Below are 57,402 nucleotides of genomic sequence, written 5' to 3'. Positions count from 1 at the left end.
TCCGGTGTCTTCACCGTCTCCGGTTCGCCTATGGCCACCTTTCAAGTAGAGATGTAATCTCGATTACATGGAAAACGACGAAGCACGCGAGAAGCTCCGGGGGTGGTTCTCCGGTCGCATGCCCGACGGCTGGTTCGAGGGCCCGCCGGAGATCGTGCTCGACCGTGAGGAGATCACGGTGATCGGCACCCTCCGGCCGCCGGCGCTGGCCGAGGACGCCTCCGAGGTGGAGCGGGCCGCCGCTCTGGAGGGCGGGGTGCAGCGCTTCCGTGAGGAGACCAGGGAGCGGCGCATCGAGATCGCCCTGGAGGCGGAGCACCGCTTCCGCAGGAAGGTGTCCTGGGGAGTCGCGGTCGGTGACCAGACGGTGATGTTCACCACACTGTCGGTCCCCGTCATGACACGGTTGCGCCAGACGGAGCGCCGGGTCCTGGACACCTTGGTGGCCGCGGGAGTGGCGCGCAGCAGGAGTGACGCGCTGGCCTGGTGCGTCCGTCTGGTGGGCAAGCACACCGACACCTGGCTGGCCGAACTGAGGGACGCGCTGCAACACGTCGACCGGGTTCGCGCGTCGGGGCCCGACGTCGGTTCCTGAGGCCGGCCAGGGAAAACGGTCATGAAAGTGGTCTGAACCTTTGTCGATATTGGTTTAGACCTCTGTCATTGGCCTATACCACTGGCCATAATAGCTTCTTTAAAAGCGCTTCTTTCGGGTAGGGACATCCGAACGCCACGGCCCCTGCCAGGCCATACGCCGACCGGCGGGGTTCGGACCGGGGCGGGACGACGTTCGGCCGGACATATTCACTGGTCTACGCCAATTGGATTAAGTCCGGTTTCGTCGTCAATGATGATTTGGCCCTGAGAAGCGTGAGGAGCTGCCGCAGTGACCGCAACCGTTGACGTATCCACCTCCAGCCCGACCAGCCACGAGGGACTCGCCGCCTGGGTCAAGGAGATCGCCGAGCTCACCCAGCCCGACAGGATCGAATGGTGCGACGGTTCCGAGGCCGAGTGGACCCGCCTGACGAACCTGCTGGTCGACCAGGGGACCTTCAAGCGGCTCGCCAAGCGGCAGAACAGCTTCTACGCCGCCTCCGACCCCAGTGACGTCGCCCGCGTCGAGGACCGCACCTACATCTGCTCCGAGCGCGAGGAGGACGCGGGCCCGACCAACAACTGGATCGCTCCCGCCGAGATGCGCGCGACCTTCGGGAAGATCTTCAAGGGGAGCATGCGCGGCCGCACCATGTACGTGGTCCCGTTCTGCATGGGCCCGCTCGGCGGGGAGATCTCCCAGCTCGGCGTCGAGATCACCGACTCGCCGTACGTGGCGGTGTCGATGCGGGTCATGACCAGGATGGGCGAGGCCGCCCTGCGGCTCATCGAGGAGCGCGGCGACTTCGTCAAGTGCGTGCACTCCGTGGGCGCCCCGCTGGAGCCCGGCCAGGCCGACGTGCCGTGGCCGTGCAACACCACCAAGTACATCAGCCACTTCCCCGAGACCCGCGAGATCTGGTCCTACGGCTCCGGCTACGGCGGCAACGCCCTGCTCGGCAAGAAGTGCTACGCGCTGCGCATCGCCAGCACCATGGCCCGCGACGAGGGCTGGCTGGCCGAGCACATGCTCATCCTCAAGCTCACCCCGCCCAGCGGGGAGACCCGCTACGTCGCGGCGGCCTTCCCCTCGGCGTGCGGCAAGACCAACCTGGCGATGCTCCAGCCGACGATCCCCGGCTGGAAGGTCGAGACGATCGGCGACGACATCGCCTGGATGCGCTTCGGCGAGGACGGCCGCCTGTACGCCATCAACCCCGAGGCCGGCTTCTTCGGCGTCGCGCCCGGCACCGGCGAGTCCACCAACGCCAATGCGATCAGGACGCTCTGGGGCAACAGCGTCTTCACCAACGTCGCCCTCACCGACGACGGCGACGTGTGGTGGGAGGGCCTGACCGACGAGCCCCCGGCGCACCTGACCGACTGGAAGGGCCGCGACTGGACCCCGGACGGCGACGAGCCCGCCGCCCACCCCAACGCCCGCTTCGCGGTGCCCGCCGGGCAGTGCCCGACGATCGCCCCCGAGTGGCAGGACCCCAAGGGCGTGCCGATCTCCGCGATCCTCTTCGGCGGCCGCCGCGCCAGTGCGGTCCCGCTCGTCACCGAGGCGCTGAGCTGGAACCACGGCGTGTTCATCGGGGCGAACATCGCCTCGGAGAAGACCGCCGCCGCCGAGGGCACGGTCGGCGAGCTGCGCCGTGACCCGTTCGCGATGCTCCCGTTCTGCGGCTACAACATGGGTGACTACTTCGCCCACTGGGTCAAGATCGGTCAGCGCGAGGGTGCGAAGCTGCCGCGCGTCTACTACGTGAACTGGTTCCGCAAGAACGCCGACGGCAAGTTCATCTGGCCCGGCTTCGGCGAGAACAGCCGCGTGCTCAAGTGGATCGTCGACCGCCTCAACGGCAAGGCGCAGGCCGTCGAGACCCCGATCGGCCTGCTCCCCGCCGAGCTGGACACCGAGGGCCTCGACCTCCCCGCCGAGGACCTGCGGACCCTGCTCACCGTGGACACCGAGGTGTGGAAGGAGGAGGCCGCGCTGATCCCGTCCTTCTTCGAGACCTTCGGCGACCACCTGCCCAAGGAGCTGTGGGAGGAGTACAACGCCCTGGTCGACCGCCTGGGCTGAGCTCCGTCCCCCGATCCTCTCCGGCCTTCTCCCGCCCGGGTCCCTCCTGGCCGCGGGCCTTCCGGGAGCCCCGGCGTCCGCCAGGCGCCGGGGCTCCGGCGCGTCCGCGGCCGTGGTCGGCGGACGGGCGCCGGGGCTCCGGCGGGCACACCGGCCACCGGCGGTGAAATAGGCTCCTTCCAGGAGAAACTTCCGCGTCTCCACAAGCGTCTATCTGGCAACGGGCATATGCCCCCCGGCCCTTTCAGGAGGCGGACATGGGAGTCGTACTGATCGTCATCGCGGCGGCCCTCGCCGTGATGGCCGTCACCACGGCGGTGGCGCTGGGTGTCGAGCACCGCAGGGTTCGCCGGGCCGCCGCGAGCCATCCGGGCGGTCCGCTCACCCCCTACGAGCTGGCCTACCTGTCCGGTGGACCGCTCCGCACCGTCAACACCGCGCTCGGCCTGCTGGCCAGGGGCGGCGGCGTGCGCGTCTCGCGGGGCGGGCAGATCGGCCTCGTGGCCGGGGCCCCGCCGTCCCCGGACCCGATCGAGCGGTCCGTCATGGACGCGCTGGCCGAGCGCGGAGGCAGCTGCGCGGCCGGTGAGCTGCGCCGTACGGTGGCCGAGGGGCAGGCCATGGAGGGCCTGCGCTACAACCTGGTCGGCCGCGGGCTCCTGGTGCCCGACGGCGCGCTCACCGGGGCGCGCAAGCTGCTGAGCCGGCTGCTGACCGTCTCGGTGCTCGCGGTCGTCTTCAGCATCGGCACGGCCGTCATCGGCCTGGACAGCGGGCTCACCGTGTTCGCCTTCCTGATCGGCCTGGTCACGGCGGTCGTGGGCCTGATCATCCACGCCACGCAGAAGACGGCTCTGCGCAGCGTGCTCACCAGGTCCGGGACGGAGGCGCTCCTGTACGCCCGCCGGTCGCACGTCCGCGGCGTCCGCCCGGTGAGCGGCGACCTGGCCTTCGCCGTCGGCTTCCCGGTCGCCCTGTACGGCCTGAGCGAGCTCGACGATCCCGGCCTGGCCCAGGAGCTCCAGCAGCGCGACACGACCGGCGGCTACGTGAGCGGCTCCTGCGGCGGCGGGTCGGGCGGCGACTCCTCCTACGGCGGCGGCGACTTCGGCGGCGGCGGATGGGGCGGCGACTCCGGCGGGTCGAGCGGCGGCGACTCCGGCGGCGGGTCCAGCTGCGGCGGCGGCGGTGGCTGCGGTGGAGGCTGCGGCGGCGGGTGAGGCGGCGGACGGGGTCCGGGCCGCGGCGGAGAACTTCGCCCGCGGCCCGATCGTCTACCGGTTACAGGGTTCGCAGGACGCACCCCCTTCTCGGAGGCCGGTATGGATGCTCTCATCGGTGTTCTGCTCATAGGCGCGGTTTTCCTCACTCTTCTCGTCCTCCTCCTGAAACCGGTCTCCGGAATCAGGCGGCGGGCGCGTGCCGCGCGTGTCCGTGGCTCGCGTGCTCGAGGTGCGGGCTCCCAGACCTGGCGCGCTTATTCTGCGGGCTCCGAGACCCGGCGTTCCCGCACCTCGCGGCTCCGCGGCCTGACGAGGGGCGAGCCGTACCGCCTGATGACGGGGGCGACGGACGGCTCGGGCGGCTGGTGGTCCACGCGCAGGGAAGGATGGGGCGGCGGATCAGGTGACTCCGGAGGATACGGCGGTGGGGGAGAGAGCGGCGGTGGAGGCGGCGGTGACGGAGGCGGAGGAGGCGGCGGTGGATGAACCGCTGGGCGTCGGGATCGGCTGGCGGCCGGAGATCGACCTCACGGTGGAGCGCCTGGAGGGCGTGGACTTCGTCGAGGTCATCGCGGAGAACGTGCGTCCCGACCGGCTGCCGGAGTCGCTGCGGGTGCTGCGCGCGCGGGGCGTGCCGGTGATCCCGCACGGGGTCGGGCTGGGGGTGGGCGGCGCCGAGCCGCCGGACCCCGACCGGCTGGCCCATCTGGCGGCGTGCGCCCAGGCGCTCGGCGCGCCGCTGGTCAGCGAGCACCTGGCCTTCGTGCGCGCTGGCGGCATGGAGGCCGGCCACCTGCTGCCCGTGCCGCGCACCCGTGAGGCGCTCAGGGTGGTGGTGGACAACGTACGGCGGGCGCAGGACGCACTCGAGGTCCCCCTGGCGCTGGAGAACGTGGCGGCCCTGTTCGGCTGGCCGCAGGACGAGATGACCGAGGCGGAGTTCCTCGGCGGGCTGGTCGAGGCGACCGGGGTCAAGCTCCTGGTGGACGTGGCCAACCTCTACACCAACGAGGTCAACCTCGGCCTGCGGGCCGTGGACGCCCTGGACGTCCTGCCGCTGTCCGAGCTGGCCTACGTGCACGTCGCCGGGGGCCACGCGCACGGCGGCGTCTGGCACGACACCCACACCGACCACGTCCCCGACGAGGTGCTCGCCATCCTGTCGGAGCTGTGCGCGCGGGTGGACCCGCCCGGGGTGCTGCTGGAGTGGGACGCCGACTACCCCAGCGACGAGTCCCTGCAGTCCGAGCTCGACCGGATCCGGAAGGCGATGGTCCGTGACTGACCTCGACCGGCGCCCCCCGGAGGCCGCCCGGGAGACGGGCCCCGGCCACGACGTCGTGGGAGCGGCGGGGCCGGGTCAGGGCGCCGGCCACGACGTCGTGGGAGCGGCGGGGCCGGGTCAGGGCGCCGGGGGAGCGGCCGGTTCCGACGCCAGGGCCGAGCTGGCCAGGGCGCAGGCCGAGCTGCTGGCCGCCCTGGTGGCGGGCGGGCGGGCGCCCGAGGGGTTCGACGAGGAACGCCTGCGCATCCAGACCTCCAGCCTGATCGCCAAGCGGCGGGGGGTGGTGGCCCGGCTCCGGCCCGACCTCCTGCGGGCGCTCGGCGGTGACTTCGCGGCCGAGTTCGCCGCCTACGCCGACGGCCGTCCCAAGCCGTCCGGCGGCTCCCGCGCCGACGCGCGCGACTTCGCCGAGGCGCTCAGGGCGGCGGGCCGGATCGCCGGCGAGCCCGCCCCGCGGGCCCGCCGGTGGTGGGCCCGGCTCACCCGGCGCCGGACGGGGTGAGCCTCCCCGGGCCGTGGGCCGTGGGCCGTGGGCCGCGTGCTCCGGGATCCGGAATCCGGAATCCGGCGGGACGTTTTGCCGGGGCGTACCTGGATACGCTCTGTGACGTGGGGGGACTGCGGTGTGTGGACGGCTCGTATCTGACTGTCACGCCCATCGCGTGCCGGGACAGCGTCGGTTCGCCGTACGAGATCACTTTGGAGCTGCACCGTGACGGCGCGCCGTACGGGATGGTGGGCGAGCGGTGCGGCTGGTTCCTGAACCGGCTGGCCAGAGGGGTCGCCGAGGCCCGGGCGCGGGGTGACGGGCGCTGGCCCGACCCGGACGACCGCTTCCCCGACCTGCCCGACGAGGGGGAACTGTTCGCCTTTCGTTACCGGGCCGGGAAGGGCCTGGTCGGAGGCGGCGAGCTGCGCTGCCGGCTGCGCACGATCCCGATGTGGACGCCGCAGGACCGGGGGCCGGCCGGGGAGTGGAAACTGACCAGGAGGGCCTTCCTGGAGGCCTGGGGCAGCGACGGGGTGGGACTGCGCGCGGTGCTGACGTCGGCCGAGCTGAGCGAGTTCGTGGAGGCGCTCGTGACGGAGGCCGAGGAGTGCCTGGGATCGCACAAGTCCGACGAGTCCAGCACAATTTCCTAGAAGGGACGGACAAGTCCCGCCGGCGGCGATAATTGCCTGTCAGCGCCCTTCGACCACGGGCGTTGAGGGGAGGGGCTCCACATGGGCGTGCGTGATCTCGTCTACCGGTTGTACGAACGGCGACTTGAAGCCAAGCTGTCCCGTCATCGGGACATGGTGCCCCGCCACGTCGGCGTCATCGTCGACGGCAACCGCCGCTGGGCCCGCGCGATGGGCATCGAGGACGTCAGCCGCGGGCACCGCAAGGGAGCCGACAAGATCTCCGAGCTGCTCGGCTGGTGCCGGGAGGCGGGCGTCGAGGTCGTCACGGTCTGGCTGCTGTCCAGCGACAACATCAACCGTTCCAAGGACGAGCTCGAACCCCTCATGAAGATCATCGAGGACGTGGTCCAGGAGCTCGTGGCCGCCGGGTGGCACATCAAGCCCATGGGGGCGCTCGACCTCCTGCCCGATCACACGGCTCATGTCCTTAAAAATGCAAAAGAAGCAACATCGCACCGTCCAGGTTTGATTGTGAACGTTGCGGTTGGGTATGGAGGAAGGCGTGAGATCGCTGATGCGGTGCGCTCCCTCCTCCTGGAGCACGCCAGCAAGGGGGCGACCATCGAGGACCTGGTCGAGGTTCTCGATGTGGAGCACATCGCGGAGCATCTCTACACGCGCGGCCAGCCCGATCCGGACCTGGTCATCCGGACATCGGGGGAGCAGCGGCTGTCCGGCTTCCTGCTCTGGCAGAGTGCCCACTCCGAGTTCTACTTCTGCGAGGCCTACTGGCCTGACTTCCGCAGGGTCGACTTTCTGCGGGCCCTCCGTTCGTACGCCGCGCGGCACCGACGGTACGGCACCTGAAACGCAACGTGAACACCTCCTTTCGGTCACACATGCGTCATTGGAAGGTGGGTATTCAGGACGTACCGTAAGAAGTAGGCGGGCACAGTCCGCCTACTCCGGAGAGGGCCCGCCTTTGCGTCACGACGCGTCAGGGAGGGCCGGCCACCGGTCCCTCTCGGCGAGCCGAGAACGCGGGCCCGGGTCCGGTCCGCATCCCAGCTCATGGCAGGGCGCCAGCCATGGCGCCCGGGGGAGAACGCGTGGCACACCCTTCGTCCGCATCCACGTCGTCGGCCGGCAACCGGCGCACGTACGTCCTGGACACCTCGGTCCTCCTGGCTGACCCGGCGGCGATAAGCCGCTTCGCCGAGCACGAGGTGGTCATCCCGATCGTCGTCATCACCGAGTTGGAGGGCAAGCGGCACCATCCGGAGCTGGGCTACTTCGCTCGCAAGGCGCTACGGCGCCTGGACGACCTGAGGGTGACCCACGGACGTCTGGACGAGCCCATGCCCATCGGCGAGGGCACCATCCGGGTCGAGCTCAACCACAGCGACCCGTCCATCCTGCCCGTCGGCTTCCGGCTCGGCGACAACGACACCCGCATCCTGACCGTGGCGCGCTCGCTGGCCGCCGAGGGTCTCGACGTGGTGCTGGTGTCCAAGGACCTCCCGATGCGCATCAAGGCCGCCTCCATCGGTCTCGCCGCCGAGGAGTACCGCGCCGAGCTCGTCGTGGAGTCCGGCTGGACGGGCATGGACGAGATCCAGGTGGCCGACGAGGACGTCGAGGCGCTGTTCGAGCACGGCACCGCCGACATCGCCGAGGCACGGGAGCTGCCCACGCACACCGGACTGCGGCTGCTGTCCAGCCGGGGTTCGGCGCTGGGCCGCGTGCTGCCGGACAAGACCGTGCGCCTGGTCCGCGGCGACCGCGAGGTCTTCGGGCTGCACGGCCGCTCCGCCGAGCAGCGCATCGCCCTGGACCTGCTGATGGACCCCGAGGTCGGCATCGTCTCGATGGGCGGGCGCGCCGGCACCGGCAAGTCCGCGCTCGCGCTCTGCGCGGGCCTGGAGGCGGTCCTGGAGCGCCGTCAGCACCGCAAGGTCATCGTCTTTCGCCCGCTGTACGCCGTGGGCGGCCAGGAGCTCGGCTACCTGCCCGGCACCGAGAACGAGAAGATGGGCCCCTGGGCGCAGGCCGTCTACGACACCCTGGGCGCGGTCACCACGCCCGAGGTGATCGAGGAGGTCATCGACCGGGGCATGCTGGAGGTCCTCCCGCTCACCCACATCCGCGGGCGCTCGCTGCACGACGCCTTCGTGATCGTGGACGAGGCCCAGTCGCTGGAGCGCGGGGTGCTGCTGACGGTGCTGAGCCGGATCGGCGCCAACTCCCGGGTCGTGCTCACCCACGACATCGCCCAGCGCGACAACCTGCGTGTGGGCAGGCACGACGGTGTGGTCGCCGTGGTGGAGAAGCTCAAGGGACACCCGCTGTTCGCGCACGTCACGCTGACCCGTTCCGAGCGCTCGCCGATCGCCGCGCTGGTCACGGAGATGCTGGAGGACGTGACGATGTGAGCCGAGCGGGCGGACCGGAGCCATGCGCCCGGTCCGCCCGCCGGGCCCTCCACGGGGGGCACGTCCGTACTGGAGGCGGACGACGCCCCCCGTGGCAGGGGCCGCCCGTTTCCCATCGGTACGGCCGGCCGCATGCGGCGTCGTGACCGGGGCGGCCGAATTCTCACGGAGGCAGCCGCACGCCCTTGGCGGCCAGGTTCCGGAACTCGAAGCAGGTGTGCTCTCCCAGCGACTCCGGGGTCCCCGGGAACAGCCGGGTGATCTCGACGCTCCAGATGCTCTCCTGCTTGTTCTGCCGGACCGTGCAGGTGATCTGGGCGATCCCCAGCCGGGAGAGCGTCCCCTCGCCGGTCAGGACCACGTTCAGCCGGTATCCCATCTCCCCGGCCGGGTCGTTGCGCTGGGAGGCGCCGCTGTAGCGGGTGGTCTTGCTGTCGTAGTGGTTGAAGCCGATCAGCTCGCTCGTCATCCCCGGCTTGGGCGGCTGCTTTCCGGCCCGGAACAGGGTGTCCACGATGTTGTCGACGGAGTCGGAGACCACCGGCACCCGGGCGGGCTCCAGGCGTCCCTGCCGGACGAGATAGACCGTCACCCACGTCGGGCTGTAGCTGATCACCGGCGGCCGGCCCAGGTCCCGCACCTCGGTGGGCGTGATGCCGCAGCCGCCGAGCACGAGGGCGGCCGCGACCACGAGGCAGGCGAGCCCGCCCCCCGCGGGCCTTCTCCCCGCGAACTTTCCGGTGGACTTCCCGGCGGACCTTCCCTGGGGCCTTGTCATCGCGGTTCTTCTCCCTGCGGGCCCTCGCCCGCCGGGGGCAGCCAGACGGTGAAGAGCGTGCCGGGATCCTGCGGGCGCACCGAGATCGTGCCGCCGTGCAGCTGGGCGTTGGAGCGGGCGATGGACAGGCCGAGCCCGCTGCCGTCGCCGCGCGTGCCGGCCTTGTAGAAGCGGTTGAACACATGGGGCAGGTCCGTGGCCGGGATGCCCTTGCCGTGGTCGCGCACCTTCACCTCCAGGCCGTGCTCGGTGCTGCGGGCGGACACCGTGACGGGCGGTTCCCCGTGCCGCAGGGCGTTGCCGACCAGATTGGCGACGATGACGTCGAAGCGCCGGGGATCGAGGGAGAAGGCCAGTCCCTGGGGCGCGGCCACCTTGACCTGGTGCGACCAGCCGCGCATCTCCAGGCAGTCCTCGATCGCGTCGGAGATGCTCACGGTCTCCAGGTTCAGCGTGGCCGTTCCCGAGTCGAAGCGGCTGGCCTCGATGAGCTGCTCCACCAGGGTGCGCAGCCGTGCGATCTCGCGCAGCACCAGCCGTACGGCCGCCGCCGGCTCGTCGGGCAGGCGCTCGGCCTCCTCGGAGAGCATGTCGGTCACCGCGGTCATCGCGGTCAGCGGGGTGCGCAGCTCGTGGGAGACGTCGGCCACGAACCGGCGGGACATCGCCTCCAGCGCCCGCAGCTCCGACACGTTGCGCTCCAGCTCGGCGGCGGTGTCGTTGAAGGTGGCCGTCAGCTCGGCCAGCTCGTCCTGGCCGTGCACGGGCAGCCGCGTGTCCAGGTGCCCGGCGCCTAGCGCCCGTGCGGCCGTGCCGAGCCGCCGTACCGGCAGCAGCACGCGCTGGGCCGACACCAGGGCCACGGCGAGGGCCACCGCCAGCATGATGGCCCCGGCGACCGCCAGCGGCTGGCGCATGCCGATCAGCAGGTGCTCCTCCTCGGCGAGGGGGACGAACACGAAGACGCTCATCCCGGTCGGCTGCGGCAGGTGGATGGGCTCCACCCGCCACACGGGCGTGCCGATCACCAGCCACATCGCCCCGCGGATCTCCTGGCGCTTGTAGACCATCCGGTCGGCGGCGCGGGCGCGCAGGTCGGCGGGCACGTCGTTCATGCCGAAGGAGCCGTCGGCGTACAGATAGTCCTCGTAGCGGACGACCACGGCGCCGTTGGGGACCCGCAGGCTCTTCTGCAGGACGGTGATCTCCATGTCGGTCGGCGGGCTGTCGCCCGGCCACAGGGCGCTGATGGGGAATCTGCTGCCCGTCAGGGTGTCACGCACGTCGGCCGCGGCCGTGTACTCGGCGCGTTCGATCACCCGGTTCTTGACGAGCTCGTAGCCGATCACGGCCACCAGGGCGGAGGCCGCGACCGCGATCAGGGTGAAGGCGATGACCAGACGTCCGCGCAGCCCCGTGTAGATCCGCCTCACGGTGGGCTGAACCGGTACCCGAAACCGCGCACGGTGTGGATGAACTCCGGCTCGGCGGGCACCGCCTCGATCTTGGCGCGGATCCGCTGCACGCAGGCGTCCACCAGCCGGGAGTCCGCGGCGTGGGTGTGGTCCCACACGGCGCGCAGCAGGTAGCGCCGGTTGAGCACCTGGCCGGGGTGGCGGACCAGCTCCAGCAGGAGCCGCAGCTCGGTGGGGGTCAGGTGGACCTCCCGTCCGGCCAGCGTGACCTTGAGCGCCCCCCGGTCCACCACCAGGTCGCCGAAGGTGATGCGGTCGGAGCTGGCCGACTCCACCCGGCGCAGGACCGCGCGGATGCGGGCGTCCAGCACGCGCGGCTCGACCGGCTTGACCACGTAGTCGTCGGCTCCGGCCTCCAGGCCCACGACGATGTCGAGGTCGTCGCCCCTGGCGGTGAGGAGGATCACCGGCAGCTGGTCCATCTTGCGGATCCGGCGGCACACCTCGACCCCGTCGATCCCGGGCAGCATGACGTCCAGGATGGCGATCTCGGGGCGGCGGGAGCGGACGTGGTCCAGCGCCTCCTCACCCGTCTCGTAGGAGGTCACGGAATGGCCCTGGCGGGCCAGCGCCAGCTCGAGAGCGGTCCTGACCGAAGGGTCGTCTTCAACGAGGAGAATGCCGGCCACCTGGTCATTATTCTTGCAACGTCCTATAGCTCCCACCATGTCATGAGACTGTTACCTGAGGTCTATGTCACAGCGTGACGACTGGAAAGTCCGGTACCGGGCCCTTCTCTCCCGCCCCGGAGGAAGCCTCGGCCCCCTCCGCCACGCCGATGTGACGAAAATCACATAGGGCCGGTCAAATGTCGGGAAAGTCCTCGTAAGCAGGCAGTCGGGCCCCGGCGAACCGGGTGACTTTACCCGCGACCTCCCCCTGTTCTGCCGTTCCGGTTGCGGACCACCCCCCCGTGCACGGCAAGCTCATAGGTCGTGAGTGCAGGATCGCCCCCCTTGAAGGAGCGCCCGCCCCTGAAGGGGCGCCAGGCGCCCGGCTCCCGCCGTACGGGCAGGAAGCCGGAGAAGACTCCGAAGACGAAGGCTCCGGCGAAACCGCGGGGGTGGCTGACGCCCAAGCGCGGCCTGATCCTCGGCCTGGTGGCCGTGGTCGTCGCGGGAGGCGGCGGCTTCACCGCCTACACCGCGGCCCAGAACGCCTCCGCCCCGGCCGACCAGGCGCTCACTCTCGACCAGCTGGCCAACGCCTTCGGCGGCGGCGACCCCTTCGGGCCCGACCCCCAGGCCGACGCGCTGAAGGCTCAGGCGGTCCAGGCGCTCAAGGCCGACGCGCTCAAGCGCAAGCGCGAGGGGCGCGAGCCGCTCGACCCCATCAAGATCGTCAAGGAGGCGCCGGGCGGCGGCGGCTTCGACCCCAAGCAGCTCCCGGCCGGCACCGCCAACCCGACCGGCAACAAGGCGCTGGGCAAGCAGATGCTGGAGGCCCGCGGCTGGGCCGACCAGTGGGGCTGTCTGGAGAAGCTCTGGATGAAGGAGAGCGGCTGGAACGAGCGGGCGATGAACCGCTCCAGCGGCGCCTACGGCATCCCGCAGTCGCTGCCCGGCCACAAGATGGCCAGCGCGGGCGCCGACTGGCAGACCAACCCGGCCACCCAGATCGAATGGGGACTGGGTTACATCAAGGGTCGCTACGGCACGCCCTGTGGCGCCTGGGGTCACTCTCAGGCCAAGGGATGGTACTGAAACACCCCAGACCGGCAGGTCAGACCCCATCCGCCTGTTAGGGCGCGCATCCTGGGCGGTATGGGGATAAAGGTCAGCGTGGTGGTGCCGGTGCACAACCCCGGTGATACGGCCGACGCATGCATCCGATCGGTCATCGAGCAGTCGATGCCTCCGGACGAGTACGAGGTCGTCTTCGCCGACGACGGCTCCGACGACGGGACCGCCCAGCGGCTCGACGTGATCGCGGAGTCCCGTTCCAACGTCAGGGTCCTGCACCTGCCGCGCATCGGCTCCCCGATGCGCGGCCGCAACGCCGCCCTGGAGGTGGTCAGGGGCGAGTACGTCTACATGCTCGATCAGGGCGACAAGCTGGATCGCACGGCCCTGGCGCGGATGTACGACCGCGCGGTCCAGACGGAGGCCGACGTCCTCGTCGGGCGGCTGGCCGGCGACGACGGGCCTCCCCCGGCGGCGTTCTCCCGGGACCGGCAGCGGGCCGACATCCTCGGGGACGGGCTGCTGGCCCTGCTCACCCCGCACAAGCTCTACCGCAGGGCGTTCCTGGTGGCCGAGGCCATGGCCTTCCGCGGCGCCGGCGGGCCGCTGGCGGAGCAGGCCTTCGTCCTGCGGGCCTACCTGCGGGCGGCGGCCGTGACCGTGATGGCCGGAGAGGTCTGCTGCCACCTGGGGGAGCGGCCCGAGCACCAGGTCGGCCCGCGCGCCCACGCCGCGGAGCTGGACAAGCTGCTCGACGTCATCGACGAGTCGGTCCCCCGCGGGCGCAAGCGCGACCGCCTGTACGCCCACTGGTTCCGCACCGCGGTCCTGCGCCGGCTCGGCGGCACCAGGTTCACCTCGTCCTCGGCGGACCGCTCCCTGACCTTCACCACGCTTCGGGACATCGTCGTCCGGCGCTTCCCCGAGAGGCTGGACCACTACATGCCCGTCCAGCTGCGGGCGCGGGCCGCGCTGCTGCGCGCGGGCCGGCTCGACCAGCTCGTCGCGCTGGCCCACGCCCTGCGGGGCACCTTCCTGCAGGCGGAGATCAAGAGCGTCGCCTGGCGGGACGGCATGCTCGTGATGAACCTCACCGGGGAGATCATGCGGGGTGACGGCACCCCCACCCGCTTCCTGCGGCACGAGGAGAACCGCCTGCTCTGGACGTCACCGCTGCCGCTGGACGGGCTCCGGCTCCCGCCGGACGTGGCCGACGTCACCGCCGCGGTCTCCCGCACCCGCTTCGAGGTCTACATCCGGCACGAGGCGACCGGGACCGTGCACATGCTCCCCGTGAGCTGCTCGGTGGTCCACGTCCCGTACGGCGACGCGATCAGGGTGCAGGTCACCGGCACCGCGAGCCTCGACGCCGCCTCCGCGCTCCCCGGCGGGATCCTGCCCTCCGGTCTGTGGGAGGTCCACATGCGGCTGCGCGGCGGCGTCCACCAGGGGCGCGCCCGGGTGACCGGCGATCCGGTGCACTGCATGGGATCGCCGGAGGAGCACACGGGGCGGCCGGTGGTCCCCTGGTGGTCCGACCACGGCGAGCTGGGCCTGTGCGTGGAGCCCCGCTCCTTCCCCGAGTCGGTCGTCCTCGTCTCGACCGGGACCACGGTCACCCACGGGCGCGACCACGTCTTCGTCGTGGTGCCCGTGCCGTACATGCCGCCGGGCGGCGGGTCGCCGGCCGAACTGGTGCTGCGCCAGGCGCCGGACGGCGAGCGCGAGGTCCGCGCCCCCGCCTTGGTCGAGCCGGGCCTGCCCGGTCACACCGCCGGGCGGCTGATCGCCAGGGTCCCGATGAAACGCCTGCCCCGCCACGGCTTCCTGGCCCCCGGCGCGTGGATGCCGTTCCTGCGGATGGACGATCAGGAGGTCGGGCTCCGCTTCGGCGTGGAGATGAGCCGCGGCGGCCGGGTGGAGATCCGCCGCGGCATCGTGCCCGCACCCCTGCCCGAGCGCCGGGACCCGCTGCTCAAGCGCATCGCCCGGCGGATCCCCGGCGCCCGGAACATGGTCCGGTCATCCCGGCCGGTGCCGCGCCGCTACACCGCCAACTGACACTCGTTGACGAGGTCGCCGCCGGCCGGGCGGGGCAGGGTCGCGCTGGGCGGCGGGCTCTGCCGCCGCTCGACCCAGCCCTCCATGGCCTCGAACGCGCTGCGGAAGCAGGGCAGCAGCGGCCGCAGCTTGTCGGGGTAGGCGGCGTAGAGGCCGTCGGTGTGGGTGCCGTCGGTGACGCGGTAGTAGCGGAAGGGCCGGCGGTCGCCGACCATCTCCGCGTAGACGTCCCCGCTGCGGGAGATCGGAAGCAGCGTGTCGAGCGTGCCCTGGATCGTGATCAGCGGTTTGCCGATCCGGCCGGTCAGCGCGATCTTCCGCATGGCCCGGTACGGCTTGCGCGCCGCGTAGTCGTAGTCGGCGTCGCAGGCCGGGGTGCCGGAGGCGCAGTACGGGGTGCCCGCCTCGGTGGCGCCGTCGAAGTCCGGGTCGATCTCCTCGCGGTAGATGCGCTGGGTGAGGTCCCAGTAGACCTGGTGGTGGAACGGCCACAGGAACTCCGACCCCTTGGCGTATCCGGCGTCGTACATCGCCTGGGCGTCGCCCTTGGGATAGGCCCGCAGCGCCGGGGGCAGGAAGGTGAGCAGGTTGTCGCCCTCGACCTTCCAGAGGGTGCCCTCCCAGTCGATCCCGCCGTCGTAGAGCCAGGCCCGGTTCTCCAGCTGCCAGCGGACGAGATAGCCGCCGTTGGAGATGCCCGCCGCGTAGGTCCGCTTGGGGAGCCTGCCGTACCGCTGCGCGACGACGGCCTTGGCCGCGACGGCGACCTGCGTGACCCGGTGGTTCCACTCGGCGATGGCGTCCCCGGGCTCGCGCCCGTCCTTGTAGAAGGCGATGCCGGTGTTGCCCTTGTCGGTGGCCGCGTAGGCGTAGCCCTTGGCCAGCGCCCAGTCGGAGATGGTGAAGTCGTTGGCGTACTGCTCCCGGTTGCCGGGGGTGCCCGCCACGACCAGCCCGCCGTTCCACTTGTCGGGCAGCCGGAGCACGAACTGCGAGTCGTGGTTCCAGCCGTGGTTGGTGTTGGTGGTGGAGGTGTCGGGGAAGTAGCCGTCGATCTGGATGCCCGGCACGCCCGTGGGGTTGACCGCGCCCGCCGGGTGCAGCCCGGACCAGTCGGCCGGGTCGGTGTGCCCGGAGTTCGCGGTCCCCGCCGTGGTCAGGTCGTCCAGGCAGGCGACGACCTGCTTGTCCGCCCCGGGTACCGCGATCCTGCCCTGTCGGTCGCAGTGCCCGCCGGCCGCGCCCGCGGGCGGCGCCACGGCCGTCAGGACGGTGGCGGCGACCGCGAGCCCGGAGGCCAGGGCGGCCAGCCTGCGCGCCGCGCTGTCGGTGTTCGTCATCGGATGCCCTTCCGTACGGCTCGGCTCAGCGGTTGGTGGTGGTCTTGGTCTCGGGGGCGTCGAGGGTGACGAGGTCGCGGCCGCGGGTCTCCCGGGCGGCGAACACGGCGATGAGGGTGATCACCGCGGCCCCGGCCACGTAGAGCATGACGGGCAGGGCGGAGCCGTAGGCCTGCAGCAGGGCCACCGCGATCAGCGGGGCCAGGCCGCCGGCCACGATCGAGGCGAGCTGCGCGCCGACCGACACGCCCGAGTAACGCATCCGGGTGGCGAACAGCTCGGAGAAGAACGCCGCCTGCGGGCCGTACATCGCGCCGTGCAGGACCAGGCCGACCGTGACCGCCAGGGTGATCGCGGCGAAGTTGCCCGTGTCGACCAGCGGGAAGAACGCGAACGCCCACAGGCCCACGCCGGCCGCGCCGATCAGGTAGACGGGACGGCGGCCGAGCCGGTCGGACAGGGCGCCCCACATCGGGATCGAGACGAAGTGCACGGCCGAGCCGATCAGCACCGCGTTCAGCACGAAGCCCTTGTCCAGCTTGGCGGCCTCCACGGCGTAGACCAGGACGAAGGCGGTGATCACGTAGTAGGAGACGTTCTCGGCGAAGCGGGCGCCGATCGCGGTGATCACGTCCCGCCAGTGGTGGCGGAAGACGTCCACGATGGGCATCGCGGGCTTGGGCCCGGCGTTGGCCGCGGCCTGCTGGAAGACCGGGGACTCGCTGATGGACAGCCGGATCCACAGGCCGAGGAGCACCAGCGCGCCCGAGAGCAGGAACGGCACGCGCCAGCCCCAGCTCAGGAAGGTCTCGTCGGACTGCACCGCGGCCAGCACCGCCAGGACGGCGGTGGCCAGCAGGTTGCCGCCGGGGGCGCCGGCCTGCGGCCAGGAGGCCCAGAAGCCGCGCCGGTCGGCGTCGCCGTGCTCGGAGACGATGAGGACCGCGCCGCCCCACTCGCCGCCGAGCGCGAATCCCTGGACGAGCCGGAGCGCGGTCAGCAGCAGCGGGGCCGCCGCGCCGATGGCCGCGTGCGTCGGCAGGCAGCCGATCAGGAAGGTCGCGCCGCCCATCAGGACCAGGCTGATGACGAGCAGCTTCTTGCGGCCCAGCCGGTCGCCGTAGTGGCCGAAGACGACCGCGCCGAGCGGGCGGGCGACGAAGCCCACCGCGTAGGTGAGGAACGCCAGCAGGGTGCCGGTGAGCGGGTCCGCCTCGGGGAAGAAGAGCTTGTTGAAGACGAGCGCGGCGGCGGAGCCGTACAGGAAGAAGTCGTACCACTCGATCGTGGTGCCGATGAGGCTGGCGCCGACGATCTTTCCGATGGGGGTGGGGGATTTCTCAGCCATCTCACTCACCAATGGGAGTCGCTGTCGGGGGGATGTCGGCTCACCGTACGTAGTGACCGGCATCACTCCTATGGGGGCGATCCCCATACCGGGTGAGGCGGCTATGTGGGAGCTTCGCGGCGGGGCCGTCAGCCGCGCAGCCGGTGCAGCCGCAGGGCGAGCTGGATCTCCAGGGCGCGCTCCGGGTCCTGCCAGTCGGCGCCCAGCAGCTGGCCGATCCGGTCCAGGCGCTGGGTGACGGTGTTGACGTGGATGTGCAGGGCCTCCGCCGTACGGGAGAGCGAGCCGCCCGCGCCGAAGTAGGCGGTGAGGGTGCGGACCAGCGCGGTGCCCCGGCGGGCGTCGTAGTCCAGCACCGGGCCGAGCGCCGAGCGCAGGTAGGTCTCGATGTCGCGGCCGTCGCCCACCAGCAGCCCGACGAAGCCCAGCTCCGCGGCGCCGGCGCCCTCGCCGGCCCGGCCCAGGGCGCGCAGAGCGTCGGCGCAGCGGCGCGCCTCGTCGTGGGCCGCGGCGACCCCGGCGGGCCCGTGCACCGGGCCGCAGGCGCCCGCCGTGGCGGGCCGGCCGAGGGAGGCGCTCAGCTCGGCGGCGATCCGCTTGGCCAGCGGGCCCGGCCGGTCGCCGGGCAGCAGCAGCACCAGCTCGTCCCCGCGCTGGGCGGCCAGCCCGTGCTCCAGCGTGGCGCGCGAGGAGGCCCAGAAGGCGGCGCGCTCGCGCTGGCCGTCGTGCCGGACCACGACCACCACGTGACCGGAGTCCAGGTCCACGCCGACCCGGCGGGCCCGGTCGGCCAGCCCGTCGAGGCCGGGCCGCGAGATCAGGTCGTCGAGCAGCTCGCCCCTGACCCGGCCCTCCGCCTCGGCCACGGTGCGGCGGAACAGCAGCAGCAGCGCGGTGACCAGCGCCGCCCGTTCCAGGATGCGCTGGTCGGTGGCGGCCACCCGGCCGTCGGCCCGCAGCACGAGCGTGCACAGCGGCTCCGCGCCGACGTCCACCGACGCGACCAGCAGGTCGCCCTTCCTGACGGTGCGCCCCAGCGCCCGGGACGACTGCGCGGCGTCCGCGATGGCGGCCGCGGTCACTCCGGCCGTCGTCATCCCGGCTGCGGTCGCCCCCGCCGTCGCTCCGGGATCGGTCTCCTCCGTCCCGTCCCGGGCGCCGCCGGCCGGCCGCCCCGTGCCGTCCAGCCGGCTCAGGTCGCCGGCGATCGGCCGGCCCGCGCCGTCCAGCACGACCAGCGAGCCGCCGAGCACCTCGGTGACCACGGCGGCCACGTCCTCGACCCCGCCGCCGCGCAGCACCAGCCCGGTCATCCGGTCGTGCGCGAGGGCGGCCCGCTCCACCGCCTCGCTGTGCGCGCTGACCTGCCGGTTGGCCTCGCTGAGCTCCTCCAGGGCGTTGCGCGTCTCCTGCAGCAGGCGGGCGTTGTCGATGGCCACGGCCGCGTGGGCGGCCAGGGAGCCGAGCAGCACCACCTCGTCCTGGGTGAACGGCCGCACGCTCCGGTTGGCCGCGAACAGCACCCCGATGACCCGCGCGCCGAGCTTGAGCGGCACACCGAGGATGGCGACCAGGCCCTCCTCCTTCACCGCGTCGTCGATGTGGGACATGTGCCGGAAGCGCTCGTCGGCGAAGTAGTCGGCCGTGGCGTACGGCGTGGCGGTCTGGGCCACCAGCCCGCCGAGCCCGGCCCCCATGGCCAGGCGCAGGGCGCGGAACTTGGCCGAGACAGAGCCGTCGGTGACCCGCATCCGGGTGTCGCCCCGGTCGGGGTCGTGCAGCGTCATGTAGGCGGCGTCCGTGCCGAGCAGCTGCCGGGCGCGGCGCACGATGGCCTCCAGCACGGCGTCCAGGTTGCGCAGGCCGGCCAGGTCGCCGGCGGTGTCGAACAGCGCCGACAGCTCGGCCTCGCGTCTGGCCCTGCGCCGCATCAGCGCCCGCACCTTGAGCGCGGCGAGCTTGGTCTCCTCCAGTTCGGCCAGCGTCGCCGCGTCCGCCCCGGACGTCCTGGCGGCCAGGACGGGTCCTTCGAACTCGACCGCCGAGGCCTCCCTGGCCAGCAGCTCCAGAAACACCCGCGCGCTCATGTCGTCCATTCTCGCGGTGCCGCCGCGCCCGGGATCCGCCCGCCCCGGGGTCCCGGGGCGGGCGGCTTGCGGTCCCGGACGTCAGCGGGCGGTCCAGCCTCCGTCCACGGGCAGGGAGGCTCCGGTCATGAAGGAGCCGTGCGGGCCGCACAGGTAGGCGACCAGCTCGGCGACCTCGTCGGGCTCGACCAGCCGCTTGATCGCGGCGGGGGCGAGCATGATCTGCTCGACGACCTCGTCCCGGCCGATGCCGTGGGTGGCGGCCTGGGCGTCGATCTGGCGCTCCACGAGGGGAGTGCGGACGTAGGCGGGGCTCACACAGTTGGAGGTGACCCCCTGGGAGGCGCCCTCCAGGGCGACGACCTTCGAGAATCCCTCCAGCGCGTGCTTCGCCGTGACGTAGGCCGCCTTGTACGGCGAGGCGCGCAGGCCGTGGATGGAGGAGATGTTGACGATCCGTCCCCATCCCCGCTCGTACATCCCGGGCAGGGCCGCCCGCACCAGCAGGAACGGGGCCTCGACCATGACCCTGAGGATCCTGGTGAAGACCTCCGGCGGGAACTCCTCGATCGGGGCCACGTGCTGGAACCCGGCGTTGTTCACCACGATGTCCGCCTCGCGCACGAGGCCGGGCGGGAAGGCGTCCAGGAAGTCGGCTGTGGCCAGGTCCGCCACGACCGGCGTCCCGGAGACCTCCGCGGCCACCTTCGCGGCGGCCTCGGCGTCCATGTCCACCGCCACCACATGCGCTCCGGCGTCGGCCAGCCGTCGCGCGCAGGCGCGCCCGATCCCGCTGCCCGCCCCGGTCACCACGGCCCGTCGCGCCGTCAGGTCAATCATGTGCCGAATCTAGGCAACGGGCGGGAGCCCGGCCCATGTCGCCCGCCGACACACTGTCGTGACGGGTTATGTGCGGCACGCACGGCACGGCGTCCCGCGGACGACGCCGGCGGGACGGGGACGGCGTCCCCGATCCCCCTGAAATTCCGGCGTCGAGGATACGGCGCGCCGCCCCCGAGAGGACGGGGGGCGACGTACCATCGAAACCATGTTCGATGGAAGGGGTGCCGCCACCACCTCGCGGATCCGACCGATTTTTAGGCTCGACATATTTTCTCTTGACGGATTGCTGTTTCGGTCCTAACTTTAGGTCCAACACAAATTTCGTGTGAGGAGAGGCTCCTGATCACCACCGGCACGGACTCGATCAAGGACTATCTCAAGCAGATCGGCACGATCCCGCTGCTCACCGCCGAGCAGGAGGTCGATCTGGCCAGGCGGATGGAGGCGGGCGCCTTCGCCACGGAGCGGCTGGAGACCGAGGGCGAGGCGCTCACGGCGGACGCGCGCGCCGAGCTGGAGTGGATCGCCGAGGACGGCCGGCGCGCCAGGGAGCGCATGCTGGAGGCCAACCTCCGGCTGGTCGTCTCGGTCGCCAAGCGCTACACCGGCCGAGGACTGCTCCTGCAGGACCTGATCCAGGAGGGCAACGTCGGCCTGATCCGCACCGTGGAGAAGTTCGACCACACCATGGGCTTCAAGTTCTCCACCTACGCCACCTGGTGGATCAAGCAGGCGATCGGCCGGGCCGTGGCCGACCAGGCGCGGACCATCCGGGTCCCGGTCCACATGGTGGAGCAGATCAACAGGCTCACCCGGGCCCGGCGGGAGCTGCTGACCACCCTGGGACGCGAGCCCACCGGCGAGGAGCTGGCCCGCGAGCTCGACATGACCCCGGAGAAGGTCGCCGAGGTGCAGGGATACGACCGCGACCCCATCTCCCTGCACACCCCGCTGGGCGACGGGGGCGACGGGGAGTTCGGCGACCTCATCGAGGACTCCCAGGCCGTCACGCCCGACGACGTCGTCTCCGCGGGCCTCCTGCGCGAGCAGTTGCGCGAGCTGCTCGGCACCCTCAGCGAGCGCGAGGCCGGTGTGGTCGCCCTGCGCTTCGGCCTCGACGACGGGCGGCCCAGGACCCTCGACGAGATCGGCAAGGACTACGGTGTCACCCGGGAGCGCATCCGCCAGATCGAGGCCAAGGCCATGTCCAAGCTCCGCCACCCGTCCCGGTCGCTCGGACTGCGCGCCTATCTCGGCTGACCCCCCGACTCCCGATCCCCCGACCCCCTGATCCCCTGAACCTCCGGCCTTCCCCACCCCTGAGGAGAACCGCGTGACCACGAACCCGCTGCGGCTGATGGCGGTGCACGCCCACCCCGACGACGAGTCCAGCAAGGGGGCGGCGACGCTCGCCCGCTACGTCGAGGAGGGGGTGGAGGTCCTGGTGTGCACCTGCACGGGCGGGGAGCGCGGCGACATCCTCAACCCGGCGATGGACCGGCCGGGAGTGCTGGAGAACATGGCGGAGATCCGGCGCAAGGAGATGGCCGAGGCCGCCGCGATCCTCGGCGTCGGCCACCGCTGGCTCGGTTTCGTCGACTCGGGGCTGCCCGGGGAGGGCGAGCCGCTGCCGGAGGGATGCTTCGCCGCACAGGACCTGGAGGTCGCCGCGCGGCCGCTGGTGGCGGCGGTGCGGGAGTTCCGGCCGCATGTGATCATCACCTACGACGAGATCGGCGGCTATCCGCACCCGGACCACATCATGACCCACCGGGTGTCCGTCGAGGCGTTCGAGGCCGCGGGCGATCCGGAGCGCTACCCCGGCACCGGGGAGCCGTGGCGGCCGCTCAAGCTCTACTACACGGTGTCGTTCACCCGTGAGTGGTTCACCGCGATCAACGACGGGCTGCTCGCCCGGGGGCTGGAGTCGCCGCTTGCGGATGAGATCACGGACGACTGGTTCGAGGGCATGCCCGAGCTGACCACGACCACCCGGGTGACCTGCGACGACCATTTCGAGACCCGGGACCGGGCGATGAAGGCGCACGCCACCCAGATCGACCCCGAGGGGCCGTGGTTCTCCACCTCGCGGGAGGTGGAGCGGGAGATCTGGCCCACCGAGGACTACCACCTCGCCCGCTCACACGTCGAGACGACGCTCCCGGAGACCGACCTGTTCGCTGGGATCCGCGGGGGTCAGACGGTGACCGGATAGGTCAGTGCCAGCTCGTCGCCGGGGACGCCCCGGATGCCCCAGTTCACCTGGGGCGCCTCCAGGATGACGATCTCCAGGTCCTCCGGGGCGAGGCCGAGCGCCTCCCTCGTCCGGGCGAACAGGGCCCGGATCAGCTCGCGCTTGGCCTCGTCCGAACGGCCGGTGAAACAGACGATCTCCACGATCAGATAGCGCTCGCTCCGCTGCGGGCAGAGCAGGTCGTCGGCGTCCAGCAGCAGGAAGCGGTGGAACCGCTTGTCCGGCGGGAGCTTCCACACCTCGACCACGCACTCGTGCACGACGTCGGACAGCTCCTGCCGCAGCGGGGCCCAGACGTCACGGCGGCCGTAGAACTTGATCTGCGTCATGGGGCGAGTCTGCCAGGCAGTCGATCTACGACGGCGGTCGGGTCATGGACAGGACGTCGAGCAGGGAGTCGAGCTGCTCCTCGGTGAGGGTGCCGTTGGCGACGTGGCCGCGCTCGATGACGACCTGGCGGATGGTCTTGCGCTCCTCCAGCGCCTGCTTGGCGATCTTCGCGGCCTCCTCGTAGCCGACGTGGCGGTTGAGCGGGGTGACGATGGACGGCGACGACTCGGCGTACTCCCGCAGGCGTCCGGCGTTGGCCGTGATGCCCTGCACGCAGCGGTCGGCCAGCAGCCGGGAGACGTTGGCGAGCAGCCGTACAGACTCCAGGACGTTGCGCGCCATGACCGGCAGGGCCACGTTGAGCTCGAAGGTGCCCGAGGCCCCGGCGAAGGCGATGGCGGCGTCGTTCCCGACGACCTGGGCGGCGACCATGCACACGGCCTCGGGGATGACCGGGTTGACCTTGCCGGGCATGATCGAGGAGCCGGGCTGCAGGTCGGGCAGGTTGATCTCGCCGAGCCCGGCGCGCGGGCCCGAGCCCATCCAGCGGAGGTCGTTTGCGATCTTGTTGAGGGAGACCGCGACGGTCCTGAGCTGGCCGGAGAGCTCCACCACCGCGTCCCGGGCGCCCTGGGCCTCGAAGTGGTCGGGGGCCTCGACGAACGGGAGCCCGGTGGCCTCGCGGAGCTTGTCGATGACCTTCGGCGCGAAGCCCGGCGGGGTGTTGACGCCCGTGCCGACCGCGGTCCCGCCCAGCGGGAGCTCGGCCAGGCGGGGCAGCGCGCTCCGCACCCGGGCGACGGCGTTGTCGATCTGGGTGGCGTAGCCGCCGAACTCCTGCCCGAGCGTGACCGGGGTGGCGTCCATCAGGTGCGTACGGCCCGCCTTGACGACCTCGGAGAACTCCGCGGCCTTGGCGCGCAGCGCGGTGGCCAGGTGCTTCAGCGAGGGGATGAGGTGATAGGTCACCTCGGTCATGGCGGCCACGTGGATGGAGGTGGGGAACACGTCGTTGGACGACTGGGAGGCGTTGACGTGATCGTTCGGGTGCACCGGGCGGCCCAGCCGCTCCTCGGCGATGGTGGCGATCACTTCGTTGGTGTTCATGTTGGACGAGGTCCCCGAGCCGGTCTGGAAGACGTCGATCGGGAACTCGCTGTCCCACTCGTTCTCCGCGACGTCGGTGGCCGCCTCGGCGATGGCCTGGGCCAGTTCCTTGTCGAGCACGCCGAGTTCGGCGTTGACCTCGGCGGCGATGGCCTTGATCAGGCCGAGGGCGGCGATGTGCGGGCTCTCCAGGCCGCGGCCCGAGATCGGGAAGTTCTCCACCGCCCGCTGGGTCTGGGCCCGCCACTTGGCGCTCGCCGGGACGCGCACGTCGCCCATCGAGTCATGTTCGATCCGATACTCACTCATGGCCCCAGTCTGCAACCCGGGGCATAAGCCCACCGTTCGGTGGTGCCGGTGTCGTCACCGGCACCACCGGGAGGTGTTCCGCGGGCGGCGCTCAGGAGCCGCCGGAGGCCTTCTGCCCGGCGGGCCGGAAGGAGGCGAGCACGGCTTCGCGCATCCCCGCCTGCTCGTCCCAGGAGGCCGCCGGGACCGCCCAGTAGATGGCGTAGTCGTTCTTGCCCGGCTGGTTCACGAAGCGGGCCAGCACGTGGATGGTCTCGCCGCCGGCGACGTAGGTGAACTCCCAGTCGGCGGCGTTCGCCCCGGCGTACGGCTCGGGCTCGACCTCGGTGACCCCGACCAGCCGGTAGCCGGGGTAGGTCCGGGCCCTGACCGCTGCGTTCTGGGCCGCCTTGACGCTCGCCCTGACGTTCTCGGAGGCGTGCGCGGAGGTGTTGACCCGCAGGTAGCGGGTGTCGTCCTCACTCTTGAAGACGACGTTGTCCCCCCGGGTGCTCGCCCGCAGCGGGGCCGGCGGGTCGATGCTGAACCCCTTGGCGTCCTCGTACCGCCGCAGGTCCGCCGAGAGCGAGGAGTCCGGGGACGCCGCGGGCGCGGCGTCCCCGCCGGTGCCGGACTGCGAGGTCGCGGACGTGCCGGCCGACAGGTTCGCCGCGGTGGGGTCGCCCGCGCCGGTCTCGGCGAAGGCCGCGACCACCAGGATCATGATGATCACCATGGAGACGGCCGCCACCCCGATGAGGACGAGCGTGCCGATCTTCCCGCCCGGGGGCTTGGCGTTCGGCGCGACCGGCCCGCCCTGCGATCCCGCGATGGCGAACAGGTCGGTGCCCAGCCCGGAGGGCTGGTGGTTGCCGTTGGAGGGTCCCGGCCCCGATCCCGGCGGGAACGGCTGCCAGCCCTCCTGGGGACCCGGCCCGCCCGGACCCTGCATGCCCGGACCCTGCATGCCCGGACCCTGCATGCCCGGACCACCCGGACCTCCCGGACCCGGCGCGGGGAACCCGCCCGGCCCGCCGGTCATGCCCGAAGACCCCGGACCACCCGGGCCCGCGGGCCCGCCGGGACGGCCGGCGCCGGGCAGCATCCCGACGGCCGTCGACTCGTCGTCGGAGGAGGAGCCCGCCGGACCACCCGGACCGGCCGGCTTTCCGGCCACCGGCGTGCCCAGCTTGGACACGACGGGGAAGCCGTGCGGCGGCGTCGGGGAGGAGTCGTCGATCGGCGGCGGCTCCGGGGTCCCGCGCTCCGCGGCCTCGGCGGCCTCGGCGGCGGCCTGCGTCCTCGGCTTCCCGGCGACCGGGACCCCGAGGTCGGAGGTCACGTCCGGCCGGGGCCTGGGCCTGGCCGGGGGAGCGGGGGGTACGGGGGCCGCCGCGGGGGTCTCACCGGTCCCGGGCAGGCGCAGGCCGTTCTTGGGCCGGATGACGATCATGGTGCGGTCGGCGTCGAACTCCTCTTCGTCCCCCGCCGCCGGCCCCGCCTCGGTTCCCGCCTGCACGGACCCGGCCCCGCTGTCGGCCCCGGCCTTCGCGCTCTCGACCGCCGGCCCGGCCTCGCTGTCGGCCACGGCCTCCGGGCCCTCGGCCCCGGCTCCGGGCTTCGCGCTCTCGGCCGTCGTCGGCCCGGTCCCGCTGCCGGTCCCGGCCTTCACGTTCTCGGCTCCGGCTTCCGCCTTCGCGCCCTGGGCCGTCGTCGATCCGGCCTCCGCGCTCTCCGCCTCGACGCTCGCCGGACCGGTCCCGTCGTCGGCTCCAGGGTTCACGCCCTCGGTCGTCGGCCCGGCCTCGCTGTCGGCCCCGGCCTCCGCCTTCACACTCTGGGCCTCCGCCTTCGCGGGCCCGGTCTCGTCGTCCGGCGCACCGGTTCCGCCCGCGTCCCCGGCGGCCTGGGAGGCGGCTGAGACGTCCGTGCCGTCCTCGGCGCCGGTGTCCGCGGCCATGACCTGCACGGGGCCGGTTCCGGCCTCCTCGGCGGCCTCCGCCTCGTCCCGGGCGGTCTCTTCCGCGGTGCCGGACTCCGCGTCCCCGGTCGCCGGGGCGGCAGCCGCCGCGCCCTTCGCGCCTGCGCTGCCCGGCTGCCGGGCGCCCTTGGCGGCGGACTTGTCGTCGAGCTCCAGGGACACCGCCTCGGTGGAGGGGGTGTCGGCCACGGCGCGGAGCATGACGGCCGCCTGGCCGGCGGTCAGGCGTGCCGTGTGGTCCTTCTCCAGCAGCAGCTCCAGGACCGGGCGCAGCGGGCCCGCCTGGACCGGCGGGTCGACGCTCTCGGTCATCAGCGCGGCCAGCGTCTCGGCCACCGAGGAGCGTTCGTAGGCCGGGCGGCCCTCGACCGCGAAGTACAGCGTGGCCCCGAGCGACCACAGGTCGGACTCGGGCCCGGTGTGCTCTCCGCGGGCCCGCTCGGGAGCGGTGTAGCCGGGCGAGCCGATCACCATGCCGGTCTGGGTGAGGCTCGTGTCGCCTTCGGCCTTGGCGATGCCGAAGTCGGTCAGCACCACCCGGCCGCTCTCGGTGATCAGCACGTTGCCGGGCTTGACGTCGCGGTGCAGGATCCCCTGGGCGTGGGCGGCGCGCAGCGCCCCCAGCAGGTCCGCGCCGATCTCGGCGACAAGACGGGGCGGGAGCGGTCCCTCCTCCTCGATCACCTGCTCGAGGGAGCGCGCCTGCACCAGCTCCATGATGATCCACGGGCTGCCGTCCTCGATGATGGCGTCGTGGACGGTGGCGACTGATGGGTGGCTGATGCGGGCAGCCGTACGACCCTCGCGGATCATGCGCTCCCGTAGTTCGGCGCGTTGTGCCTCGCTGAGCCCGGGCTCCTGACGGATCTCCTTGATCGCCACGTCCCTGCCGAGGGAACGGTCGTGAGCCCGCCAAACGGTGCCCATCGTCCCTCGGCCGAGCGGTGTGATCAGCTCGTAGCGGTCAGCGAGCACGCGCGTCTGCTGTTCCGGCATGAGTAGAAGATAGCGATTGCAGCTTGATGAACGCTTTAACCACGCTTGCGGAGTTCCCTGGGCCACAGGCGACGCGGGAGCACCAAGCGGATAAAAGGTGACATAAATCTCACAAAAGGACGCGGCGTCGGCCACGGATCCAGCGGCTTGCGGTGCATCCCCTCCGCCGGCCGGCGGTGCCCGCGCGGCATCGGAACCGGCGTCGCGACCGGCAGCGGGACGGGCCCGGGGGTCGATCCCGCACGGTGCAGGCCCCGATGCTGGGGCCGGCGATGGAAAGACGGGGGCGCGATCGTCGCGGCGCTGCGCACGGCCTTGCTCGCCGCGCGGGCGAGCGGCTCCTCGGCCGACCCGCCGGCCGCCACGCGGGAGAGCATCAGCGAGGCGCGGACCGGGTCGAGACGGGTGACCGGGTCGATGCCGAGCAGGCCCTGGAGCACCGGGGCCAGCGGTCCGGCCTTCTCCATCGGGATCGGCTCGCCGCTGGTCAGCGCGGCCAGGGCGGCGGCGGCCGTACGGCGTCCGTGCAGGCCGCGTCCCTCGACGGCGGTGTAGAGGGTCGCCCCGAGCGACCACAGGTCGGCCGCGGGGCTCGCCTTGGCGCCCAGCACCCGCTCGGGCGCGATGTATCCCGCCGAGCCGAGCACGATGCCGGCCTGGGTGATCGAGGCGTCGCCTTCGAGCGCGGCGAGCCCGAAGTCGGTCAGGACCGCCCGGTCCTCGGTCACCAGGACGTTGCTGGGCTTGACGTCGCGGTGCAGGATCCCCTTGGCGTGCACGGCCCGCAGGGCGCCCAGGACCTGCCGCCCGATCTCCGCCGCCCGGCGCGGCGGCAGCGGGCCCTCCTGCTGGACGAGCTGCTCCAGGGACCTGGCGTTGAGCAGCTCCATCACGATCCAGGGACGCTCGTCCTCGGTGACGACGTCGAAGACGGTGATCACCGAGGGATGGGCGACCATCGCGGTGGCCCGTCCCTCGCGCTCGGTCCTGGCGCACAGCTCCGCCCGCAGGTCCTCGTCCAGGACCAGGGGCAGGCGCACCTCCTTGACCGCGACCTCGCGGTCGAGCAGCTCGTCGCGCGCCCGCCAGACCGTGCCCATGCCGCCACGGCCGACCGGCTCCACAAGCCGATATCGCGCGGCAAGGAGGTATCCGGACGGCGCACGCATGTTGGGCAGCTTACCTATTTGCGCAATGCGACCAGTAGAGACAGGCCTGAAGTTTCTTGCCTGATGCGGTCAGATTTTCTGTCTTGTATTCGTTAGGAGGCGCTCCGTGACATCCATCCGGGCCCGGCGGCGGTTTCACGGCCTGCACGGGCCCGGACATCCGTCAGCGGCGGCCGATGGTCAGGACCGGGCCGGTGGTGTCGGTGAAGAAGTCGTCGCCCTTGTCGTCGACCACGATGAAGGCCGGGAAATCCTCGACCTCGATCTTCCAGACGGCCTCCATGCCGAGTTCCGGATATTCCAGGACCTCGACCTTCTTGATGCAGTCCTGGGCCAGGCGGGCGGCCGGGCCGCCGATCGAGCCGAGGTAGAAACCGCCGTACTTCTGACAGGCCTCGGTGACCTGCTTGGACCGGTTGCCCTTGGCGAGCATCACCATGGAGCCGCCGGCGGCCTGGAAGCGCTCGACGTAGGAGTCCATCCGGCCGGCGGTGGTGGGGCCGAAGGATCCGGAGGCGTAGCCCTCGGGGGTCTTGGCGGGGCCGGCGTAGTAGACGGCGTGGTCCTTCATGTACTGCGGCATCTCGCCGCCCGCGTCGAGCAGCTCGCCGATCTTGGCGTGCGCGATGTCGCGGGCCACGACCAGCGGGCCGGTCAGCGACAGGCGGGTCTTGACCGGGTACCTCGTCAGCTCGGCGAGGATCTCCTGCATCGGCCGGTTGAGGTCGATCTTCACCACGTCGTCCGACAGGTGCTCGTCGGTGGTCTCCGGCAGGAACCGCGCCGGGTCGGTCTCCAGCTGCTCCAGGAAGACGCCCTCTGGGGTGATCTTGGCCAGGGCCTGGCGGTCGGCGCTGCAGGAGACGGCGACGGCCACCGGGCAGGAGGCGCCGTGCCGGGGCAGGCGGATGACGCGGACGTCGTGGCAGAAGTACTTGCCGCCGAACTGGGCGCCGATGCCGAGCTTCTGGGTGAGCTCGAAGACCTTGGCCTCCAGTTCGAGGTCGCGGAAGCCGTGGCCGCTGGGGGAACCGGAGGTGGGGATGGAGTCCAGGTAGCGGGCGCTGGCGTACTTGGCCGTCTTCAGGGCGTACTCCGCGGAGGTGCCGCCCACGACGATCGCCAGGTGGTACGGCGGGCAGGCGGCGGTGCCCAGGGAGCGGATCTTCTCCTCCAGGAAGGCCAGCATGCGCTTCTCGTTGAGGACGGCCTTGGTCTCCTGGTACAGGAACGACTTGTTGGCGCTGCCGCCGCCCTTGGCCATGAACAGCAGCTTGTACTCGTCGGGGTGGCCGTTCGGGTCCTCGGCGTACAGCTCGATCTGGGCGGGGAGGTTGGAACCGGTGTTCTTCTCCTCCCACATGGTGATCGGGGCCATCTGCGAGTAGCGCAGGTTGAGCCGGGTGTAGGCGTCGTAGACGCCGCGCGAGACGTGCTCGGCGTCGGCGCCGTCGGTGAGCACGTGCCGGCCGCGCTTGCCCATCACGATCGCGGTGCCGGTGTCCTGGCACATCGGGAGCACCCCGCCGGCCGAGATGGAGGCGTTCTTCAGCAGGTCGAGCGCGACGAAGCGGTCGTTGCCGCTGGACTCCGGGTCGTCGATGATCTTCCGGAGCTGGGCGAGGTGCGAGGACCGGAGATAGTGGGAGATGTCGTGGATCGCGGTCTCGGTGAGCAGGCGCAGCGCCTCGGGCTCGACCTCCAGGAACCTGCGGCCCGCGGCCTCGACGACGCGCACCCCCTCGCTGCTGATCAGACGGTACTGCGTCTCATCCGGTCCCAGCGGGAGCAGGTCGGTGTAGTCGAACTCGGGCATCGTCTCGGATCCTCCGTGCCGGGGGTCTTCTCCGGTCCCCTAGAGGGTACGGCCTCCCGGAGGGCGCTCCGGAGGGCCGCGGCGCCGCCTCCCGCCGCAGGCGGTTGCCGGGCCGAATCTTGACGCTGTCATCGGACGGGGCACGCAACCTCGCGACCCGGGCGGACGAAGTCATCCATGAAGGCCGATCCACCGCTTGAGGAGGGAGGAGCCATGGAATTCGGTTACATCGTGATGTACGTCCTCGGGGCGGTCGTCAGCGTCGGTCTCGGGGGATCACTCCTCGCGATCGTGCTGCGGGGCGTCGCCGAGGAGAACAAGTTCTGGGGGCCGGGACCGCTGCGGCACTGAGCCGCCGTCCGCTCCCGGGGGCGCCTGGCGGGTTCCGGAGACCCGCAGGCCGATGACGATGCCGGCGACGACCAGAGCGGCGCCGGCCAGGTCGGCGGCCGACGGGGCGCCGAGACCGAGTACGGCCCCCGTCGCGATCGCGCCCACCGGGATCAGCCCGGCGAACAGCCCCGCCCGTCCGGGGCCGAGCCGGGGCAGCGCGTCGTACCACAGGAAGAACGCCACGGTGGTGACGATGATCGACTGGTAGCCGAGGCCCGCGGCCTCGGCCAAGGTCGGCACACGCAGCATCGCGGCGCCGTCGGCCACCAGGCCGATCACCACGAGCATCGGCACGGCCAGCGCCGCCGAGTAGGCCGAGACCCGCACCGCGCCCAGCCGGGGCAGCAGCGGAAGGGCCAGCAGCGAGAAGCAGACCTCGCAGACCAGCGCGCCCAGCGACCACAGCAGACCGGTCAGATCGCCGCTGCCCAGCCCGGTGGCCACCGTCGCCCCGGCCACCACCACGGTCGCCGCCCCGATCACCCGGGGCGAGGGGCGGCCGTCCAGCAGGGCCAGCGCCAGCGGGACGGTGCCGAGCACGGTGCCGACCAGGGCGGGGCCGCCGTGCCGGGTCGCCTCGATCACGCAGACGTTGAAGATGACCAGCCCCGTCAAGGAGAGCGCGACCAGGAGGGCGCTCTCCTTGAGCGTCAGCCGTACGAATCTCAGACCGGACAGGCGCGCCACGGCCAGCAGGACGGCCGAGGCCAGGAGATAGCGCAGCGCCTGCCCGCCGTACAGGGGATAGTCCTGGATCGCGCCGGCGACTCCGGCGAGGGTGCCCACCAGGAACATCGCCCCGGACGCCTGGACGAGACCCCGGGTTTCCCCGCGTCTGGTGATGACATCGGTGCTCATGTCGGGAATGCTAGGAAGCCAATGGTTCCCTCGTTCAGTCCAATCGGCGCGTGGGAAACAGGACCAATCCCGGCTGTGGCCGATCTGGAGGGGAACGGGTGGCGGATCTTCACCTGACCATCGACCGCGAGGCGGGGGGCATCTCCGGGCAGATCATCCGTGAGCTGCGCGACGCCGTACGGCGCGGCAGGCTGGCCGCCGGGGAGCGGCTGCCCGCGAGCCGGGAGCTGGCCAGGGACCTCGGGCTCTCGCGCGGCGTGGTGGTGGAGGCCTACGAGCAACTGGTCGCCGAGGGCTTCCTGATCTCCAGAGTGGGCGTGGGCACTCGCGTGGCCCCCGCGGCCTGCCGCGCCCCGTCGGCCCGCGACTCCGCCGCGGGTCCCGCCGTCACGGGCTCCACCATCACGGGCTCCACCGTCGCGGGTCCCGCTGCCACGGGTTCCGCTGTCACGGGTCTCACTGCCGGGAGTCCCGCCGTCGCCGGAGCCGGTCTCTCCCGCGGCCCGCGCGAGCGCCCGGAGGGCGGCGCCGCGACTCCTGCGGAGCCGGTCCACGAGTGCGGCTACACGCGCCGCCCCACCTCGCCCGACCTGCGGTCCTTCCCCCGCGAGCGGTGGACGGCCGCCACCCGGCGGGCGCTGGCCGCGCTGCCCGCCGACGCCCTGGACTACGGCGACCCCGGCGGCGTGGCCGAGCTGCGCGAGGAGCTGGCCGCCTACCTGCGCAGGGTCCGCGGAGCCGACGTCGCGCCGGAGAACCTGGTGATCGTCGGCGGGGTGGCCCAGGGGCTGAACCTCACCGTGCAGGCGCTGGCCGGGCGGCTGCCCACGGGCGAGCGGACCGGCGCCGACCTGAGCTGGTTCGTGGACGGGGGCGCGGCCCCGCCGCCGGGCCCCGGGCGGATCCGGCTCGCGGTCGAGGACCCGACCGGCCTGCGCCAGCTCCCGCTGCTCAGATCGGCCGGGGCCGACCTGGTCGCGGTCCCGGTGGACGAGGAGGGCGTCGAGGTGGCGGCGCTCGCCGCGACGGGGGTGCGGGCGGTGCTGCTCACTCCGGCCCACCACTATCCGACCGGGGTCGTGCTCTCCCCGCGCCGCCGCGCCGAGCTGATCGAGTGGGCCACGGCGACGGGCGCGACGGTCCTGGAGGACGACTACGACGCCGAGTTCCGCTTCGACCGCGACCCCGTGGGCTGCCTGCAGGGACTCGCCCCCGACCGGGTGGTCCTGGCCGGGAGCGTCAGCAAGTCCCTGGCCCCCGGCCTCCGGCTCGGCTGGGTGGCGGCCCCGCCGGAGATCGCCGCCGCCGTACGGCGGGCGCGGGGCGAGCTGGACATGGGCTCCCCGGTGCTGGAGCAGTACGCGCTGGCGGACTTCGTGCGCACGGGCGCCTACGACCGGCACCTGCGGCGGATGCGCCGCGAGTACCGCGTCCGGCGCGACGCCCTGGTCCGCGCCATGGCCGAGCACCTGCCCGAGATCGCCGTGCGCGGCGTGTCCGCCGGGCTGCACCTGCTCGTCGAGCTGCCGGAGGGCTGGGACGAGCCGGCCGTCGCGGCGGCGGCGCGGCAGTGCGGGCTGGCGGCCGAGCCGGTGGGGCCGATGCGCCGCCGTCCGGGCCCGCCCGCCCTCGTCATGGGGTTCGCCAGGCTCCCGGTCCACCGCACCGGCGAGGTGATCCGCGCCTTCGTCCAGAGGGTGCGCTGACGACCTCGCGGAGTTGATAGATCGTCCGCATGTCCTGACAAAGTCTTGACGATGCCCGGAGCGTCGCTTAGAACTGGAGACCAGCCGCTCTCTCCGCCGGAGGCATTATGCGCGTCGGTTTGCTGGGTCTCGGACGCATAGGGGCGTTCCACGCGATGACGCTGGCGGCGCACCCCCGCGTCGACGAACTGGTGGTGGCCGACGAGGACGAGGAACGGGCCGCCGAGGTGGCCGCCGGACTGGGGGACGGGGCCAGGGTGGGCGACCCCTTCGAGGCCGAGGCCCTGGTGGTGGCGACCCCCACGGCCACCCACGCCGGGCTGCTGCTGCGGGCCTGCGCCGCGGGGATCCCGGTGTTCTGCGAGAAGCCCGCCGCCGCGGACGTGGACGACACGGTCCGGGTGCTGGAGGCGGCAAAGCAGAGCGGGACGGTCGTGCACATCGGCTTCCAGCGCCGCTTCGACGCCGGTTACGCCGAGGCCCGCCGGGCCCTGCGCGCAGGGGAGCTGGGGCAGCTGCACCGGGTGCACCTGATCACCGCCGACCCCCGCCCGCCCGCCGCCGGATACATCGCCACCTCCGGCGGGATCTACCGCGACTGCCACATCCACGACTTCGACATCCTGCGCTGGGTCACCGGCCGGGAGGCCGTCAGCGTCTACGCGACCGGGGCCAACCGCGGCGAGGAGTTCTTCGCCGAGGCCGGGGACGTCGACAACAGCGCCGCCCTCATCACGATGGACGACGGCACGCTGGTCACGCTGCAGGGCTCCCGCTACAACGGGGCCGGCTACGACGTGCGGATGGAGCTGGCCGGCACGCTGCGGACCCAGGCGGTCGGCCTCGACCCGCGCGCCCCGCTGACCAGCGCCGAGGGCCTGCAACCCGGCGGGGAGCCGTGGCCGGACTTCGCCACCAGGTTCGCCCCCGCCTACGTGGCCGAGCTGGGGGCCTTCCTGGCCGCCGCCCGCGGGGAGATCGACAGCCCGTGCACCGTCGAGGACGCGCTGGCCGCCCTCTACATCGCCGAGGCGGCCGACCTGTCGCTGCGGCAACGGCGGGCGGTCCGGGTGGCGGAGGTGGTCAGGTGAGCGGGCCGGAGCGGCAGGCGGGCGGGGGCGCGATCAGGACGGCCGGCGCCCCGATCTCCTGGGGCGTGTGCGAGGTCCCCGGATGGGGACGGCAGCTGGACCGCTCGCGGGTGCTGGCCGAGATGCGGGACCTGGGCCTGACGGCCACCGAGCTGGGCCCGCCCGGCTTCCTGCCCCCCTCGCCGTCGCGGTGCCGCGCCCTGCTGGGGGAGTACGGCCTGCGCGCGGTCGGCGGGTTCGTCCCCGTCGTCCTGCACGACCCCCGCCACGACCCGCTCCCCGAGGTCCGCGCCACCATGCGCGCCTTCCGGGACGGCGACGTCGACGTCGTCGTGCTGGCCGCCGCGACCGGCGGGGAGGGCTACGACGCCAAGCCCGTCCTGGACGCCGACGGCTGGAAGACCCTGCTCGCCAACCTGGCGCTGATCATGCGCAACGCCAGGGAGTTCGGCCGCACCGTCACCCTGCACCCGCACGTCGGGACCATGGTCGAGACCGGGCCGGAGGTGCAGCGGGTGCTCGACGGCAGCGCGGTGCCGCTCTGCCTGGACACCGGCCACCTGCTCATCGGCGGCACCGACCCCGCCGACCTGGCCCACCGCGCCGCCGGGCGCATCGCCCATGTCCACCTCAAGGACGTGGACGCCGGGACGGCCGATCGGGTGCGGGCGGGCGAGCTGACCTACACCCGGGCGGTGCGGGAGGGCCTGTACCGCCCGCTCGGACGCGGCGACGTGGACGTCGCGGGCATCGTCGCCCGCCTGACGGCGGCCGGCTACGGCGGCTGGTACGTCCTGGAGCAGGACGTCGTCCTGGGGCCCGGGGCCGCCGCGGACGACGATCCCGCGTGGAACGTCCGGGAGAGCCTGGCCTACCTGGAAGGGCTCTCATGACGACGGAGGGCTCCGCGCCGGCGCCCGAGGTCCTGACCATGGGACGGGTCGGCGTCGACGTCTACCCGCTGCAGGTGGGGGTGTCGCTGCGGGAGGTGGAGACCTTCGGCAAATACCTGGGCGGCAGCCCGACCAACGTGGCCGTGGCCGCCGCCCGGCTGGGCCGATCCAGCGCCGTGATCACCAGGACCGGGGCCGACCCGTTCGGGCTGTTCATCCATGACGCGCTGCGGGGGTACGGCGTCGACGACCGCCACGTCACCGCGGTGCCCGGCCTGCCCACTCCGGTGACGTTCTGCGAGATCCGGCCGCCGGAGGACTTCCCCCTGTACTTCTACCGCTATCCCAAGGCCCCCGACCTGGAGATCCTCCCCGAGGAGCTCGACCTGTCCGCCGTGGCGGCGGCCGGGCTGTTCTGGGCGACGGCGACCGGGCTGTCGGCGGAGCCGTCGCGCAGCGCGCACCTGGCCGCCTGGCGGGCCCGGGCGCGGGCCCGGCACACGGTGCTGGACCTCGACTACCGGCCGATGTTCTGGACGGACCCGCGGGAGGCCCGAGACCAGGTGCGCGGCGTGCTCGGGCACGTCACCGTCGCGGTCGGCAACCTCGACGAGGTCGAGGTCGCCACCGGCACGCGCAAGCCGTACGAGGCGGCCACGGCGCTGCTGGAGGCGGGCGTGGAGCTGGCGGTCGTCAAGCAGGGCGGCGGCGGGGTGCTGGGCATGACCGCGGGCGAGACCGTGGAGGTGCCGCCGGTCCCGGTCGAGGTCGTCAACGGGCTCGGCGCGGGCGACGCCTTCGGCGGGGCGCTCTGCCACGGCCTGCTCGAAGGCTGGCCGCTGGAGCGCACCCTCCGGTTCGCCAACGCGGCCGGGGCGATCGTGGCGGGCCGGCTGGCCTGCGCGCCGGCCATGCCCACGGTGGAGGAGGTGCTGGACGTGCTCGGCGCGGCCGGGACACCGGCCGCTCCGGGCGGGGACCGGCCGGATGCGAGGCGAGGGGGCGAGCGGTGAGCGGGTCGGGGGCCGAGAGATCTGGAGCCGAGGAGATCGCGGGACTGCGGGAGGCCGACCACCGCAGGCTGCTGGAGACCAGGGCGCGTCACCCCTGGCGGATCGCCGAGGCGGCCGCCGCCCGGCGCAGGCGGAGCCTGCTGGAGGAGCGCGACCAGGTGCTGATCATCGCGGCCGACCACCCCGCCAGGGGCGCGCTCGGCGTCGGCAACCGGCCGCTGGCCATGGGCAGCCGGATCGACCTGCTCCGGCGGCTGTGCGTGGCGCTGGCCAGGCCGGGCGTGGACGGCCTGCTGGCCACCCCCGACGTGGTCGAGGACCTGCTGCTGCTCGGCGCGCTGGACGGCAAGGTCGTCATCGGGTCGATGAACCGGGGCGGCGTGCAGGGCACCGTCTTCGAGTTCGACGACCGCTTCACCGCCTACGACGCCGGCACGATCGCCCGGATGGGCCTGGACGGCGGCAAGATGCTCTGCCGGATCGGCGTCGACGAGCCCGCCACCGCCGCCACGCTGGAGGCCTGCGGGCGGGCGGTCACCGAGCTGGCCTCCCGCGGGCTGGTCGCGATGGTCGAGCCGTTCTGGTCGCGCCGGGTGGACGGGGCGGTCACCCACGACCTGTCGGCCGAGGGCGTCATCCGCTCGATGCACGTCTGCCAGGGCCTAGGCGCGACCTCGGCGCACACGTGGCTGAAGATCCCGGTCGTGGACGGCATGGAACAGGTGATGCGCGCCACCACCCTGCCCACGCTGCTGCTGGGCGGCGACCCCGGCGACGCGCCCGACCTGGCGTACGCCGCCTGGCGCAAGGCGTTGCGGCTTCCCGGCGTCCGGGGGCTTGTGGTGGGCCGGGCGTTGTTGTACCCCTCCGATGACGACGTGGCAGCGGCGGTGGACACCGCGGCGGCGATGCTGGAGGCGACATGAGCAGGCGATCACACAGACGCGGCGCACTGCCGCCGCGTCCCGGCCGGTCACGGCGCGGGGAGGGGACATGACGCTCATCCCGGCCGGCAGCACCGCGCTGGCCCCCTGGGCGTTGTGGCTGACCCCCGAGTCGGCCGGGTGGACCTACTGCGGGCTGCGCCTGCTCAACCTGTCGGGCGAGAGCGTCGAGTTCACCACCGGCGGCGAGGAGATGCTGGTCCTGCCGATGTCGGGCTCGTGCGTGGTCGAGTGCGACGGGGTGCGGATCGCGCTCGACGGCCGCACCTCGGTCTTCCACGCGGTCTCCGACTTCGCCTACCTGCCGATCGAGTCGACCGTCCGGATCACCGGCGAGGGCCGGTTCGCCTTCCCCTCCGCCCGCGCGTCCCGGCGCCTGCCCGTGCGGTACGGCCCGGCCGGCGAGGTTCCGGTGGAGGTGCGCGGCGCCGGGCAGGCCAGTCGCCAGGTCAACAACTTCTGCTCCCCCGAGGCCTTCGAGTGCGACAAGCTCGTGGCGGTCGAGGTGCTGACCCCCGGCGGCAACTGGTCGTCCTACCCGCCGCACAAGCACGACACGGCCTCCGAGCACGAGGCCGTGCTGGAGGAGATCTACTACTTCGAGGGCGGCCCCGGCTACCAGCGGGTGTACGGCACGCACGACGTGCTCGCCGAGGTCTCGTGCGGTGACGTGGTGCTCGTCCCGCACGGCTACCACGGCCCGTCGATGGCGGCCCCCGGCTACGACCTGTACTACCTGAACGTGCTGGCCGGGCCCGCCGACGAGCGGTCGATGGCCTTCTGCGACGACCCCCGGCACGCGTGGGTCCGCTCCTCCTGGGCGGACCAGCCGGTCGACCCCCGGGTCCCCATGACGGGTCCCGTGACGGGCCCGATGACGGACACGGTCAGGCGGCGCTGACCCCGCTCCGGGCCGCGCGGCCCGGAGCCCCGGCTCTCCCCGAGGAGGCACGATGAGGCTCACGGTGGCACAGGCGCTGGTGCGCTTCCTCGCCAGTCAGTGGTCGGAGCGCGACGGCGCCGAGCAGCGGCTGGTCGCGGGCGTCTTCGGCATCTTCGGTCACGGGAACGTGGCCGGCCTCGGCCAGGCCCTGGCCGAGCGGGGCGCGGGCACCGGTGACGCGCTGCCGTACTACCTGGCCCGCAACGAGCAGGCCATGGTGCACACCGCCGTCGGCTACGCCCGCGCCCGCGACCGGCTCTCGGCCTTCGCCTGCACCACCTCCATCGGCCCCGGCGCCACCAACCTCGTCACCGGGGCGGCGCTGGCCACGATCAACCGGATCCCCGTCCTGCTGCTGCCCGGCGACGTCTTCGCCACCCGCGTCGCCAACCCGGTCCTGCAGGAGCTGGAGGACCCGCGCTCCTACGACGTGACGGTCAACGACGCCCTGCGGCCGGTCTCCCGCTTCTTCGACCGGATCAACCGGCCCGAGCAGCTGCCCTCGGCGCTGCTGGCCGCGATGCGGGTGCTGACCGACCCGGCCGAGACCGGCGCGGTCACGCTGGCGCTGCCGCAGGACGTGCAGGCCGAGGCGTACGACTGGCCCGAGGAGCTGTTCGCCCGGCGGGTCTGGCACGTGGCCCGGCCGGTGCCCGAGCCGGCCGCGCTGGAGCGGGCGCTGGAGCTGGTCCGCGCCTCGCGCAGGCCGCTGGTCGTCGCCGGAGGCGGGGTGATCTACAGCGGGGCCGCCGGCGCGCTGGCCGCCTTCGCCGAGCGGCACGGGGTGCCGGTGGCCGAGACCCAGGCGGGCAAGGGCGCCGTGCCGTACGACCACCCGTGCTGGGTGGGCGCGGTCGGCCACACCGGCACCGCCGCGGCCAACGAGCTGGCGCGGGAGGCGGACCTGGTGATCGGCGTCGGGACCCGCTACAGCGACTTCACCACCGCCTCCCGGACCCTGTTCGGGCGGGCCCGCTTCCTCAACGTCAACGTCGCCGCCTTCGACGCGGCCAAGCACGCCGGGGAGATGCTCGTCGCCGACGCCCGCGCGGCGCTGGAGGCGTTCGGGGCGCTGGGGGACTGGCGGGCCGAGGCGGGATGGACCGGCCGGGCCGCCGAGCTGGCCCACGGCTGGCACGAGCAGGTCTCCCTGGTCACCACCGGGGAGGAGCTGACCCAGCCGGTCGTGCTCGGCCTGGTCAACGAGGTCGCCCAGGACGGCGTGGTGGTCAACGCGGCCGGGTCGATGCCCGGGGATCTGCACAAGCTGTGGATGACGCGCGGGCCCGGCGCCTACCACGTGGAGTACGGCTACTCCTGCATGGGCTACGAGATCGCCGGAGGGCTCGGGGTGAAGCTCGCCGCCCCGGAGCGCGAGGTGTTCGTGCTGGTCGGCGACGGGTCCTACCTGATGATGGCCCAGGAGATCGCCACCGCCGTGCAGGAGGGCGTCAAGCTCGTGATCGTCCTGGTGGACAACCGCGGCTTCGCCTCGATCGGCGGACTGTCTGAGTCCGTCGGGGCGCGCAGGCTCGGCACCGCCTACCGCGTCCGCGGCGCCTCCGGGCAGCTGGACGGCCCGTTCGTCCCGGTCGACCTGGCCGCCAACGCGGCCAGCCTGGGCGCCGAGGTGCTGCGCGCCGACGACCCGAAGTCGCTGCGGGCGGCGCTGACCGAGGCCCGCGAGTCCTCCCGCACCACGGTCGTGTACGTGGAGACCGTCCCCGGCCCCGCCCCGGCCACCACGGCCTGGTGGGACGTGCCGGTCGCCGAGGTGTCCGGCGAGGAGGAGGTACGGCGGGCCCGCGAGGCCTACGAGACGGCCAAGCGGGACCAGCGGCCCTACCTGTGACGTACCCGGCGCCGATGATCGGCGCCCGACCCGGTGGGCGTTCCCGGTGACCGCTACCCCTGACGCGCCGCGGTCCCGACGGTCCGGGGCTGGAAGCCCCCGGCCAGGAACACGATCAGCGCCACCAGGACCGCGGCCGGGATGAACGCCACCCGCACGTTCACCAGATCGTTGATCGTCCCGACCGCGGCGGCGCCGACCACGAAGCCGACGTAGTTGAACAGGTTGACCCGGGCGATCGCCGTCTCGGCGCCGGCGCCCAGGCGGCCGGCCGCCGAGAACGACTGCGGGGCGATGATCGACAGGCCGATGCCGACGAGGCCGAAGGCGATCACGGCCACCACGACGCCGGGGGCGACGACGATGCCGGCCATGCCCAGCGTCGCGATCACCGCGCCCAGCCGGACCACCGGGGCCGGGCCGTACCGGCGCACGGCGAGGTCCCCGGGGATCCGCGCGAGGAGCATCGCCGCCTGGTAGGCGAAGTAGGCGAAGGGCACCAGCCAGCCGGTCGCTCCCAGGGCGCCTTCCATGTAGACGGTGCTGTAGTTGGAGACCGCCGCGTCGCCGACGTAGAGGAAGGCCATCGCCAGGCAGAGCGGGATGATCGGCCGCCACGGCACCTTGGCCGCGACGTCCACGGTCCCCGCGGCCTGGGCGGCGCGCGAGGTCTCCCGCTCCTCCGCGCCGCTGTAGAGGCGGGGCAGCATCGCCAGCGAGATGACCGCGCCGATCACCACCGGGACGGAGAACGACCAGGCCAGGTCCACTCCGAGCGCGCTGAAGAGGGAGTTGATCCCGGCGCCCAGCATCGATCCGACGCTCCACACCGCGTGGAAGCCGGTCAGCACGCTCATGCCGTAGGTGCGCTCGACCGCGACCGCCTGCATGTTCATCGCCGCGTCGACCGCCCCGACCGCCAGCCCGAAGGCGGCGCTGAGCGCGTACAGCCCGGCCAGGCTGCCGTTCCAGCCCTGCAGGATCACGACGGCGCACACGGCCAGCTGGGAGATCCTCAACACCGGGGCGCTGCCGTACCGGGCGGCGAGGAATCCCGCGGCGGCGCTCCCGACTCCCGCGATCACCGGCACCAGCAGCAGGACCAGGGTGAGATCGCCGTCGCTCAGCCCGAACTTGTGCTGCAGGTCGGCCACATGGGTCAGGAGGGTGGCGAAGCACAGGCCCTGGACGAAGAACGCGGCCCAGGTGGCCACCCGTGCCTGCTTGTCACGCGGGGTCGGCACCACGACCTCCATGAACATGAGGGGGGTTCAAGTTTCCGTCAGCGTAGGGGCGCCGTTCCCGGGGGTCAATGGCCTCGTGCGAGGCCGTGCCGATCCGCTCGGACAGGTGATGGGAGGGCTTATCGTCGAAGGGTGGACTCCTTCAGGCCTCCCGCGATCCGTAAGAACACCGCAGAGCCGAAACCCGCCGACCTGAGGGCGGGGGACACCGACCGTGAGCAGGTGGCCGTGGTCCTCAACGACGCCCTCGCCGACGGGCGGCTGAGCCACGACGAGCACGAGGAACGGCTGGAGAGGCTCTACGGCGCCCGCACGCTCGGCGAGCTCACCGCCCTCATCGCCGATCTCGTTCCGCCGGAGGAGCAGCCGCTGCAGACGGACGTCCGCCCGGTGACGGCCTTCTTCGGCTCGGAGAAGCGCTCGGGCCGCTGGGTGGTCCCCACGCACTTCACCGCCACCGCGATCTGCGCCAACGTCACCCTGGACCTGTGCGACGCGCTGCTGCAGTCCAGGCACGTGACCCTCCAGGTCACCGTGATGGGCGGGACGCTCACGCTGATCGTGCCGGAGGGGGTCCGGATCGAGATGCCCGCCTCGGCGTTCCTGGGCGGCAAGAAGAACCAGGTGCCGTCCTCGCCCGACGGCCCGGTCATCGAGATCACCGGCGTCGTCTCCATGGGCAACATCGTCGCCAAGTCGCCCAAGCGCCCCCGCCGTTCCTGGTTCCGCCGCTGACCCGCCCCCGCCCGGGGGTCTCCACCGGGCGGGCGCGGGCGCGGGTGCGGACGCGGGCCGGGGGCCTCAGCCGGTCCGGCCAGCTCGGCCGGTTCGGCCGGTTCGGCCGACTCAGCCTGCGGTGTCGAAGTTGATCGCGCTGTAGGCGCGGAGCTTCCAGAGCTGGTGCTCGCTCTCGATCTTCCTGATCGTGCCGGACCGGCCGCGCATGACCAGGGAACTGGTCACCGCGTGCCCGCCGCGGTAGCGCACGCCCTGCATCAGCTCGCCGTCGGTGATGCCGGTGGCCGCGAAGAACACGTCGTCGGACCTGACCAGGTCGTCGGTGGTCAGCGTGGCGTCCAGGTCGAGCCCCGCGTCCAGCGCCCGGCGGCGCTCGGCGTCGTCCTGCGGCCACAGCCTGCCCTGGATCACGCCGCCCAGGCACTTGAGCGCGCAGGCCGCGATGATGCCCTCGGGCGTGCCGCCGATGCCGAGCATCAGGTCGATGCCGGTGCCGACGCGGGCCGCCATGATCGCACCGGCCACGTCACCGTCGGTGATGAGCTTGATCCGTGCGCCGGCCTCCCGGATCTCCCTGATGATCTTCTCGTGCCGGGGCCGGTCGAGGATGACCACGGTGACGTCCGAGGGCCCGCACCCCTTGGCGCGGGCCACCGCGCTGATGTTGTCGGCGACCGGCGCGTTGATGTCCACCGCGGAGGCGGCCTCGGGGCCGGTCACGAGCTTGTCCATGTAGAAGACGGCAGACGGGTCGTACATCGAGCCGCGCTCGCTGACCGCGATGACCGAGATCCCGTTGGGCATGCCCAGGGCGGTCAGCCGGGTGCCGTCGATCGGGTCGACGGCCACGTCGCACTCGGCACCGCTGCCGTCGCCCACGGACTCGCCGTTGTAGAGCATCGGCGCGTTGTCCTTCTCCCCTTCGCCGATCACCACCACGCCGTTCATCGAAACCGTGTTGATGAGCTGACGCATCGCGTTGACGGCGGCGCCGTCGGCACCGTTCTTGTCGCCGCGTCCCACCCAGCGGGCCGCGGCCATCGCGGCGGCCTCGGTCACCCGGACCAGTTCGAGCGCGAGGTTGCGGTCGGGCGCGTGCTCGCCCGTGGCGAGGGCTGCGGGGACGGACGTCTGCTCGGACATGGCGGAAAGCCCCTCTCGTGGATTACGGCAATCGTAGTTGTCCCCTCCTTGCCAGGCCGCGGAGGATAATGTGTCCCAGCACGAGCAGCGACACGGAACGGTTGGTGACGAGCGTGACTGCACGGACCTCCGAGCGGGGCGCCGCCACGCGCGTCTCGCTTCTGGCGGCGGCCAGGGACACCTTCGTCGCGAGCGGCTTCGCCGAGGCCGGGGTCACCGACGTGGTCGCGCGGGCGGGCGCGAGCGTGGGCAGCCTCTACCACCACTTCTCCGGCAAGGCCGATCTCTATCTGACGCTCTTCGACGAGTTCCAGAACCGCCAGGCCCAGCGCACCAAGCAGGCGGTCCAGGCGGCCAAGGCGGACGGCGAGACCGACCCGATGCGGCTGTTCGTCGCCGGCGCCCGCGCCTATCTCGAAGGCTGCCTGGCCGAGCGTGAGCTGGCCGCGCTGTTCCTGCGCGGCGACGGCCCGCCCGGCTTCGAGGTCATCATGCGCGACCGGCTGCGCCAGTGGGCCAAGCGCAACGCCGCCCTGTTCGAGGACGACGAGGGGGCGCTGGTCGTGGTCCTCACCGGAGCCCTGGCCGCCGCGGTCTCCGAGGTCTCCCTGTCGGAGGACGAGACCGCCTCCCGCAGGCTCGCCGAGGACGCCCTGGCCATCATCGGGCAGATCCGCCGCCCCTGACGCCGCCATCCCCGGCGCGGGACCGGCCCTCCGGGCGGGTAGTCTCGCCAGTCGTGCAACGCTTCACTCAGGGTTTCTACGGCTACGTCGTCGCGATGGCCGTCTGCCTCGTCGGCGTCGGGGTCTTCCTGTTCGTCACTCCGCAGAGCAGGACCGAGCGCATCCCGCGGGTCGACTACTCGTTCGACGTGGCCAACCTGCGCCGCGACGCGCCGTTCCCGGTCTGGACCCCCGAGCCGGTGCCGGCGAACTGGATCCCCAACAGCTCCCGGGTGACGAACCAGAAGGGCGTGGTCACCTGGCGGCTCGGCTTCGCCACGGCCAAGCGCAAGCACGCGATGCTCGTCCAGAGCGACGAGAAGCCCGCGGCCGGCTTCGCCAGCCGGATGGCCAACGTCAACCAGGCCGTCGGCAGCGTCCAGATCGCCGGCGAGACCTGGGAGCAGCGCTATCGCAAGGACAAGAACCAGCGCTCGCTGGTACGGCTCCTGCCCGGCTCGACCGTCGTCGTCACCGGCACCGCGGAGTGGGACGAGCTGACCGCCCTGGCCGGCTCCCTCAAGCAGCAGCCCCAGGCCACGGCCACCCCGTCGGCCACGGCCACGGCCACCCCTGCCCCCTCCGCCACGAACTGACGGCCCGGCCGCTCAGAAGGGCGCCTCTCCGGGGGCGGGCTGCCCGCGCTTGGCCATGGCCGCCGCGAGCTTCACCCGGGCGCCCTGCAGCCACTCCTCACATAGCGCGGCGAGCCTCTCACCCCGCTCCCACAGCTCGATCGACTGCTCCAGGGTCAGGCCGCCCGCCTCCAGACGGCGGACCACCTCGGTCAGCTCCTCGCGTGCCTGCTCGTACGAGGGCGTCTTCTCCTCAGCCACCCACCCACCTTATGGGGCGCGACCATGAAGATGAGAGCTCAGCGCCGCCCCCGGATCACCTGTCACGCCTCCAGAGCCTGCCGGTCGCCAGTTCGAGGAAGTGGACGCGCTCGTTCAGGGCGCTTCTGACGAGGAAGGGGCCCTGCTCCGACCAGCCGAGGCCGGCACCGAGGAAGTCGTCGCCGGCGAACACCGGGACGACGCCGTGCAGGCGTTCGCCGGTCGCCGGGTCGAAGGTCTCGACGCGCCCTTCAGGGCCCCGGATGACCACGAAGCGGTCTCCGTCCGGCCGGAGGTGGTAGGCGTCCTCGGGATCACCGTCCCCGGACTTCCTGATGGGAAGGCTCATCCGGGTCTCTCCCCGGTGGTCGAGCACGAGCACCCGGGACGCCGTCGTGGCCACGATCCCGCCCGCGTTGGGGTCGTGGACCCGCCGGACCCCGGGAATCGACATCGTGGCCCAGGTCGTGGTGCCGATGACCTGCGCGTCGTCCCCGGAGACGTACGGCGCGGCCTGCGGGAACGGTTCCCCGTTGACGAGCAGCGCCCCCGACAGCACGATCGCGGCGCCCGCGGGATGGAGGGCGCGGCCCTCGTGACGCTGATCGTCGTGCTCTTCCGCTCGGCCCGCCTGCCGTACCTGGTCGTCCTGCCCTTCGGGGACGAGACGGGGGAGAAGCTTGGGAGAATGGATCGATGAGTGTCCGCGACGCGACTCCCGACGACATCCCCGAGCTGGTCCGGCTGCGCCAGATCCTGGCCGACCGCATGGCGCAGGACGGCAGCTTCCCCGTCGAGAGCCACTGGCGGGAGGCCTACGCCGACAGCCTGAAGGAACGGCTCGGCACCTCCGACACCGCCGTCTACGTGGTGGACGCCCCGCAGGGCGGTCTGGCCGCCTGTGGGATCGGTCTCATTTTCGACCGCTTCCCCGGGCCGTACCTGCCCGACGGCAGGTACGGCTACATCCAGGGGATGACCACCGACCCCGGCCACCGGCGCCGCGGGCACAGCAGGGCCATCATGGGCGCGCTCATGGAGTGGTACCGGGCCCGGGGCATCCGCAAGGTGGACCTGCACGCCACCTCCGACGGGGAGCCGCTGTACCGGCAGTTCGGCTTCGTCGAGGACGGCTATCCCTCGCTCACGTGGCGGGCTTCTTCCTGACCTTCGGCGCCGGGGCGGACTCCTGCCCGGCCCCGGCTCCGGCGGGCTCCGGCTCGGCCCCGGCTTCCGCGGCAGGCGTCCGCTCCGCCTTCGTCCCCGCAGCGGACCCCCGCCTGGCCCTGGCCCCGGCGGCGGGCTCCCGCTTGGTCCGCGTTCCCGCGGCGGCTTCGTGCCTGACCGTGATCCGGTCGTCGGCGAAGCGGACCGTCAGCTCGTCGCCGGGGGCGACGTCGGCCGCGCGCCGTACGACGTCGCCGGACGGGCGCTGCACGATCGCGTAGCCGCGTTCCAGGGTGGCGGCGGGCGACAGGGCGACCAGACGGGCGCGCAGGTGCCCCAGGGAGTCCCCGGCGCGGTCCAGGGACCCGGTTAGCGCACGCCGGGCCCGGTCCCGCAACTGCTCGGCCTGCTCGGCCCGGCGCTCGATCTCGCGGACCGGGTCGGCCAGCGACGGCCGGGAGCGGACCGCCGTCAGCCAGGCCGTCTCGCGGTCCAGCCAGCCGGCGGTCACCCGGCGGCCCCGGTCGCGCAGCTGGCGCACGAGCGTGAGCTGCTCGCCGACGTCCGGCACGACCTTCTTGGCCGCGTCGGTGGGGGTGGAGGCCCGCACGTCTGCGACCAGGTCGAGCAGCGGGCTGTCCTGCTCGTGGCCGATGGCGCTGACCACCGGGGTACGGCACGCGGCCACGGCCCGCACGAGGGACTCGTCGGAGAAGGGCAGCAGGTCCTCCATCGACCCGCCGCCCCGCGCGATCACGATCACGTCGATCTCGGCGTCCGCGTCGAACTTCCGCAGCGCCTCGGTGACCTCGCCGACGGCGTACGGCCCCTGCACGGCGACCGGCTCGACCTTGAAGCGCACGGCGGGCCAGCGGCGGCGCGAGTTCTCCAGGACGTCGCGCTCGGCCGCGGAGTCGCGACCGCAGATCAGCCCGATCGTGCCGGGCAGGAAGGGCAGGCGGCGCTTGCGGTCGGCGCCGAAGAGCCCTTCGGCGGCGAGCACCTGGCGCAGCCGCTCCAGCCGGGCCAGCAGCTCGCCGACGCCGACCGGACGCATCTCCAGCGCGGTGAACGCGAAGGAGCCCCGGTTGACCCAGAAGTCCGGCTTCAGGTTCATGACGACCCGGGCGCCGTCCACCGGGCGGGGGACGGTCGCCTCGTAGACGCCGCGGGGGCAGGTGACCCGGGCGGACATGTTGGCCACCGGGTCGCGCAGGGTCAGGAACACCGTCCCGCCGCGTGCGGTCAGCTCGGTGATCTGCCCCTCGACCCAGACGGTGCCGAGCTTGCCGATCCAGCCGCCCACCATCTGCAGGACGGTGCGGACCGGCAGCGGCTGCTCCGGTGTGGTCTTCGCGCTCATGGCGAAGACCCTACGCGGACGCCGCACGCGTGGCGGGGGATTGCCTACGCGGAGCGGGGGATCACTGGCCGGCTTCGAGCTTGGTCAGGCGGTTCTCGAACATCCGCACCACCTCGGGACGCGCGCTGGTGGCCTTCTCGTAGGCGATCAGGTCCCTGATCTGCTCGGCGTTCTTGCCCCGCATCCGGGCGCGCAGCGAGGCCACGGTCAGCTCGGCGTACCCGGGCAGCGGCTCGGCGGGCACGCCCGCGACGCCGGCCTCGACGGCCTCGGCCGTCCCGGTCCCGCTCTCCGGCTTGGCCGCGGCCTTGGGGGTCTTGGCGGCCTTCGTGCTCCTGGAGGTCGTCGCGGCCTTCGGCTTGGCCGTCCTCGGCTTGGCGGGCCTGGTCTTCACGACCTCCACCGCGGCGGCGTCGGCAGTCTCGGGCTTGGCGACCTCGACCTCGGCTACCTCGACCTTCACGGCCGGCGGCGCGGCGATCTCGGCCGCGGGCTCCGGCTCGGCCTCGGCGGGCTTGGCCTTGGGCTTGGCGGGGGCGAAGATGACCGGCTCGGGCCGGGCCTTGGCGCCGTTGGCCTCGGTCGCGGCCGGCTCGGCCACCGGCTCGGCGGTGGCGACGGCGACGGGTTCGGCCACGGGTTCGGCCACGGGTTCGGCCTTGGTCTCCGCCGCGCTCTCGGGCTTCACCGGCTCGGGCTTCACCGTCTCAGCCTTCACGGGCTCGGGCTTCACAGCCACGGGCTCCGGCTCGGGCTTCACAGCCACGGGCTCCGGCTCGGGCTTCACGGCCGCGGGCTCCGGCTCGGTCTCGGCGGGCTTGGCCTTGGGCTTGGCGGGGGCGAAGATGACCGGTTCGCGGCGGGCGGGCTTGTCCTCGGCGGCCTTGTCCGTCTCGGCGAGCTGGTCGGTGGCCGTACGGGAGGTCTCCTCCAGCTCCTCGTCGTTGCCCGCCAGGCGCTTTAGCCGGTTGCGCACCCGGTCGCCGAGCAGCAGGGCCTGACCGACGCCGCTCAGCGCGGTCTGCAACATGTGAAGGGGGAGGTCCTTGGCCTTCCCCGCGACGGTGCGGAAGAGATCGGGGACTGACATTTCGTCTCCCTCGGGAGGTCTGTATTGGATGGCTTGTCTGGCATTCGGGGCCATTGCGAGGTCAAGGGGCACATGAGCGGAACCCATGGGCACTCCACGTAGCATAAGAACATGACTTCAAAGACCCGCGCGACCCGTCGTGTACTTGTGGCGAAGCCCCGTGGTTACTGCGCGGGGGTCGACCGGGCGGTCCAGGCCGTCGAGAAGGCCCTGGAGCAGTACGGCGCGCCGATCTACGTCCGCAAGCAGATCGTGCACAACACCCACGTGGTCAAGACGCTGGAAGAGCGCGGAGCGATCTTCGTCGAGGAGACCGAGCAGGTTCCCGAGGGCGCCATCGTCGTCTTCTCCGCCCACGGCGTCTCTCCGGCCGTCCACCGGGAGGCCGCCCAGCGCGGGCTGAAGACGATCGACGCCACCTGCCCGCTGGTCACCAAGGTGCACAACGAGGCCAAGCGCTTCGCCTCCCAGGACTACGACATTCTGCTGATCGGCCACGAGGGCCACGAGGAAGTCGAGGGTACCGCGGGCGAGGCGCCCGACCACATCCAGCTCGTGGACGGTCTGGCCGCCGTCGACTCCGTCAAGGTCAAGGACCCCGAGCGGCTGGTGTGGCTGTCGCAGACCACGCTGTCGGTGGACGAGACGACCGAGACGGTCACCCGGCTCAAGGAGCGCTTCCCCAACCTCATCGACCCGCCGAGCGACGACATCTGCTACGCCACCCAGAACCGCCAGGTCGCGGTGAAGGAGATCGCCGCGCAGGCCGAGCTGGTCATCGTCGTCGGCTCGGAGAACTCCTCCAACTCCAAGCGCCTGGTCGAGGTCGCCCTCGACCACGGGGCCGACGCCTCCTACCTCGTCGACAACGCCTCCTTCATCGAGGACGAGTGGCTCGACGGCGTCACCACCGTCGGCGTGACGAGCGGCGCCTCGGTCCCGGACGAGCTGGTCGCCGGAGTCCTGGCCCGCCTCGCCGAGCACGGCTTCGACGACGTCGAGGAAGTCCACTCCGTCGAGGAGAACGTGCGCTTCGCCCTCCCGCACGAGCTGCGCAAGAACCTCCGGGCCACGGCCGTCTGAGGCATCCCCTCTGAGGCATCCCCGTCGTACGGCGGCGCCGGGCGCCGCCGTACCGGCACTCACCGGGCCCGTACGGTGCTCATCGGGTTCGTGTGGCGCATCGGGTCATCGGGCTCGGTACGGCCCGCCGGGCCGGGAAGGTCACTGGCCCTCGCGCGGGGTGCCGTAGATCCGGGGCTCGAAATAGCCCTCGGGCTCGGGCGCGAAGCCGCTGTCGTCGCCGACCCTCGGGCGGGGCACGCCGGGGGCGTCGGCGCGGACCTCCTCGCGCAGCTCGCGGACGCACCGGGTCAGCCCGCGCCGCCAGGCGATGACCAGCACCAGGGCCGTGCCGGCGAACAGCCACGGGGCCCCGCCGGACATCGCGGTGAACATCCCCAGGCCGAAGGCCTGGACCGGGGAGGCAGCCGACAACGAGCGGACCGCCTCGGCGATCAGCGCGGCGATGAAGAAGATCAACGGTGGGGAGACCACCAGCGAGAGCAGGTCGCGCGGGTTGACCAGGGACGCCGCGGCCACGCAACCGGCCACGAACGCCGCCCCGACCAGGGCGGAGGGCCCGAGCAGGGTGTGCAGCACGCTCCCCGCCAATGTGAACACCAGCATGGACGCCACCGCTCCCCGCGCGGTCAGCCGGATGCCGGATGCCCGGCTACGCTCGCTCATGCGACCACCTCGCCCGTCCCCCTCACAGCCGCCCCCGCGGTTTCCAGTGTCCGCCGCACCCCGGTTCCAGGAAACACCTTTCAAGGCAGGTCGTTGGCCAACTTACCGTTCAATCGGGAGATGAGGGATGAGCTTGGCGTGTCTTCTTCCAGCAGTTCCGGAGAGGTGAGCGCGCGGGGCAGGTCCTCGACCGTCGTGGGCCGCTCCATGTCGGTGTCGACCAGCCCCAGGTCGTTCAGCTTGCGGGCGCTCACCAGCACCCGCGTCTCCAGGGACCCGACCGTGCGGTTGTAGGCCTCCACCGCCCGGCTCAGCGAACGGCCCATCGTGTCCATGTTCCTGCCCATGGTGCTCAGCCGTTCGTACAGCTCCTTGCCCAGTTCGAAGACCGCGCGGGCGTTCTCGCTGAGCGCCTCCTGCTGCCAGGCGTACTGGGCGGTCCTGAGCATGGTGATCAGCGTGGTGGGCGTGGCGATGTGGACCCGCCGCCGCATGGCGTACTCCAGCAGGCCGGGGTCGCGCTCCAGCGCCGGCGCGAGGAAGGCCTCTCCCGGGATGAACAGCACGACGAACTCCGGCGCGGGGCTGAAGGCCTGCCAGTAGCCCTTGGCGGCCAGCCGGTCCACGTGCTCGCGCACGTGCCTGGCGTGGGCGTCGAGCCGGGAGGACCGGTGGTCGGGGTCGGTGGACTGCGCGGCCTCCAGATAGGCGGCCAGGGAGACCTTGGAGTCGACCACGATGTTCTTGCCGCCCGCCAGCCGTACCACCATGTCGGGGCGGAGCGCGCCGTCGGCGGTCGTCGCGTTCGCCTGCTCCTCGAAGTCGCAGAAGCGCTGCATGCCGGCGATCTCGGCGACCCTGCGCAGCTGGAGCTCCCCCCACCGGCCCTGGGCGTCGGGCCGCTGCAGGGCCCGGACCAGGGCGCCGGTCTGGTCGCGGAGCCGGTCGTTGCTCTCGCGGATGACGTCGATGTGCCGGGTCAGCTCGGCGTGCGCGGCGCGCTGGCCCGACTGGGTGTCGCGCAGCTGCGCCTCGACCCGGGCCAGGGTGTCCTTCAGCGGCTCGATCAGGTGCTCGACCGCCTGCTTGCGCTGTTCCAGCTCCCCGGTGGCCTCGGCGCGGCTGGCGGCCAGCCGGGTCTCGGCCAGCTCCAGGAAGCGCAGGTTGTTGACGTCCAGCGCGCGGGCCGACAGGGCCTGGAAGCGCTCGGCGAGCTGCTCCTCGACGTAGCGGACCTTCTCCTCGGCCGCCGCGGCGCGGGCCTCGGCCTCCGCCAGGCGGGTGACGGCGTCCGACGCCCCGGCCGACGCGCGTCCCCGGCCCAGCAGGAACCCGATCGCGAGCCCCGCCGCGAGTCCCACGGCCAACTGGAAGACGAGTGCCATGACGTCCATCTTTCGCATGATCCCAGGTATGGCGGCTCCCATGTGTCCGACACGCTTTCCGACTGACCCTCGTGTTCCGCTTGTGCGAACGCATCCGATCACTCAAAGTTTGATAGCGAACACGGAAAGTAGGGGGGCATCTGTGGGCACACGGGGGCTGGGGTCGAGGGCGGTGCCCGCGCTCGGGGTGACGGCCGTCGTCACGGTGGCGGTGGTCGCCGCGACGGGAGTGTTCATCGCCGGGCGCGCCGAGCGGGCGCACGAGGCGACGCGGGCGGCCGAGGCGGCCGCCGCCGCGCTCACCTGGAAGGAGGGGGCCTGCGTCGAGCGCGAGGGCGGCAGGTTCGCGCTGGTGCTCTGCGACGACGCCGACGGCAGGGTGATCTCGATGGTCGGCCTCCGCGCGCCCGACTGCCCCGTCATCACCGACGAGTTCGTCAGGATCACGACGCCTCCCGCCACGCCGGCCCCGAAGGAGCCGACATCGAAGGAGCCGACATCGAAGGAGCCGACACCGAAGGAACCGCCACCGGAGGCGCCGGCCTCGGAGGCTTCCGCTCCGCAGAAGGCGGACGCCGAGACGTCCGCCCGGCGGTCCGACCGTACGGCGTGCGTACGAAACCTCCGCGGCCCGCACCCCGGAGACCCGGGCCGGGGCGGGGGAGTGCTGCGGGCGGGTGACTGCCTGACGCTGCGCGAGGGGGAGCGGCCCTGCTCGGCCAAGGACTGGTACGGCAAGGTGCTGGCCGTGGTGGAGCGCAGTTCCGCCTGTCCCCGCAGGTCCCTGGACGCGATCGCCCTGGACGGCCGGGCGGTCGCCTGCCTGGGAGAGGGCGGGCGGGTGCTCTCCGTGGGCGACTGCGTGGCCAGGCCGGGAGGGCGGCTGGTGAGCCGCGAGGCGCTGGCGAAGGCGCCGTGCGCCTCCCGCCGCGCCTGGGCGAAGGTGACGGCCAGGGCCGAGGCCCGCGCAGACTGCCCCCGGGGCTCCGACCGCTATCTGCGGGTGCGCGACCCCGGGATCCGGCGTCCCGTGACGTGCCTGCGCCGGACATCCGGGCCGGGCGCCCGGTGACGTGTCTGCGCGGGACATCCGGCCGGGCGCCCGGTGATCCGCATGCGCGGGACGACGCGATCGGGTGCCCCGTGACCTGCCTGCGTCGGGCAGCACTGCGCGCTTCCCCGTAGACTCGGGTCACGTGAGCCTGAGCATCGGCATCGTCGGATTGCCCAACGTCGGTAAGTCCACGCTTTTCAACGCGCTGACCAAGACCGCCAACGCCCTGGCGGCGAACTATCCGTTCGCCACCATCGAGCCCAACGTGGGCATCGTCGGTGTCCCCGACCCGCGCCTGGAGAAGCTGGCCGAGATCTTCGGCTCCGCGAAGATCATTCCTGCGAAGGTCGAGTTCGTCGACATCGCCGGGCTCGTCCGGGGTGCCTCCGAGGGTCAGGGGCGGGGCAACCAGTTCCTGGCCAACATCCGCGAGACCGATGCGATCTGCCAGGTCATCCGGGTCTTCAGCGACCCCGACGTGACCCACGTGGACGGCGCCGTCGCCCCCGAGCGCGACATCGAGACGATCAACACCGAGCTGATCCTCGCCGACCTGCAGACGCTGGAGAAGGCGATCCCGCGCCTGCAGAAGGAGGCCAGGACCAACAAGGACCGCAAGGCCACGCTGGACGCCGCCGAGGCTGCGTCCAAGCTCCTCGACGGCGGAACGACGCTCTACGCCGGGGCCAAGGGCGCCGGCATCGACCCGGCCGACCTGCGCGAGCTGCACCTGCTGACGGCCAAGCCGTTCCTGTACGTCTTCAACCTCGACGCCGACGAGCTGGTCGACGAGGAACTGCGGGCCCGGCTGTCGGGGCTCGTGGCCCCCGCCGAGGCGGTCTTCCTGGACGCCAAGATCGAGTCCGAGCTGGTCGAGCTCTCCGACGAGGAGGCCCTGGAGCTGCTGCAGTCCGTGGGTCAGGAGGAGTCGGGCCTGTCGCAGCTCGCACGCGTCGGGTTCGAGACCCTCGGCCTGCAGACCTATCTGACGGCCGGTCCCAAGGAGACGCGGGCCTGGACGATCCGCAAGGGCGCGACCGCCCCCGAGGCCGCCGGGGTCATCCACACCGACTTCCAGCGCGGCTTCATCAAGGCCGAGATCGTCTCCTTCGACGAGCTGGTCGAGGCCGGCTCCATCGCCGCGGCCCGGCAGGTGGGCAAGGCCCGCATCGAGGGCAAGGACTACGTCATGCGCGACGGCGACGTCGTGGAGTTCCGCTTCAACGTCTAGCCGCTCACGGCGCGCGTCCGGCAGCCGCTCACGGCGTACACATGTCCGGCCCGGCCGGGTGGCTCACCGCCCCCGTCCGGGCCGGACGCGTCATGACCGCGGAAAGCGGTGGCCCTGCGGGACGCCCGGCTGCTTGCGGACGGTCGACCACGATCCGGACGCCTTGACGCTCACGTACCGGGTGCCGGATGGCGACGGCGCCGTCCCCCTGTGGCGGTCGGTGTCGGAGGCCGGCGGGTCGTGCAGGCGTCCGGAGGCGGTCGGCGCCCAGGCGGAGAAGCGGCCCTCCCCGCCATAAGTGATCTTCGCGATGCCGGGCCCGGTCGTCGCCGGGGGTCGGGGATGCGGACGAGGGGGAAGACGCGCATGATGTGCGCTCGGTGCGCAGCCGCTGACGGATCGGATGGGGATTCGGTCCGGCGGGGTCCGGTCCGCCGCGCGGGCGGGCCTTCCGGAGTCCGGCTCCGCCTGGACATCCGCAGGGAGGAGGCGCAGGCTGCGGATATGACCAGCAGAAGGAAGACACCGGAACCCGCCGATCGGTCCGAGCCGAGCAGCCTTCCTCTCCAGGTGCTGAAGGAGATGGACCCGGAGCTGGTGCGCAAGCTGCTCGACGCGCGAATCCGCCGCTCGTGGACGCTTCAGCCGTGCACGGGCTTCGATCCTCCGCCCGAGTGATCCGTACGGCCTCCGCCCGGTCGAGCCGTACGCGGTCCACGCGGCCCTCGCCTGGCTGAGCCGTACGGGATCCGTACGGCCGGCGCCTCCGCCCGCCCGGCGGGGGTGCCGTGGCGTGAGGGTCCGGTGACGTCACGTCACGCCGCCCTCAGCCGCCCCTTCTCCCAAAGGCGCAGGTCGAGACAGTCACGGCGCTCAATGGATAGCAAGGGATGGCGTTTGGGTAACCGGTCCCCGCGCTGGCCAGGAGTAATGTGCTGCGCTCATCGCCCTGAACGGTCCGGACCGCCCGGCCGCTCCCAGATCCGGTTTGCTCAGTGAGGGCGATGCCTGCAGCATGGGCGTGGTTTTCCTGGAAGAATCGGCAAGGCGGTTAGGGTAATTACTTCACCATGGCTAACGGGATCGGGAGTAATACGACACCGCGCCAACCGGGGGAATCGGCGCGAGCGGAGGCGTGATGGCTCGAAGGTCCACCGTCCAGCAGGATCCGCGGATCGCTGGCGACCCTGAGCTTTCGGCGTACACGGAGGAGTTCGACGATCCCGAGCGCGCCCCGGCGCGTGGGCGGACGCCGCGTCGCGGGCGCTGGTCCGGTGGCGGCGGGCGCTGGCTGGTGTGGACCGGTCGCGTCATTCTGTGGGCGTTAATAGTGGTTATCGTGGTAAATGGGGTCCGTGCACCTTTTGAGCGATTTACTCAGCAAGGAGCGGCGGAAGGAACCGCTTCCACCCCCACCGACCAGGGATTCCCCGTGACGGAGGCGACGTCTTTCGCCAGCCAGTTCGCGGCCGTCTACCTGAATTTCGACGCCGTCCGCGCGTCGGAGCGGGCCGGCCGCCTGGCCCCCTTCCTGCCCGACGGGGCCGAGCCGCAGTTCGGCTGGGACGGCCTCGGGAGGATGAGCGCCGGGGCGATCCAGCCGTACGACACCCGGGTCGTCGACGGCTCGAACGCGGTCGTGACCCTGATGTACCAGTCGGGCAACCGCCGGCAGCTGCTGTCCGTGCCGGTCTTCTACGACCCGCAGACCGGGCGGTTCGTGGTCTCGGGGCGTCCGGGCATCCTGCCGGCCCCGTCGGCGGCGAACCTGCCCGTGCTGCCCACGCCCGAGCGCGACGACGCCGTCGAGCGGGAGCTGCGCACTCCCATGGCCAACTTCTTCAAGGCCTACGCGGCGAGCGACACCGCCTCCCTGCAGCAGTACGCCGCCTCGGGCGTCACCCTGGAGGGGTTCGGAGGCGCGTTCACCTTCGTGGAGCTCAAGGACCTCGTCGTGCCGCTCGTCAGCGGCGCGACCCGGGAGGTGACCGCCACGGTGGTCTGGGGCGTGCCCACCGGAGCGGCCCCCTCCGCCGAGCCCACCCCCGGCGATCCGGGCGACATGAGCGGGAAGCTGGAACAGTCCTACGTCCTCACCGTGGTCGAGCAGGACGGCAAGTGGTTCGTCAAAGAGATCCGCGGCGCGGAACGGTCCGCGGGATGACGCATGATCGAACGGTGCCAGTCCGCAGTGAACAGAGCCCCCCTGATCGGCGAACCGGCGGTGAGGCGGCCGACGCGCGCGCGTCGCGCGCCCATGACCGCCGGAAATCGGCGATCATGAGCACGGAGGACGAGAAGTGACCCTGAAGACCATCCTGCTGAGCATGATCGATCTTGCTCAGCCGACCAACCCTCCGGCAGGTCCTACGGGGGGCGTGAACACCGAGGGCCTGGCCGACTTCCTGCGCCGGTTCTTCGCCCCGCTCTTCCTCGTCATCGTCTCTGTGGTGGCCCTGTTCTTCCTGTTCACGCGAGAGATCACCAGGTTCGTGCAGTTCATCATCCTGGCCATCGCGATCGGCGTGATCTTCTACGTGCCCAACATCATCGAGGTGACGGCCAAGGCGATCGCCGGCGCCCTGGGTATCACCGGAGGCTGAGACCGCACCCGTGCGGCCGGACATCGAGCAGCAGAAAGGAGGAGCGGGTGGATCTGCCCACTTATACCAATATCTGGCGAATTGAGAAGCGGCTCTACAAGCTGTACGACCTACGGCTGCCGATGCCGCTTCCGATTGTCTGGATCGGTGTGTTCGTGGGTGTGATGGCACCGTGGTCGCTCCTGCTGTGGCTGGTCGGTGTGCCCTTCCAGACTCCCTGGCACGTCCTCTACCTGGTTCCGCCGGGAGTGGTGACCTGGCTGTCCACCCGGCCGGTGATCGAGAGCAAGAGGCTCACGGAGCTGCTGCAGTCGCAGGTGCGCTACATGGGCGAGCCGCGGACCTGGTGCAGGATGGCCCCCGACGCGGAGCCCACGGAGATCACCCTCACCGGCCGGGTCTGGCGCGCCACCCCGCAGCCGGCCGCGCCGGTCCGGGTCAAGACCCCCCGCCGGGCACGCCACGCGCAGTCGAAGCGGGCGGTCTCGCCCTCGCGGACGGTCCGCCCCGCCGTGGCCGCAGCCGCCGCCGCGGCGGCCTCCGCCCCGGTCGCAGGTGACCGCGTGGTCTGGGGCACGGCCGTCGTCCCCCGCAAGGGCACCGCCCCCGCCCTCGGCCATGCCGCCCCGCCCGCCGACGTGCCCTCGTCCCCCTGGCCCGTTCCTGACGTACGGCACGCGGCTGATGTGCGGCCTGAGCCTGAGGCGCAGTCCGTCTCTGACGCGCGGCCTGTGCCCGATGCGCGGACTGCTTCTGACGTACGGCCCGCTGCCGATATGCGGCTTGCTTCTGAGGCGCAGCCCGTCTCTGACGCGCGTCCTGCGCCTGGTGCGCATCCTGCTCCTGATGCGCGGCCCGCCTCTGGCGTGCGGCCCGTGCGAGCCGACCGGCTCGTGGCCGGGAAGCCGGCCGATCCTGACAGGCGCGGCACGCGGGGTGACCGTCTCGTGGCGTCGGCACCGGCGACGGAGGGGACGTCTCCCGGCGCACGGCCGGAGGCGGGGAGTTCCGGCGTACGGCCGGAGGCGGGGAGTTCCGGCGTACGGCCGGAGGCGGGGAGTTCCGGCGTACGGCC

General features: G+C 72.3%; 50 protein-coding genes and 1 pseudogene. 30 read left to right on the top strand and 21 right to left on the bottom strand.

Annotated elements, in window-relative coordinates:
* Nucleotides 1-67 precede the first annotated feature (67 nt).
* The 8 genes from abmR (at nt 68) to phoH2 (ending at nt 8,751) form a co-directional block, all read left to right on the top strand.
* Entirely contained in the window at nt 68-595 is a 528-nt protein-coding gene (abmR, locus tag Psi01_RS10765; RefSeq protein WP_204063816.1) for an ATP-binding transcription factor AbmR, read from the top strand.
* Between the two features lie 291 nt (nt 596-886).
* Nucleotides 887-2,686, top strand: coding sequence for a phosphoenolpyruvate carboxykinase (GTP) (locus Psi01_RS10760; protein ID WP_204063815.1), 1,800 nt, complete (start codon nt 887-889; stop codon nt 2,684-2,686).
* 257 nt (nt 2,687-2,943) lie between these two features.
* The gene (locus tag Psi01_RS10755; protein WP_204063814.1) at nt 2,944-3,906 is read left to right on the top strand and encodes a TIGR04222 domain-containing membrane protein; all 963 of its coding nucleotides are present in this window, start codon (nt 2,944-2,946) and stop codon (nt 3,904-3,906) included.
* Between the two features lie 427 nt (nt 3,907-4,333).
* A complete protein-coding gene (locus tag Psi01_RS10750) occupies nt 4,334-5,194 on the top strand; it encodes an MbnB/TglH/ChrH family RiPP precursor modification enzyme (protein WP_239127459.1) in 861 nt (286 codons plus the stop codon).
* Nucleotides 5,187-5,696, top strand: a complete 510-nt coding sequence (locus tag Psi01_RS10745; protein ID WP_204063812.1) for an SCO6045 C-terminal-like domain-containing protein — start codon at nt 5,187-5,189, stop codon at nt 5,694-5,696. Before Psi01_RS10750 ends, Psi01_RS10745 begins: the two co-directional genes overlap by 8 nt.
* 107 nt (nt 5,697-5,803) lie before the next feature.
* Nucleotides 5,804-6,337, top strand: coding sequence for a hypothetical protein (locus tag Psi01_RS10740; protein ID WP_204063811.1), 534 nt, complete (start codon nt 5,804-5,806; stop codon nt 6,335-6,337).
* Nucleotides 6,338-6,418: 81 nt separating this feature from the next.
* The gene (locus tag Psi01_RS10735; RefSeq protein ID WP_204063810.1) at nt 6,419-7,186 is read left to right on the top strand and encodes an isoprenyl transferase; all 768 of its coding nucleotides are present in this window, start codon (nt 6,419-6,421) and stop codon (nt 7,184-7,186) included.
* Nucleotides 7,187-7,407: 221 nt separating this feature from the next.
* Nucleotides 7,408-8,751, top strand: coding sequence for an RNA 5'-3' helicase PhoH2 (phoH2, locus tag Psi01_RS10730; RefSeq protein ID WP_239127457.1), 1,344 nt, complete (start codon nt 7,408-7,410; stop codon nt 8,749-8,751).
* A 163-nt stretch (nt 8,752-8,914) separates the two neighbouring features.
* Here the strand turns inward: phoH2 and Psi01_RS10725 are convergent, their stop codons facing one another.
* From Psi01_RS10725 to Psi01_RS10715, 3 genes are read right to left on the bottom strand one after another with little or no spacing between them, the layout of a single operon-like run.
* On the bottom strand, nt 8,915-9,529 hold the full coding sequence (locus Psi01_RS10725) for a hypothetical protein (protein WP_204063808.1): 615 nt from the start codon (nt 9,527-9,529) through the stop codon (nt 8,915-8,917).
* Nucleotides 9,526-10,962, bottom strand: coding sequence for a sensor histidine kinase (locus Psi01_RS10720; RefSeq protein ID WP_204063807.1), 1,437 nt, complete (start codon nt 10,960-10,962; stop codon nt 9,526-9,528). Before Psi01_RS10720 ends, Psi01_RS10725 begins: the two co-directional genes overlap by 4 nt.
* Nucleotides 10,959-11,633 carry a response regulator gene (locus Psi01_RS10715; RefSeq protein WP_204063806.1) on the bottom strand — a complete coding sequence of 225 codons (675 nt, stop codon included), beginning with the start codon at nt 11,631-11,633 and terminating at the stop codon, nt 10,959-10,961. Before Psi01_RS10715 ends, Psi01_RS10720 begins: the two co-directional genes overlap by 4 nt.
* Before the next feature lie 327 nt (nt 11,634-11,960).
* On the opposite strand from Psi01_RS10715, the gene Psi01_RS43260 reads away from it, so the two are divergent.
* Entirely contained in the window at nt 11,961-12,707 is a 747-nt protein-coding gene (locus Psi01_RS43260; RefSeq protein WP_239127454.1) for an aggregation-promoting factor C-terminal-like domain-containing protein, read from the top strand.
* 60 nt (nt 12,708-12,767) lie between these two features.
* Nucleotides 12,768-14,747 (top strand): glycosyltransferase family 2 protein, encoded by a 1,980-nt coding sequence (locus tag Psi01_RS10705; protein WP_204063805.1) that lies wholly within the window; start codon nt 12,768-12,770, stop codon nt 14,745-14,747.
* On the opposite strand, the gene Psi01_RS10700 is transcribed toward Psi01_RS10705, so the two are convergent.
* From Psi01_RS10700 to Psi01_RS10685, 4 genes are all read right to left on the bottom strand, one after another.
* Nucleotides 14,732-16,087, bottom strand: coding sequence for a tannase/feruloyl esterase family alpha/beta hydrolase (locus tag Psi01_RS10700; protein WP_204063804.1), 1,356 nt, complete (start codon nt 16,085-16,087; stop codon nt 14,732-14,734). The genes Psi01_RS10705 and Psi01_RS10700 overlap by 16 nt on opposite strands.
* Nucleotides 16,088-16,112: 25 nt before the next feature.
* Complete coding sequence (locus Psi01_RS10695) at nt 16,113-17,435, bottom strand: MFS transporter (protein ID WP_204063803.1); 1,323 nt, start codon at nt 17,433-17,435, stop codon at nt 16,113-16,115.
* Nucleotides 17,436-17,563: 128 nt separating this feature from the next.
* Nucleotides 17,564-19,522 (bottom strand): helix-turn-helix domain-containing protein, encoded by a 1,959-nt coding sequence (locus Psi01_RS10690; RefSeq protein WP_239127453.1) that lies wholly within the window; start codon nt 19,520-19,522, stop codon nt 17,564-17,566.
* An 81-nt stretch (nt 19,523-19,603) separates the two neighbouring features.
* The gene (locus Psi01_RS10685) at nt 19,604-20,362 is read right to left on the bottom strand and encodes a 3-hydroxybutyrate dehydrogenase (protein ID WP_204063801.1); all 759 of its coding nucleotides are present in this window, start codon (nt 20,360-20,362) and stop codon (nt 19,604-19,606) included.
* A 360-nt stretch (nt 20,363-20,722) separates the two neighbouring features.
* Between Psi01_RS10685 and Psi01_RS10680 the strand changes: the two are divergent.
* Both Psi01_RS10680 and mca read left to right on the top strand, forming a co-directional pair.
* Nucleotides 20,723-21,625: pseudogene (locus Psi01_RS10680) on the top strand (RNA polymerase sigma factor); the annotation flags it as partial.
* A gap of 97 nt (nt 21,626-21,722) precedes the next feature.
* Nucleotides 21,723-22,580 (top strand): mycothiol conjugate amidase Mca, encoded by an 858-nt coding sequence (gene mca / locus Psi01_RS10675; RefSeq protein ID WP_204063836.1) that lies wholly within the window; start codon nt 21,723-21,725, stop codon nt 22,578-22,580.
* Here the strand turns inward: mca and Psi01_RS10670 are convergent.
* The 6 genes from Psi01_RS10670 to Psi01_RS10645 all read right to left on the bottom strand — a co-directional run bounded on the left by Psi01_RS10670 (nt 22,562) and on the right by Psi01_RS10645 (nt 31,557).
* The gene (locus Psi01_RS10670; protein ID WP_204063800.1) at nt 22,562-22,948 is read right to left on the bottom strand and encodes a tautomerase family protein; all 387 of its coding nucleotides are present in this window, start codon (nt 22,946-22,948) and stop codon (nt 22,562-22,564) included. The genes mca and Psi01_RS10670 overlap by 19 nt on opposite strands.
* Before the next feature lie 25 nt (nt 22,949-22,973).
* Nucleotides 22,974-24,365, bottom strand: coding sequence for a class II fumarate hydratase (locus Psi01_RS10665; RefSeq protein ID WP_204063799.1), 1,392 nt, complete (start codon nt 24,363-24,365; stop codon nt 22,974-22,976).
* A gap of 91 nt (nt 24,366-24,456) precedes the next feature.
* Nucleotides 24,457-27,321: a serine/threonine-protein kinase gene (locus Psi01_RS43255; RefSeq protein ID WP_239127451.1), complete on the bottom strand. Its 2,865-nt coding sequence runs from the start codon at nt 27,319-27,321 to the stop codon at nt 24,457-24,459.
* A 35-nt stretch (nt 27,322-27,356) separates the two neighbouring features.
* The gene (locus Psi01_RS10655; RefSeq protein ID WP_204063798.1) at nt 27,357-28,490 is read right to left on the bottom strand and encodes a serine/threonine-protein kinase; all 1,134 of its coding nucleotides are present in this window, start codon (nt 28,488-28,490) and stop codon (nt 27,357-27,359) included.
* Between the two features lie 163 nt (nt 28,491-28,653).
* Nucleotides 28,654-30,306 carry a fumarate hydratase gene (locus tag Psi01_RS10650; protein WP_204063797.1) on the bottom strand — a complete coding sequence of 551 codons (1,653 nt, stop codon included), beginning with the start codon at nt 30,304-30,306 and terminating at the stop codon, nt 28,654-28,656.
* Between the two features lie 276 nt (nt 30,307-30,582).
* Nucleotides 30,583-31,557 carry a DMT family transporter gene (locus tag Psi01_RS10645; protein ID WP_239127450.1) on the bottom strand — a complete coding sequence of 325 codons (975 nt, stop codon included), beginning with the start codon at nt 31,555-31,557 and terminating at the stop codon, nt 30,583-30,585.
* Between the two features lie 98 nt (nt 31,558-31,655).
* Between Psi01_RS10645 and Psi01_RS10640 the strand changes: the two genes are divergently transcribed.
* The 7 genes from Psi01_RS10640 to iolD all read left to right on the top strand — a co-directional run bounded on the left by Psi01_RS10640 (nt 31,656) and on the right by iolD (nt 39,999).
* On the top strand, nt 31,656-33,263 hold the full coding sequence (locus Psi01_RS10640) for an aminotransferase-like domain-containing protein (protein ID WP_204063796.1): 1,608 nt from the start codon (nt 31,656-31,658) through the stop codon (nt 33,261-33,263).
* A gap of 107 nt (nt 33,264-33,370) precedes the next feature.
* Nucleotides 33,371-34,354, top strand: a complete 984-nt coding sequence (locus Psi01_RS10635; RefSeq protein WP_204063795.1) for a Gfo/Idh/MocA family protein — start codon at nt 33,371-33,373, stop codon at nt 34,352-34,354.
* Nucleotides 34,351-35,247 carry a TIM barrel protein gene (locus Psi01_RS10630; protein ID WP_239127448.1) on the top strand — a complete coding sequence of 299 codons (897 nt, stop codon included), beginning with the start codon at nt 34,351-34,353 and terminating at the stop codon, nt 35,245-35,247. Before Psi01_RS10635 ends, Psi01_RS10630 begins: the two co-directional genes overlap by 4 nt.
* Nucleotides 35,244-36,260, top strand: coding sequence for a 5-dehydro-2-deoxygluconokinase (gene iolC, locus Psi01_RS10625; RefSeq protein ID WP_204063794.1), 1,017 nt, complete (start codon nt 35,244-35,246; stop codon nt 36,258-36,260). Before Psi01_RS10630 ends, iolC begins: the two co-directional genes overlap by 4 nt.
* Before the next feature lie 44 nt (nt 36,261-36,304).
* On the top strand, nt 36,305-37,186 hold the full coding sequence (locus Psi01_RS10620) for a Cgl0159 family (beta/alpha)8-fold protein (protein WP_204063833.1): 882 nt from the start codon (nt 36,305-36,307) through the stop codon (nt 37,184-37,186).
* A 67-nt stretch (nt 37,187-37,253) separates the two neighbouring features.
* On the top strand, nt 37,254-38,105 hold the full coding sequence (gene iolB, locus Psi01_RS10615; protein ID WP_204063793.1) for a 5-deoxy-glucuronate isomerase: 852 nt from the start codon (nt 37,254-37,256) through the stop codon (nt 38,103-38,105).
* A gap of 52 nt (nt 38,106-38,157) precedes the next feature.
* Nucleotides 38,158-39,999, top strand: coding sequence for a 3D-(3,5/4)-trihydroxycyclohexane-1,2-dione acylhydrolase (decyclizing) (iolD, locus tag Psi01_RS10610; RefSeq protein ID WP_204063792.1), 1,842 nt, complete (start codon nt 38,158-38,160; stop codon nt 39,997-39,999).
* 53 nt (nt 40,000-40,052) lie between these two features.
* Here the strand turns inward: iolD and Psi01_RS10605 are convergent, their stop codons facing one another.
* Complete coding sequence (locus tag Psi01_RS10605) at nt 40,053-41,243, bottom strand: MFS transporter (RefSeq protein WP_204063791.1); 1,191 nt, start codon at nt 41,241-41,243, stop codon at nt 40,053-40,055.
* Nucleotides 41,244-41,375: 132 nt separating this feature from the next.
* On the opposite strand from Psi01_RS10605, the gene Psi01_RS10600 reads away from it, so the two are divergent.
* Nucleotides 41,376-41,978 (top strand): DUF1707 SHOCT-like domain-containing protein, encoded by a 603-nt coding sequence (locus Psi01_RS10600; RefSeq protein ID WP_204063790.1) that lies wholly within the window; start codon nt 41,376-41,378, stop codon nt 41,976-41,978.
* 111 nt (nt 41,979-42,089) lie between these two features.
* Here Psi01_RS10600 and glpX read toward each other — a convergent pair whose 3' ends face one another.
* On the bottom strand, nt 42,090-43,124 hold the full coding sequence (gene glpX, locus Psi01_RS10595; RefSeq protein ID WP_204063789.1) for a class II fructose-bisphosphatase: 1,035 nt from the start codon (nt 43,122-43,124) through the stop codon (nt 42,090-42,092).
* Between the two features lie 68 nt (nt 43,125-43,192).
* Between glpX and Psi01_RS10590 the strand changes: the two genes are divergently transcribed.
* Nucleotides 43,193-43,810 (top strand): TetR/AcrR family transcriptional regulator, encoded by a 618-nt coding sequence (locus Psi01_RS10590; protein ID WP_204063788.1) that lies wholly within the window; start codon nt 43,193-43,195, stop codon nt 43,808-43,810.
* Nucleotides 43,811-43,863: 53 nt separating this feature from the next.
* Complete coding sequence (locus Psi01_RS10585; protein ID WP_204063787.1) at nt 43,864-44,445, top strand: DUF4245 domain-containing protein; 582 nt, start codon at nt 43,864-43,866, stop codon at nt 44,443-44,445.
* A gap of 12 nt (nt 44,446-44,457) precedes the next feature.
* On the opposite strand, the gene Psi01_RS10580 is transcribed toward Psi01_RS10585, so the two are convergent.
* Nucleotides 44,458-44,685 (bottom strand): exodeoxyribonuclease VII small subunit, encoded by a 228-nt coding sequence (locus Psi01_RS10580; RefSeq protein WP_204063786.1) that lies wholly within the window; start codon nt 44,683-44,685, stop codon nt 44,458-44,460.
* Nucleotides 44,686-44,740: 55 nt separating this feature from the next.
* On the bottom strand, nt 44,741-45,244 hold the full coding sequence (locus Psi01_RS10575) for a hypothetical protein (protein ID WP_204063785.1): 504 nt from the start codon (nt 45,242-45,244) through the stop codon (nt 44,741-44,743).
* A gap of 137 nt (nt 45,245-45,381) precedes the next feature.
* Between Psi01_RS10575 and Psi01_RS10570 the strand changes: the two genes are divergently transcribed.
* A complete protein-coding gene (locus Psi01_RS10570) occupies nt 45,382-45,852 on the top strand; it encodes a GNAT family N-acetyltransferase (protein ID WP_204063784.1) in 471 nt (156 codons plus the stop codon).
* Here Psi01_RS10570 and xseA read toward each other — a convergent pair.
* Complete coding sequence (xseA, locus tag Psi01_RS10565) at nt 45,830-47,215, bottom strand: exodeoxyribonuclease VII large subunit (RefSeq protein ID WP_204063783.1); 1,386 nt, start codon at nt 47,213-47,215, stop codon at nt 45,830-45,832. The two genes, Psi01_RS10570 and xseA, sit on opposite strands and share 23 nt — an antisense overlap.
* 61 nt (nt 47,216-47,276) lie before the next feature.
* Nucleotides 47,277-48,305, bottom strand: a complete 1,029-nt coding sequence (locus Psi01_RS10560) for a DUF8129 domain-containing protein (RefSeq protein ID WP_204063782.1) — start codon at nt 48,303-48,305, stop codon at nt 47,277-47,279.
* Nucleotides 48,306-48,416: 111 nt separating this feature from the next.
* Here Psi01_RS10560 and Psi01_RS10555 point away from each other — a divergent pair, with 111 nt between their 5' ends.
* A complete protein-coding gene (locus Psi01_RS10555) occupies nt 48,417-49,388 on the top strand; it encodes a 4-hydroxy-3-methylbut-2-enyl diphosphate reductase (protein ID WP_204063781.1) in 972 nt (323 codons plus the stop codon).
* 141 nt (nt 49,389-49,529) lie between these two features.
* Here the strand turns inward: Psi01_RS10555 and Psi01_RS10550 are convergent, their stop codons facing one another.
* Both Psi01_RS10550 and Psi01_RS10545 read right to left on the bottom strand, forming a co-directional pair.
* Nucleotides 49,530-50,054: a DUF6542 domain-containing protein gene (locus tag Psi01_RS10550; RefSeq protein ID WP_204063780.1), complete on the bottom strand. Its 525-nt coding sequence runs from the start codon at nt 50,052-50,054 to the stop codon at nt 49,530-49,532.
* Between the two features lie 80 nt (nt 50,055-50,134).
* Nucleotides 50,135-51,448, bottom strand: a complete 1,314-nt coding sequence (locus tag Psi01_RS10545) for a DNA recombination protein RmuC (protein WP_204063779.1) — start codon at nt 51,446-51,448, stop codon at nt 50,135-50,137.
* A gap of 133 nt (nt 51,449-51,581) precedes the next feature.
* Between Psi01_RS10545 and Psi01_RS10540 the strand changes: the two genes are divergently transcribed.
* The 6 genes from Psi01_RS10540 to Psi01_RS10515 all read left to right on the top strand — a co-directional run.
* Nucleotides 51,582-52,511 (top strand): hypothetical protein, encoded by a 930-nt coding sequence (locus Psi01_RS10540; protein WP_204063778.1) that lies wholly within the window; start codon nt 51,582-51,584, stop codon nt 52,509-52,511.
* A 124-nt stretch (nt 52,512-52,635) separates the two neighbouring features.
* Nucleotides 52,636-53,724: a redox-regulated ATPase YchF gene (gene ychF / locus Psi01_RS10535; RefSeq protein WP_204063777.1), complete on the top strand. Its 1,089-nt coding sequence runs from the start codon at nt 52,636-52,638 to the stop codon at nt 53,722-53,724.
* 504 nt (nt 53,725-54,228) lie between these two features.
* The gene (locus Psi01_RS10530) at nt 54,229-54,402 is read left to right on the top strand and encodes a hypothetical protein (protein ID WP_204063776.1); all 174 of its coding nucleotides are present in this window, start codon (nt 54,229-54,231) and stop codon (nt 54,400-54,402) included.
* A gap of 754 nt (nt 54,403-55,156) precedes the next feature.
* Nucleotides 55,157-55,888 (top strand): conjugal transfer protein, encoded by a 732-nt coding sequence (locus tag Psi01_RS10525; RefSeq protein WP_239127447.1) that lies wholly within the window; start codon nt 55,157-55,159, stop codon nt 55,886-55,888.
* Nucleotides 55,889-56,051: 163 nt separating this feature from the next.
* Nucleotides 56,052-56,327, top strand: a complete 276-nt coding sequence (locus tag Psi01_RS10520) for a hypothetical protein (RefSeq protein ID WP_239127463.1) — start codon at nt 56,052-56,054, stop codon at nt 56,325-56,327.
* A 47-nt stretch (nt 56,328-56,374) separates the two neighbouring features.
* Nucleotides 56,375-57,402: TcpE family conjugal transfer membrane protein (locus tag Psi01_RS10515; protein WP_275424514.1), on the top strand; the 1,028-nt coding region annotated here is incomplete at its 3' end.

This window comes from Paraplanobispora siamensis (assembly GCF_016863175.1).
Taxonomy (GTDB): domain Bacteria; phylum Actinomycetota; class Actinomycetes; order Streptosporangiales; family Streptosporangiaceae; genus Planobispora; species Planobispora siamensis.
This window is presented reverse-complemented; position numbering and strand designations above follow the sequence as displayed.

Excerpts from the sequence above, each read along its gene's own strand:
- abmR (WP_204063816.1), top strand. The coding sequence starts at position 68 with ATGGAAAACGACGAAGCACGCGAGAAGCTCCGGGGGTGGTTCTCCGGT.
- Psi01_RS10755 (WP_204063814.1), top strand. The coding sequence starts at position 2,944 with ATGGGAGTCGTACTGATCGTCATCGCGGCGGCCCTCGCCGTGATGGCC.
- Psi01_RS10735 (WP_204063810.1), top strand. The coding sequence starts at position 6,419 with ATGGGCGTGCGTGATCTCGTCTACCGGTTGTACGAACGGCGACTTGAA.
- phoH2 (WP_239127457.1), top strand. The coding sequence starts at position 7,408 with ATGGCGCCCGGGGGAGAACGCGTGGCACACCCTTCGTCCGCATCCACG.
- Psi01_RS10725 (WP_204063808.1), bottom strand. The coding sequence starts at position 9,529 with ATGACAAGGCCCCAGGGAAGGTCCGCCGGGAAGTCCACCGGAAAGTTC.
- Psi01_RS10705 (WP_204063805.1), top strand. The coding sequence starts at position 12,768 with ATGGGGATAAAGGTCAGCGTGGTGGTGCCGGTGCACAACCCCGGTGAT.
- Psi01_RS10700 (WP_204063804.1), bottom strand. The coding sequence starts at position 16,087 with ATGACGAACACCGACAGCGCGGCGCGCAGGCTGGCCGCCCTGGCCTCC.
- Psi01_RS10695 (WP_204063803.1), bottom strand. The coding sequence starts at position 17,435 with ATGGCTGAGAAATCCCCCACCCCCATCGGAAAGATCGTCGGCGCCAGC.
- Psi01_RS10690 (WP_239127453.1), bottom strand. The coding sequence starts at position 19,522 with ATGAGCGCGCGGGTGTTTCTGGAGCTGCTGGCCAGGGAGGCCTCGGCG.
- Psi01_RS10685 (WP_204063801.1), bottom strand. The coding sequence starts at position 20,362 with ATGATTGACCTGACGGCGCGACGGGCCGTGGTGACCGGGGCGGGCAGC.
- mca (WP_204063836.1), top strand. The coding sequence starts at position 21,723 with ATGGCGGTGCACGCCCACCCCGACGACGAGTCCAGCAAGGGGGCGGCG.
- Psi01_RS10670 (WP_204063800.1), bottom strand. The coding sequence starts at position 22,948 with ATGACGCAGATCAAGTTCTACGGCCGCCGTGACGTCTGGGCCCCGCTG.
- Psi01_RS10665 (WP_204063799.1), bottom strand. The coding sequence starts at position 24,365 with ATGAGTGAGTATCGGATCGAACATGACTCGATGGGCGACGTGCGCGTC.
- Psi01_RS43255 (WP_239127451.1), bottom strand. The coding sequence starts at position 27,321 with ATGCCGGAACAGCAGACGCGCGTGCTCGCTGACCGCTACGAGCTGATC.
- Psi01_RS10655 (WP_204063798.1), bottom strand. The coding sequence starts at position 28,490 with ATGCGTGCGCCGTCCGGATACCTCCTTGCCGCGCGATATCGGCTTGTG.
- Psi01_RS10650 (WP_204063797.1), bottom strand. The coding sequence starts at position 30,306 with ATGCCCGAGTTCGACTACACCGACCTGCTCCCGCTGGGACCGGATGAG.
- Psi01_RS10645 (WP_239127450.1), bottom strand. The coding sequence starts at position 31,557 with ATGAGCACCGATGTCATCACCAGACGCGGGGAAACCCGGGGTCTCGTC.
- Psi01_RS10635 (WP_204063795.1), top strand. The coding sequence starts at position 33,371 with ATGCGCGTCGGTTTGCTGGGTCTCGGACGCATAGGGGCGTTCCACGCG.
- iolC (WP_204063794.1), top strand. The coding sequence starts at position 35,244 with ATGACGACGGAGGGCTCCGCGCCGGCGCCCGAGGTCCTGACCATGGGA.
- iolB (WP_204063793.1), top strand. The coding sequence starts at position 37,254 with ATGACGCTCATCCCGGCCGGCAGCACCGCGCTGGCCCCCTGGGCGTTG.
- iolD (WP_204063792.1), top strand. The coding sequence starts at position 38,158 with ATGAGGCTCACGGTGGCACAGGCGCTGGTGCGCTTCCTCGCCAGTCAG.
- glpX (WP_204063789.1), bottom strand. The coding sequence starts at position 43,124 with ATGTCCGAGCAGACGTCCGTCCCCGCAGCCCTCGCCACGGGCGAGCAC.
- Psi01_RS10590 (WP_204063788.1), top strand. The coding sequence starts at position 43,193 with ATGTGTCCCAGCACGAGCAGCGACACGGAACGGTTGGTGACGAGCGTG.
- Psi01_RS10570 (WP_204063784.1), top strand. The coding sequence starts at position 45,382 with ATGAGTGTCCGCGACGCGACTCCCGACGACATCCCCGAGCTGGTCCGG.
- xseA (WP_204063783.1), bottom strand. The coding sequence starts at position 47,215 with ATGAGCGCGAAGACCACACCGGAGCAGCCGCTGCCGGTCCGCACCGTC.
- Psi01_RS10560 (WP_204063782.1), bottom strand. The coding sequence starts at position 48,305 with ATGTCAGTCCCCGATCTCTTCCGCACCGTCGCGGGGAAGGCCAAGGAC.
- Psi01_RS10555 (WP_204063781.1), top strand. The coding sequence starts at position 48,417 with ATGACTTCAAAGACCCGCGCGACCCGTCGTGTACTTGTGGCGAAGCCC.
- Psi01_RS10550 (WP_204063780.1), bottom strand. The coding sequence starts at position 50,054 with ATGAGCGAGCGTAGCCGGGCATCCGGCATCCGGCTGACCGCGCGGGGA.
- Psi01_RS10545 (WP_204063779.1), bottom strand. The coding sequence starts at position 51,448 with ATGGACGTCATGGCACTCGTCTTCCAGTTGGCCGTGGGACTCGCGGCG.
- Psi01_RS10530 (WP_204063776.1), top strand. The coding sequence starts at position 54,229 with ATGACCAGCAGAAGGAAGACACCGGAACCCGCCGATCGGTCCGAGCCG.
- Psi01_RS10520 (WP_239127463.1), top strand. The coding sequence starts at position 56,052 with ATGATCGATCTTGCTCAGCCGACCAACCCTCCGGCAGGTCCTACGGGG.